This is a genomic window from Roseixanthobacter psychrophilus (assembly GCF_043195195.1).
Taxonomy (GTDB): domain Bacteria; phylum Pseudomonadota; class Alphaproteobacteria; order Rhizobiales; family Xanthobacteraceae; genus NCEH01.
In genome coordinates this window covers 56,878-114,548 of the sequence record NZ_JBAFWT010000015.1, presented here as the reverse complement: position 1 = coordinate 114,548, position 57,671 = coordinate 56,878, and the positions used below count along the sequence as shown (strand labels likewise).

At 65.1% G+C, this 57,671-nt stretch carries 48 protein-coding genes, 1 tRNA gene and 1 pseudogene (2 of these 50 only partly in view); 26 read left to right on the top strand and 24 right to left on the bottom strand.

Features of this window, described 5'->3' with window-relative positions; all coding sequences use genetic code 11:
• The 5 genes from V5F77_RS15070 to V5F77_RS15050 all read left to right on the top strand — a co-directional run.
• Positions 1-685, top strand: the 3' portion of a protein-coding gene (locus V5F77_RS15070; protein WP_429006171.1) for an ADP-ribosylglycohydrolase family protein. The gene continues 371 nt to the left of window position 1, outside the view; only the last 685 of its 1,056 coding nucleotides appear in the window; its start codon lies beyond the left edge, outside the window; its stop codon occupies positions 683-685.
• Between the two features lie 240 nt (positions 686-925).
• Entirely contained in the window at positions 926-3,721 is a 2,796-nt protein-coding gene (locus tag V5F77_RS15065) for a class I SAM-dependent DNA methyltransferase (RefSeq protein ID WP_429006178.1), read from the top strand.
• On the top strand, positions 3,718-4,704 hold the full coding sequence (locus V5F77_RS15060; protein ID WP_429006170.1) for a hypothetical protein: 987 nt from the start codon (positions 3,718-3,720) through the stop codon (positions 4,702-4,704). The genes V5F77_RS15065 and V5F77_RS15060 overlap by 4 nt, the downstream gene beginning before the upstream one ends.
• Positions 4,701-6,770, top strand: a complete 2,070-nt coding sequence (locus tag V5F77_RS15055) for a DEAD/DEAH box helicase (RefSeq protein ID WP_429006169.1) — start codon at positions 4,701-4,703, stop codon at positions 6,768-6,770. Before V5F77_RS15060 ends, V5F77_RS15055 begins: the two co-directional genes overlap by 4 nt.
• Positions 6,763-7,971 (top strand): GIY-YIG nuclease family protein, encoded by a 1,209-nt coding sequence (locus tag V5F77_RS15050; protein ID WP_429006168.1) that lies wholly within the window; start codon positions 6,763-6,765, stop codon positions 7,969-7,971. The genes V5F77_RS15055 and V5F77_RS15050 overlap by 8 nt, the downstream gene beginning before the upstream one ends.
• An 87-nt stretch (positions 7,972-8,058) precedes the next feature.
• Here the strand turns inward: V5F77_RS15050 and V5F77_RS15045 are convergent, their stop codons facing one another.
• The 12 genes from V5F77_RS15045 to V5F77_RS14990 form a co-directional block, all read right to left on the bottom strand.
• Complete coding sequence (locus tag V5F77_RS15045; RefSeq protein ID WP_429006167.1) at positions 8,059-8,856, bottom strand: nucleotidyltransferase domain-containing protein; 798 nt, start codon at positions 8,854-8,856, stop codon at positions 8,059-8,061.
• Between the two features lie 275 nt (positions 8,857-9,131).
• Complete coding sequence (locus V5F77_RS15040) at positions 9,132-9,326, bottom strand: terminase small subunit (protein ID WP_429006166.1); 195 nt, start codon at positions 9,324-9,326, stop codon at positions 9,132-9,134.
• Positions 9,323-9,925: a hypothetical protein gene (locus tag V5F77_RS15035; RefSeq protein WP_429006165.1), complete on the bottom strand. Its 603-nt coding sequence runs from the start codon at positions 9,923-9,925 to the stop codon at positions 9,323-9,325. The genes V5F77_RS15040 and V5F77_RS15035 overlap by 4 nt, the downstream gene beginning before the upstream one ends.
• Positions 9,922-11,436, bottom strand: coding sequence for a YfjI family protein (locus V5F77_RS15030; protein ID WP_429006164.1), 1,515 nt, complete (start codon positions 11,434-11,436; stop codon positions 9,922-9,924). The genes V5F77_RS15035 and V5F77_RS15030 overlap by 4 nt, the downstream gene beginning before the upstream one ends.
• Entirely contained in the window at positions 11,433-12,338 is a 906-nt protein-coding gene (locus tag V5F77_RS15025) for a DUF7146 domain-containing protein (protein ID WP_429006163.1), read from the bottom strand. The genes V5F77_RS15030 and V5F77_RS15025 overlap by 4 nt, the downstream gene beginning before the upstream one ends.
• Positions 12,331-12,579 carry a helix-turn-helix transcriptional regulator gene (locus V5F77_RS15020; RefSeq protein ID WP_429006162.1) on the bottom strand — a complete coding sequence of 83 codons (249 nt, stop codon included), beginning with the start codon at positions 12,577-12,579 and terminating at the stop codon, positions 12,331-12,333. Before V5F77_RS15020 ends, V5F77_RS15025 begins: the two co-directional genes overlap by 8 nt.
• An 82-nt stretch (positions 12,580-12,661) precedes the next feature.
• Complete coding sequence (locus V5F77_RS15015) at positions 12,662-13,441, bottom strand: hypothetical protein (protein WP_429006161.1); 780 nt, start codon at positions 13,439-13,441, stop codon at positions 12,662-12,664.
• Positions 13,442-13,457: 16 nt separating this feature from the next.
• The gene (locus V5F77_RS15010; protein ID WP_429006177.1) at positions 13,458-14,768 is read right to left on the bottom strand and encodes a tyrosine-type recombinase/integrase; all 1,311 of its coding nucleotides are present in this window, start codon (positions 14,766-14,768) and stop codon (positions 13,458-13,460) included.
• A 186-nt stretch (positions 14,769-14,954) separates the two neighbouring features.
• Positions 14,955-15,044: transfer RNA gene (locus tag V5F77_RS15005), tRNA-Ser, on the bottom strand.
• A 595-nt stretch (positions 15,045-15,639) separates the two neighbouring features.
• Positions 15,640-16,506 carry a 2,3,4,5-tetrahydropyridine-2,6-dicarboxylate N-succinyltransferase gene (dapD, locus tag V5F77_RS15000; RefSeq protein WP_429006160.1) on the bottom strand — a complete coding sequence of 289 codons (867 nt, stop codon included), beginning with the start codon at positions 16,504-16,506 and terminating at the stop codon, positions 15,640-15,642.
• 61 nt (positions 16,507-16,567) lie between these two features.
• Entirely contained in the window at positions 16,568-18,178 is a 1,611-nt protein-coding gene (locus tag V5F77_RS14995; protein ID WP_429006159.1) for a peptide chain release factor 3, read from the bottom strand.
• 301 nt (positions 18,179-18,479) lie between these two features.
• Complete coding sequence (locus V5F77_RS14990) at positions 18,480-22,979, bottom strand: choice-of-anchor I family protein (protein ID WP_429006158.1); 4,500 nt, start codon at positions 22,977-22,979, stop codon at positions 18,480-18,482.
• Between the two features lie 424 nt (positions 22,980-23,403).
• On the opposite strand from V5F77_RS14990, the gene V5F77_RS14985 reads away from it, so the two are divergent.
• Together V5F77_RS14985 and V5F77_RS14980 are read left to right on the top strand one after the other, a co-directional pair.
• On the top strand, positions 23,404-24,255 hold the full coding sequence (locus V5F77_RS14985) for an alpha/beta hydrolase (RefSeq protein WP_429006157.1): 852 nt from the start codon (positions 23,404-23,406) through the stop codon (positions 24,253-24,255).
• 10 nt (positions 24,256-24,265) lie between these two features.
• Positions 24,266-24,733, top strand: coding sequence for a secondary thiamine-phosphate synthase enzyme YjbQ (locus V5F77_RS14980; protein ID WP_429006156.1), 468 nt, complete (start codon positions 24,266-24,268; stop codon positions 24,731-24,733).
• A 182-nt stretch (positions 24,734-24,915) separates the two neighbouring features.
• On the opposite strand, the gene V5F77_RS14975 is transcribed toward V5F77_RS14980, so the two are convergent.
• Complete coding sequence (locus tag V5F77_RS14975; protein ID WP_429006155.1) at positions 24,916-25,956, bottom strand: glutamine synthetase beta-grasp domain-containing protein; 1,041 nt, start codon at positions 25,954-25,956, stop codon at positions 24,916-24,918.
• Between the two features lie 476 nt (positions 25,957-26,432).
• On the opposite strand from V5F77_RS14975, the gene V5F77_RS14970 reads away from it, so the two are divergent.
• The 3 genes from V5F77_RS14970 to V5F77_RS14960 all read left to right on the top strand — a co-directional run bounded on the left by V5F77_RS14970 (position 26,433) and on the right by V5F77_RS14960 (position 29,182).
• Positions 26,433-26,630 carry a DUF2735 domain-containing protein gene (locus tag V5F77_RS14970; RefSeq protein ID WP_429006154.1) on the top strand — a complete coding sequence of 66 codons (198 nt, stop codon included), beginning with the start codon at positions 26,433-26,435 and terminating at the stop codon, positions 26,628-26,630.
• A 439-nt stretch (positions 26,631-27,069) separates the two neighbouring features.
• Positions 27,070-27,738 carry a response regulator transcription factor gene (locus tag V5F77_RS14965; protein ID WP_429006153.1) on the top strand — a complete coding sequence of 223 codons (669 nt, stop codon included), beginning with the start codon at positions 27,070-27,072 and terminating at the stop codon, positions 27,736-27,738.
• Between the two features lie 73 nt (positions 27,739-27,811).
• On the top strand, positions 27,812-29,182 hold the full coding sequence (locus V5F77_RS14960; protein ID WP_429006152.1) for an AmpG family muropeptide MFS transporter: 1,371 nt from the start codon (positions 27,812-27,814) through the stop codon (positions 29,180-29,182).
• A 324-nt stretch (positions 29,183-29,506) separates the two neighbouring features.
• Here the strand turns inward: V5F77_RS14960 and V5F77_RS14955 are convergent, their stop codons facing one another.
• A complete protein-coding gene (locus V5F77_RS14955; RefSeq protein ID WP_429006151.1) occupies positions 29,507-30,361 on the bottom strand; it encodes a C40 family peptidase in 855 nt (284 codons plus the stop codon).
• Positions 30,358-31,719, bottom strand: coding sequence for a leucyl aminopeptidase family protein (locus V5F77_RS14950; RefSeq protein ID WP_429006176.1), 1,362 nt, complete (start codon positions 31,717-31,719; stop codon positions 30,358-30,360). The genes V5F77_RS14955 and V5F77_RS14950 overlap by 4 nt, the downstream gene beginning before the upstream one ends.
• 196 nt (positions 31,720-31,915) lie before the next feature.
• Here V5F77_RS14950 and leuS point away from each other — a divergent pair, with 196 nt between their 5' ends.
• Genes leuS through holA form a run of 3 tightly spaced genes read left to right on the top strand, consistent with a single transcriptional unit; the run spans position 31,916 to position 36,206 of the window.
• Complete coding sequence (leuS, locus tag V5F77_RS14945) at positions 31,916-34,546, top strand: leucine--tRNA ligase (RefSeq protein ID WP_429006150.1); 2,631 nt, start codon at positions 31,916-31,918, stop codon at positions 34,544-34,546.
• Positions 34,533-35,177, top strand: a complete 645-nt coding sequence (locus V5F77_RS14940; RefSeq protein ID WP_429006149.1) for a hypothetical protein — start codon at positions 34,533-34,535, stop codon at positions 35,175-35,177. Before leuS ends, V5F77_RS14940 begins: the two co-directional genes overlap by 14 nt.
• A 3-nt stretch (positions 35,178-35,180) precedes the next feature.
• Entirely contained in the window at positions 35,181-36,206 is a 1,026-nt protein-coding gene (gene holA / locus V5F77_RS14935; RefSeq protein ID WP_429006148.1) for a DNA polymerase III subunit delta, read from the top strand.
• A gap of 72 nt (positions 36,207-36,278) precedes the next feature.
• Here the strand turns inward: holA and V5F77_RS14930 are convergent, their stop codons facing one another.
• Entirely contained in the window at positions 36,279-37,478 is a 1,200-nt protein-coding gene (locus tag V5F77_RS14930; protein WP_429006147.1) for an alpha/beta hydrolase family protein, read from the bottom strand.
• A 169-nt stretch (positions 37,479-37,647) separates the two neighbouring features.
• On the opposite strand from V5F77_RS14930, the gene V5F77_RS14925 reads away from it, so the two are divergent.
• From V5F77_RS14925 to eda, 4 genes are all read left to right on the top strand, one after another.
• Positions 37,648-38,817 carry an MFS transporter gene (locus tag V5F77_RS14925; protein ID WP_429006146.1) on the top strand — a complete coding sequence of 390 codons (1,170 nt, stop codon included), beginning with the start codon at positions 37,648-37,650 and terminating at the stop codon, positions 38,815-38,817.
• Positions 38,818-38,977: 160 nt separating this feature from the next.
• Positions 38,978-39,142, top strand: coding sequence for a Flp family type IVb pilin (locus V5F77_RS14920; protein WP_394086127.1), 165 nt, complete (start codon positions 38,978-38,980; stop codon positions 39,140-39,142).
• Between the two features lie 5 nt (positions 39,143-39,147).
• The gene (locus tag V5F77_RS14915; RefSeq protein WP_429006145.1) at positions 39,148-39,639 is read left to right on the top strand and encodes a prepilin peptidase; all 492 of its coding nucleotides are present in this window, start codon (positions 39,148-39,150) and stop codon (positions 39,637-39,639) included.
• Positions 39,640-39,802: 163 nt separating this feature from the next.
• Positions 39,803-40,450 carry a bifunctional 4-hydroxy-2-oxoglutarate aldolase/2-dehydro-3-deoxy-phosphogluconate aldolase gene (gene eda, locus V5F77_RS14910; protein ID WP_429006144.1) on the top strand — a complete coding sequence of 216 codons (648 nt, stop codon included), beginning with the start codon at positions 39,803-39,805 and terminating at the stop codon, positions 40,448-40,450.
• Between the two features lie 40 nt (positions 40,451-40,490).
• Here the strand turns inward: eda and V5F77_RS14905 are convergent, their stop codons facing one another.
• Positions 40,491-41,414, bottom strand: coding sequence for a sugar kinase (locus V5F77_RS14905; RefSeq protein ID WP_429006143.1), 924 nt, complete (start codon positions 41,412-41,414; stop codon positions 40,491-40,493).
• A gap of 190 nt (positions 41,415-41,604) precedes the next feature.
• Between V5F77_RS14905 and V5F77_RS14900 the strand changes: the two genes are divergently transcribed.
• Entirely contained in the window at positions 41,605-42,015 is a 411-nt protein-coding gene (locus V5F77_RS14900) for a hypothetical protein (RefSeq protein ID WP_429006142.1), read from the top strand.
• A 12-nt stretch (positions 42,016-42,027) separates the two neighbouring features.
• Positions 42,028-42,843 carry a MinD/ParA family ATP-binding protein gene (locus tag V5F77_RS14895; RefSeq protein ID WP_429006141.1) on the top strand — a complete coding sequence of 272 codons (816 nt, stop codon included), beginning with the start codon at positions 42,028-42,030 and terminating at the stop codon, positions 42,841-42,843.
• On the opposite strand, the gene V5F77_RS14890 is transcribed toward V5F77_RS14895, so the two are convergent.
• Together V5F77_RS14890 and tssJ are read right to left on the bottom strand one after the other, a co-directional pair.
• Positions 42,805-44,610, bottom strand: a complete 1,806-nt coding sequence (locus tag V5F77_RS14890) for a serine/threonine-protein kinase (RefSeq protein WP_429006140.1) — start codon at positions 44,608-44,610, stop codon at positions 42,805-42,807. The two genes, V5F77_RS14895 and V5F77_RS14890, sit on opposite strands and share 39 nt — an antisense overlap.
• A gap of 115 nt (positions 44,611-44,725) precedes the next feature.
• Positions 44,726-45,295, bottom strand: coding sequence for a type VI secretion system lipoprotein TssJ (gene tssJ, locus V5F77_RS14885; RefSeq protein ID WP_429006139.1), 570 nt, complete (start codon positions 45,293-45,295; stop codon positions 44,726-44,728).
• A 303-nt stretch (positions 45,296-45,598) separates the two neighbouring features.
• Between tssJ and V5F77_RS14880 the strand changes: the two genes are divergently transcribed.
• Both V5F77_RS14880 and V5F77_RS14875 read left to right on the top strand, forming a co-directional pair.
• The gene (locus V5F77_RS14880; protein ID WP_429006138.1) at positions 45,599-46,297 is read left to right on the top strand and encodes an orotate phosphoribosyltransferase; all 699 of its coding nucleotides are present in this window, start codon (positions 45,599-45,601) and stop codon (positions 46,295-46,297) included.
• Between the two features lie 10 nt (positions 46,298-46,307).
• A complete protein-coding gene (locus tag V5F77_RS14875; RefSeq protein ID WP_429006137.1) occupies positions 46,308-47,372 on the top strand; it encodes a quinone-dependent dihydroorotate dehydrogenase in 1,065 nt (354 codons plus the stop codon).
• Positions 47,373-47,461: 89 nt separating this feature from the next.
• Here the strand turns inward: V5F77_RS14875 and V5F77_RS14870 are convergent.
• Positions 47,462-48,070, bottom strand: a pseudogene (locus tag V5F77_RS14870) (GntR family transcriptional regulator); the annotation flags it as partial.
• 618 nt (positions 48,071-48,688) lie between these two features.
• On the opposite strand from V5F77_RS14870, the gene fabA reads away from it, so the two are divergent.
• The 5 genes from fabA to V5F77_RS14845 all read left to right on the top strand — a co-directional run bounded on the left by fabA (position 48,689) and on the right by V5F77_RS14845 (position 53,355).
• Entirely contained in the window at positions 48,689-49,219 is a 531-nt protein-coding gene (gene fabA / locus V5F77_RS14865; RefSeq protein ID WP_429006136.1) for a 3-hydroxyacyl-[acyl-carrier-protein] dehydratase FabA, read from the top strand.
• Between the two features lie 54 nt (positions 49,220-49,273).
• Complete coding sequence (gene fabB / locus V5F77_RS14860) at positions 49,274-50,491, top strand: beta-ketoacyl-ACP synthase I (protein ID WP_429006135.1); 1,218 nt, start codon at positions 49,274-49,276, stop codon at positions 50,489-50,491.
• A gap of 132 nt (positions 50,492-50,623) precedes the next feature.
• Entirely contained in the window at positions 50,624-51,475 is an 852-nt protein-coding gene (gene fabI, locus V5F77_RS14855; RefSeq protein WP_429006134.1) for an enoyl-ACP reductase FabI, read from the top strand.
• Positions 51,476-51,495: 20 nt separating this feature from the next.
• Positions 51,496-52,449 (top strand): homocysteine S-methyltransferase family protein, encoded by a 954-nt coding sequence (locus V5F77_RS14850; protein ID WP_429006133.1) that lies wholly within the window; start codon positions 51,496-51,498, stop codon positions 52,447-52,449.
• A gap of 126 nt (positions 52,450-52,575) precedes the next feature.
• On the top strand, positions 52,576-53,355 hold the full coding sequence (locus V5F77_RS14845) for a bestrophin-like domain (protein ID WP_429006132.1): 780 nt from the start codon (positions 52,576-52,578) through the stop codon (positions 53,353-53,355).
• Positions 53,356-53,450: 95 nt separating this feature from the next.
• Here the strand turns inward: V5F77_RS14845 and V5F77_RS14840 are convergent, their stop codons facing one another.
• The 4 genes from V5F77_RS14840 to V5F77_RS14825 all read right to left on the bottom strand — a co-directional run.
• Positions 53,451-55,094 carry an MFS transporter gene (locus V5F77_RS14840; protein ID WP_429006131.1) on the bottom strand — a complete coding sequence of 548 codons (1,644 nt, stop codon included), beginning with the start codon at positions 55,092-55,094 and terminating at the stop codon, positions 53,451-53,453.
• Positions 55,095-55,104: 10 nt separating this feature from the next.
• A complete protein-coding gene (locus V5F77_RS14835) occupies positions 55,105-55,551 on the bottom strand; it encodes a DoxX family protein (protein ID WP_429006130.1) in 447 nt (148 codons plus the stop codon).
• A 14-nt stretch (positions 55,552-55,565) separates the two neighbouring features.
• On the bottom strand, positions 55,566-57,431 hold the full coding sequence (locus tag V5F77_RS14830) for an amidohydrolase (protein ID WP_429006129.1): 1,866 nt from the start codon (positions 57,429-57,431) through the stop codon (positions 55,566-55,568).
• A 66-nt stretch (positions 57,432-57,497) separates the two neighbouring features.
• Positions 57,498-57,671: the 3' portion of a XapX domain-containing protein gene (locus V5F77_RS14825; RefSeq protein WP_429006128.1), read on the bottom strand. It continues 105 nt past the right edge of the window; the window shows 174 of its 279 coding nt (coding positions 106-279); the start codon falls outside the window, past its right edge; its stop codon occupies positions 57,498-57,500.

Genomic DNA, 57,671 nt, shown 5'->3' with positions numbered 1-57,671 from the left:
GCATGCCATCAGGGCGCCCGGCAACACTTGCCTCCATGCGCTGCGAGAGGCGCGCGCGTTTGGGCAGCCAGCTCGGAACGCAAGCAAGGGCTGCGGCACGATCATGCGCGTCGCGCCGGTCGCTTTAATCGCACGCCCGGACACTGTCTTTCGTCTCGCCATGGAAACGTCGGCGCTCACCCATGGCCATCCCACCGGGCAGATCGCTGCCGCCGCCTGGGCGTTGCTGCTCTCCAACGTGATGGCCGGCGCGGCTCTGGAAGCGGCAGCAGAGGAAATCGCCCAGCGGTGCCTCGTTCTCGACGGCGGCAAGGAGACCGCCGCGGCCATCCATGCAGCCTTGAATGCTCCCCGCGATGGAAGGCCGGAGACTGTGGAAAGCCTCGGTGGCGGATGGGTCGCGGAAGAGGCGCTCTCCATCGCTCTTTATTGCAGCCTTGCAGCCGCGGATCTTGAGAGTGGGTTGAGGATGGCCGTCATGCATGGCGGGGACAGCGACAGCACCGGGGCGATCGCCGGCAACATGCTCGGCCTCCTGTTTCCCGACCAAGTCTTCCAGCATCCCTGGTCACGCCAAGTGGAATGCGCCGACCTCATCGCCGACCTCGCCCGCGATCTTCATGATGCGCAGATGGGTGGGGAGGGCTGGGCGGAATCGGCCTTCGAACGGTATCCCGGCTCGTGAAAAATCCGCATCCGCAGTGTTGGGCCAGCCATGGGCGGTAGGTTTACAACGGTTCATGGCGGCGCGGTTTCAGTGGCGCTCATGTGCGCCGCCACAATCGACAGCGGCGCCCGAATCATCGTCTGTGACAGTTGACATGCCGAAGCGGAGATGCCGCTTTTGGAAAAGCAAGGACAGCGTCGTGGAGCACGGCGTCGTTCGGTGCGCGGAACGGCCTGGGAAGGTGCGGGGAAGCCGAAAGTGAATGCCGTCGAGATCGAGGAAGCCGTTTCAAACCTCGCCGAGCGCCCCTTCGACGCGGGGGAGTTTGCCTTCGCCTTCCTTGAGGCCTTCGGGAACAAAGAGACGACGCTGAAGCGGCTGCGAAAGGGGGAGACGAACAAGACCGATCTGCCCGGCGCAGTGCTTCAGACCAACAACATCCATATCGCCGTCGCGCCTCCCGGACAGGTGACGCAGACCCTGGCCGCGCTCAAGGCCAGCCCGGCGACGGCGCGCGCGAAGGCGAAGTTCGTGCTGGCCACCGATGGGGAGTGGCTGGAGGCGGAGGATCTGGTCTCCGATGCCGCACCCATCGCCTGCGCCTATTCGGACTTCCCGAATCATTTCGGCTTCTTCCTGCCGCTGGCCGGCATCACCACCGTTCGGCAGATCAGCGAGAATGCGTTTGATATCCGGGCCACCAGCCGCCTCAACAAGCTGTATGTGGAACTGCTGAAGGACAATCCGGAGTGGGGCACGGAGGCGCGGCGGCATGACCTGAACCATTTCATGGCGCGGCTCATCTTCTGCTTCTTCGCGGAGGATACGGATATCTTCCTCGGCGAGGGGCTGTTCACCGCAACCATCGACCAGATGAGCGCGCGCGATGCCTCCAACACCCATGAGGTGATCGGCCAGCTCTTCCGCGCCATGGCCACCAAGATGGCGGATCGCCGCGAGGCCGGGCTGCCGCGCTGGTCCGATGCGTTTCCCTATGTGAATGGCGGGCTGTTCTCCGGCAGCACGGACGTGCCGCGCTTCAGCAAGATGGCGCGCTCCTTTCTCATCAATATCGGCAGCCTCGACTGGACGAAGATCAACCCGGACATCTTCGGGTCCATGATCCAGGCCGTGGCGGATGATGAGGAGCGCGGCGCGCTGGGGATGCACTATACGAGCGTGCCCAACATCCTGAAGGTGCTGAACCCGCTGTTCCTGGATGACCTGCGCACCCGGCTGGAGGAGGCGGGCGACAATCCCCGCATGCTGCTGAACCTGCGTCGGCGGCTGGCGCGTATCCGCGTGTTCGATCCCGCCTGCGGCTCCGGCAATTTCCTCGTCATCGCCTACAAGGAGATGCGGTTTATCGAGGCGCAGATCAACCGGCGGCGCGGCGAGGCGGACCGGCGCTCCGACATTCCGCTCACCAATTTCCGGGGCATCGAGCTGCGCGACTTCCCGTCGGAAATCGCCCGCCTCGCCCTCATCATCGCCGAATATCAGTGCGACGTGCTCTATCGCGGCCAGAAGGAAGCCTTGCAGGATTTCCTGCCGCTGGATGCGGAGAATTGGATCGTCTGCGGGAATGCGCTGCGCCTGGATTGGTTGAGCATTTGTCCGCCGACCGGGACGGGCGTGAAGGTGCAGGCCGATGATCTTTTCGGCCTGCCGCTAGATCAGACGCAGATTGATTTCGAAAATGAAGGTGGGGAGACCTATATTTGCGGGAATCCGCCTTACAAGGGAGCCACTGAGCAAGACAAAATTCAAAAAGGAGATATGGAGGCTGTTTTCAACTCCACATTCCCTACATGGAAATCCTTCGATTACATCTTAGGGTTTTTTTGGAAAGCTCGAAAATTTATCGAATTATCGAATGCGTCATTCGCTTTCGTGACCACAAATTCAGTCTGCCAAGGAGAGCAAGTTTATAGATTCTGGCCAAATTGCATCTCCAATACAGTAAAAATTTCATTTGCCGTCACATCCTTCAAGTGGAGAAATCTTGCTCACAAAAATGCGGGCGTATCAGTATGTATTGTTGGACTCGGTCGCCTCCCGAGAAATATACGTTATTTTGATAGTCAAGCGGAGAGCGTTAGAGAAGTTCAGAACATAAATTCCTACCTAATCCCATATGTTGATGTATATGTGAAAAATGAAACAGACCCCGCAAACGGTCTGGCGCCTGTGGTCAATGGCAGTAAGCCTGCGGATGGCGGCGGGTTGATTTTTGATGCCGAAATAGCGTCGTTGCTAAAGGCCGCCGCTCCGAATTACGCTCATGTAATTCGTCCCTTTTTTGGGGCGCATGATGGGACACACGGCTCCGGGCGCTTCTGCATTTGGGCAAATGATGAAGAGTTTGAGAATCTTAATGAAATTTCTGAATTTCAGAATAGATTCGAAATTGTCTACGAAATGCGCATTAAAAGTGATAAATTACTGACGCGGTCCGGCGCAAAAGCGCCTTTTGCATTTCAGCAAATTCGCCAATCAGGCCATGAGCGCGTATTCCAAATACCTAGGCATTCCTCTGAGAAGAGAGACTATTATCCCGTCGTTTCGCTGCCTGAAGGAGCGATTGTCGGAGATGGTGCGTTTGCATTTTATGATCCGCCGTTATGGAACATAGGAGTATTTGTTTCGCGCCTTTCGCTCGTGTGGATTGGCGCGGTCTGCGGAAAGATTAAGACTGACTTTCGCTTCTCCAACACCCTCGGCTGGAACACCTTCCCTGTCCCCCCACTCACCGAGAAGAACAAGGCCGATCTGACCCGCTGCGCCGAGGACATCCTGCTGGCGCGCGAGGCGCATTTTCCGGCCACCATTGCCGATCTCTATGACCCGGACACCATGCCCGCCGATTTGCGCGCGGCCCATGAGCGCAATGACGAGGTGCTGGAGCGCATCTATATCGGCCGCCGGTTCAAGAATGACACCGAGCGGCTGGAAAAGCTGTTCGAGCTTTATACGAAGATGACGGCCACGGACCCACGCACGCCGGCGCCTGCGAGGCGCTCTCGGCAGCGGAATGGAAGCATTGGCAAATGACAATGATCGGGATCGCCGATGGCGCTGACGAAACCAACGTGTGGCTGACCAGTTTTGATGGGTTCGATCCGGATGTCTGGGGCTTTGTCGGCTTCGCCGATGAAGCCAGACGCGCGCGCTTCCTTGAGGGTAGCCGTCCCGGCGTGCTCGTTCTGATCTGGGTGACAACGAGAGGACCCAAGGACGAGCAAGGAAAGATCGTTGGGGTCGTCCAGTGCTCGCATGAAACGGGTGTGGCAAGCGACTTCATGCCGAGGTCAGCCTATGAAAAAAAGCGGGCAGACCCGCAAACCCGCGATAAGTGGGACTTTGCGGTAAGGGTGGTTCGCGCTTGGCGCATATTGCCCGATCAAAGGCAGCGCATCGCGGACTTTGCGCCCCAAACCTATTTTACGCCGGATGGCACTAGTCGGGCGCAGTTTCTCGGCTCTCAGGGTGCACCCCTTGAGCCGCAAGAGGCCCGCAAGCTTTTCAACCTAATGGTTGAGGAGGTTGACGTCTTTGGGGGCGCACCAGTTTCGCCTCACGCTCGCGGGGTCTTCGAGAGCCTGCTTCGCCCAAGCCGCCCCGGCCCGATATCGCAACAAGGCTTCTGGGTTGAGCCCGCAGAAGGGGCGAAACATCTTTACGTGCTTCAATTGACAGGCAAAGCAGCTACTTTCCTCAATGATGTCAGTGCATTCGGAAAGGTCATCATAAAGCCGGGCATTTCATCCGACCCTGAGACAAGGTGTGAGGGGCTGAATTCAGCCTACCCTTCTGGGAGCGCCTTCCGTTGGCAGATCGGATGTTCTACCGCACGCCGAGGCGTCGCCGCACTTCACGACTCTATGTCCGCGATATTGGCGGAGCGGGCCATGCAGGATGCTATTCTTGCGCAGGGTGGTCGCTCGCTGGGGAACGAATTTTTTCTCGCTGATAGAATGATAATCGATGCCGTGCTCGACGCTGGGTTGACGGCAGCCGGACGGACCGTGCCATGACGCAGAAGATTCCCTCCGTCTCAGTCTCCTACCTGCGCAACGGTAGTTCCACGAAGGCCAATGCCCTGGGCATGCGACCCATGCAGGAGCGCGCCTATGAGAAGCGGGGCGAGCAATATCTGCTCATCAAGTCGCCGCCGGCCTCGGGCAAGAGCCGCGCGCTCATGTTCATCGCCCTCGACAAGCTGGCCAATCAGGGCATCAAACAGGCCATCATCGTGGTGCCGGAAAAGTCCATCGGCTCCAGTTTCCACGATGAGGCGCTGACCCGTTCCGGCTTCTGGGCGGACTGGGTGGTCGCGCCGAAATGGAACCTCTGCAATGCGCCGGGCGGGGACAATGGCGGCAAGGTCAATGCCGTGGGCGACTTCCTCGCGAGCGACGACAAGGTGCTGGTTTGCACCCACGCCACCTTCCGCTTCGCCGTGGACCGGTTCGGGGTGGAGGTGTTCGACGACCGCCTCATTGCCATCGACGAATTCCACCACGTCTCCGCCAATCCCGACAACAAACTCGGCCTGCATCTCGGCGCCTTCGTATCCCGGGGCCGCGTGCATGTGGTGGCGATGACCGGCTCCTATTTCCGGGGCGATGCCGAGGCCGTCCTGAGCCCGGAGGACGAGGCGAAGTTCGATACGGTGACCTACACCTATTACGAGCAACTCAATGGGTATGAGCATCTCAAGCAGCTCGACATCGGCTATTTCTTCTATGCGGGCTCCTATGCCGACGACATCCTGAAGGTGCTCGATCCGGCCGAGAAGACGATCGTCCACATCCCGTCCGTCAATTCGCGCGAGAGCACGAAGGATAAGATCAAGGAGGTGGAACACATCATCGAGGCGCTGGGCGAATGGCAGGACCCCGATCCGGAAACCGGCTTCCATCTGGTGAAGACGCCCGCAGGCCGCGTGCTGCGCATCGCCGACCTGGTGGATGATGATGGCGCCAAGCGCGACCGCGTCTCCGCCGCGCTGAAGGATCCGGCACAGAAGAACAATCGCGACCATGTGGACATCATCATCGCGCTCGGCATGGCCAAGGAAGGGTTCGACTGGATCTGGTGCGAGCATGCGCTCACCGTGGGCTATCGCTCGAGCCTCACCGAGATCGTGCAGATCATCGGACGCGCCACCCGTGATGCGCCGGGGAAAACCCGTGCACGCTTCACCAATCTGATCGCCGAGCCGGATGCCTCGGAAGAGGCCGTCACAGAGGCGGTTAACGACACCCTGAAGGCCATCGCGGCCAGCTTGCTCATGGAGCAGGTGTTGGCGCCGCGCTTCGAGTTCAAGCCGAAGAACCCACAGAACGAGCCGACGCCGGGCTTCGACTATGGCGTGGGCGGCTATGACCCGAACGCCTGTAATGTGGGCTTCAACGAGGAAAGCGGCAAATTCCAGATCGAGATCAAGGGACTTGTCACGCCCAAGAGTGAAGAGGCGCAGCGCATCTGCCAGCAGGATCTCAATGAGGTCATCGCCGCCTTCGTACAGGACAAGACCACCATCACACGCGGCCTGTTCGACGGCGAGCACGCGGGCGGCGAGACCTTGGCGGAAGAGCTGACACAGCTCCGCATGGGCAAGATCATCAAGGACAAGTTCCCCGAACTGGACGACGAGGATCAGGAGGCTGTGCGGCAACACGCCGTTGCCGCCCTGAACCTCACGCAGAAGGCCAAGCAGGTCGCCTCGGCCGGGGGCTCCGACGGCGACGACAGGGGGTTGAACACGGCCTTCGTCCAGGGTGTTCGCAAGTTTGCGATGGATGTGCGGGACCTCGATATCGACCTGATCGACCGTATCAATCCCTTCGGCGAAGCTTATGCCATCCTCGCCAAGACAATGAGTGAGGAGAGCCTGAAGCAGGTTGCCGCGGTGATCGGCGCCCGGCGCATCAACCTGACCATGGAGGAAGCGCGCGCCCTGGCGAAGCGGGCCTTGAAATTCAAGCAGGAGCGCGGCCGATTGCCCTCGCGCACATCGCAGGATGCCTGGGAGCAGAAGATGGCGCAGGGCGTTGCCTTCCTTCAGCGGATGAAGGCGGAGGCGGCCCGTGGCTAAGGAATTTACCGACGAGGACGACGCGCTGCTCGAAGAACTGGGCGTCGAGGTCGAGGCAAAGAAGACGTCGAGCCGCACCCCGCGGGAAGAGCGGATCATCGCCGGGTTCGAGGAGATCCAGCGTTTCGTCACCGAGCATGGCCACGCCCCCCGGCACGGGGAGGATCGCGACATCTTCGAGCGGCTCTATGCCGTGCGCCTTGATCGGCTGCGCGAGCAGGCCGATTGCCGCGCTGTCATCGCCCCGCTCGATCATCAGGGGCTTCTGGCCGGTGCCGACGACGACCCAGGCGAGGCCCCCGACGGCCTCGACGATGACGAACTGCTTGCTCAGCTCGGGCTGGATCCGAACGAGGGAGGCATCACTGACCTTCGGCATGTCCGGTCATCCGAGGAGAAGCGCGCGGCCGAGGAGATTGCCAATCGCCAGAAATGCGAGGATTTCGAGCACTTCAAGCCGCTCTTCGATCAGGTGCAGCGCGACCTGCAAAGCGGCGTCCGCAGCACGCGTCCCTTTGTGAAGGACGCAGGCTTCCTGAAAGCGGAAATCAAGGCGGGCCAGTTCTTCATCCTGGGCGGGCAGACAGCATATGTCGCCCAGGTTGGGGAACCAATGAGAGCGACGAACGGCGAGACGGACGCAAGGCTGAGGGTCATCTACTCCAACGGAACAGAGACTGATCTGCTCCTTCGGTCGCTTCAGCGGGCGCTCTACAAAGACGAGGCTGGCAGGCGGATCAGCGATCCAGAGGCGGGGCCGTTGTTCGCAGCCCAGATCGAAGACGGCGATGAAGCCAGCGGCATCGTATACGTGCTCCGCTCCAAATCCGATCACCCTTTGGTCGCGGAACATCGTGAGGTTCTGCACAAGATCGGCGTTACCGGCGGGGACGTGTCGCGGAGGATCGCCAACGCAAGGCTTGATCCGACCTTCCTGATGGCGGACGTCGAAATCGTCGCGACCTATGAACTCTTTAACGTTAACCGAATCCGGCTGGAAAACTTAATCCACCGAATCTTCGGTGCAGCTAAGGTAGACATCGAAATCAAAGACCGCTTCGGACAACCGATCATCCCGCGGGAGTGGTTTCTGGTTCCGCTTTACGTCGTCGACGAGGCCATCGAGCGTATCAAAAACGGAACGATCACCAGCTACACCTATGATCCGAAGACGGCTTCTTTGACGCTGGCGGCGAAATAATATTCATTTCCATCATAGGGACAGCTATGAAAGGCCCGATTTCGCGAGATAATGCCAGACGTCAAGAGCACAGACTGATTTATGATATTAAACGGTCGCGCATTTGCGAACCCATCTGCAAAAGAATGCATCTGCCTCTTCATACGCTTCCCGAGAAAGCTTGACCCTTGACGGGCTAAATAAGTGGGCTGCCATCTCGAATTCGGCGTCGACATATCTACCTATGTCGTGCGGAATTAATTCGGTGCCAAATTCTCGCGCCTGCGCCTTTCGTTCCAATAGCGAACTCACCAGATCACAAATCGCGTTCGGCGGCGCGGATTCTTCCATAAGCGTGGGGAAGTGCATAGGCGGCACCCTCTCGCTCGGGTGATGGCGCAGCCACCTTAGTACCGTTGCTGGACGTAAAGCATAAAATATCTTCTTCAACGGAATATATCTTCCATCTCCAAAGTACATGCGCCGCTGTCGAAGCCCAAGATGGAGATAATGGCGCGCCACCAGTTCTCGGCTCGCAAATTGCGTTGCGAAGGCAAGGAGCTCTATTTTGAATTCTTCCGATCCGGAATAGGAAATCGGACTTTGCAGCCATTCGATGACGACTGCGTTACCCTTGAGCATCAGCTTCAATGCCTTGCCCAGATCCCAGCCATTGATATCAAATATGGGGTCAATCGGAATTTCGATGACGTCGCGCGGTGGTGATAGGCTTAGATACTGGTCGATGCCCCGTATGAATATAAATCGGCAATCATAGTCGCTGTCTGGAGAGGCAAAACCCCAGGCCCGACTCCCTGATTCGACGGCCAGAGCGATGTTTGCTTGGTGCTCCTGCCCGATCCGCTGTAGCATCTGGTCGATCTGCTGGACCGCATCGCGTGACATTTGTTGGGGTATGTTTCTCAGGGTCTTGAAGGCGATAGCCTCCTTCTCAAATACGGCTGTTTCATCGGCCGATCGATGTCCTCTTAGCACGGAGCCGTGCAAAAGAGGCCGAGTGGCAGAAACATCCCAAAGTGCGAACGGGCTACTCTAATGCTGCATCGGAGCCACGATTGCTAGGCCGCTGCTCCAAAGGCTTCAGCCGGCCGGCATCATCGAACAGATCAACGATGTTCGAGAAGCCGACGCGCCCGAGTTCCTGCACGATCCGCACGGCATCAATGTGGGCGGCCGCAGCGGCGTTCCATCGCTTCCGCGATCGCCTGGGCGATGTCAGGTTTTGTCAGGTTCTCCGCGGCCATCTGGCGTGCGGTTCTGCGACTGTAACCAGCGCGGACGGCCGCAGCGGTCGCGTTCAAATCCCGCAGATATTCCGCCACGAACAGGCGCTGCTTCATGGTCAATGCGGTCACGACCGTTCTCCCTCGATTGGATGCAGATCGACACGTGTGGTTGCGCGGGCCCGGCGCCATGGCGGTTGCGACGGTGAGCGCCGTAGAGGCGTTGGGAGAGGCGTTGGGATTGGCGAAAGAGAAGAGGGCGGGATGCAGAACGAGGCCCGCAGCCCTTCACACTCGATCGTCGCTTCTCTGCGGGTGAGGGCGATGACCTCCCCGCCGCACAATTCCCAGACGAGGCCGCCGATCCAGTTGCCTGGTACCTCGAAGATGTCGACGACAGACCATCCGAGGTGGCCTGCGCAGGATCCCCAACGTGCGAGGAACCGATCGGCATCTGCCAGGGCTTGATCCCAGTGGAGGGTGGAAATGCCGACAGGAACCTCCGTCTGCATTTGCTCTCGTGCCGCGAGATAGGCGGCGGGGATCTCGCTCAGCTCGCCGGGCGGGACAGCGTGGAAGGTGTCGGAATTGGCTGGTGCGGCTTGATCCGGCACTCTCAAAACCTTCAAAACCTCCTGTGGCGGGGTTTCGAAAGTTTTGAGGGGGAGGTCCTCGCCGGCTTCAAGGCCTTGTTTGCGGGCGAGAAGCCGCTGAAGCCACTTGCTCTTCATCGTCCGCCCTCCGCGATCTTCGGATGCCAAAGATACTCAGAGGTTGGACGCCCACCCGCGGCGCCGGCCGGGACCTCTCGGGGCAGAAGGTGATGTGTGGAAATCAGGATCTGGAGTGCGGCGTCGACTGCATTGCGTTCCGAGAGGCCAGTCCAGTTCTTCTGATGGACATCGCGCGCGCGAAAAGGCGAAGGCAGAGCTTCACGGCGGCTGAGGATTAGACGTGCGCCGGCTTCCGCTACAACGGTGCCCGCTGCGTACAGGCGCTCGGCATGGGTCCGCAGATACTCGGCCCATGCAAGAGCTTGAAGCATTGCATCATCACCAATGGCGGCGTCCTCTCCCGAGAGTAGTTGGAAAGCCAGCGCGAGAGACGCAACCGTCTTCGGCATCTTCAGCAGGTGTGCTTCCAGCGCTTCCGATTGAGCTCCCGAGCGCGCATCGTGCTGGAGATCCGTCATCCACTCGACGAAGAGGCCTTGTGCCTGAGCGGTAAGGCGGCGGAGAGCCGGTGTCTCCGTCGTGCCGAGATTCAGCGCTTCAAGGCGACAGAAGGCCGCTTCATAAGCTTTCTCCGCGTCGGGATCAGGTTGACGGTCACACCATTTCCAGTCCTTCGAAAGGTCTGGCCATACGGCGAGCTGGAGACGCTGCACCAAACCATCGGCGGAGGTGCCGGACACGGCGCCGCGGACGATAGGCGCGATACGCGCCGGCTGAATGCAGCCCACGAGGGACAGGGTGGCCACCTCTATTTCGACGGTACCGCGGCCGATGCGATCATATTTGAAGCTCGCATCGCCGTTGAAAGCCTCAAGGTAAAAGGCCCGGTCGATCTGGAATGCCTCATCCTCGAGCTTGGCGAGAAGACCCGGCAACTCATCGCGGACGAGGAGCAAGCCGCGCGGATTCTCGTTCAAGAGCTCCCCGAGTTTCTCGACGGTTGCGTCGTTTACGATCAGCCGCTTGCGTGTCGGGAGAAGGACGGTCGAGGCCTGGGCATCTGCGATGACTTCCCTTGCGGCATCGCGGTCATTGTCCTTGAGTTTCTTCTTTGCCTCCTTCCGCGCCTCTTCCAGGACGATCTTCGTGACCTCGGCATCCGCCTCCGCCTGAGAGCTTTCGCCCTCCCACTGCTTTCGCCACTCGCGTTCGATCTTGTTGAGCGGCGAGAGAGCATATTTCAGGGCCGGGCTCTTCATCGCCGAGGGCGGCCCGATGACAGCGCCCCACAGATTGGGGACGACCATCCAGTTGTCGAATTGCTTCGGCAGGATGCGAACCCGGTTTCCGATCAAGGTTGCGCAGGCAACCAGGGCTCCTACGGCGACAAAATCCGGAGGGCATTGGGTGCGGTCGGCAACATCGAAGACATACTTGGTGAGCGCCGGAGGCAGCATCTGGGGCAGCAACTGCGCCACCGCTGGCAGGCCGGCAGCGATCGGCTGGGGATCAAGCAACGGGGTGGAGGTTGCGGCGAACGGCACCGCGGTGATGATATGGGTGTTCACAGCCGCCCCTCCTGCTTGTCTTGCAGAACGTCGTTCCAATCCAGACCATCCGGCGGTTCCGCCCAGGAGACATGCCATCCCATTGCCAGGGCACGTTTTCCGAGAACATGACCGGCATCGCGGCCGACCTGATCCGCATCGACGGCGATGACCAGTTGCCCGGCGCTGTCGGGAAGCCGGAACATGGCCATGCCGGAGGCGCTGAGGGCCGCCCACACCGTCCCATGGCCGGGAAGCATCCGCGCTGCGCTCAGCGTGCTCTCAATCCCCTCGCCGATTACGGTCGGGCCAGGGCCGATTGAGAGGCACACCCCGCCGCCGCCGGGAGACCCTACGAACAGGCGAGGCGGCTCGATCGGAGCCTTCAGCGCGTCTGCACCGATGAAGGTGAGATGGGCTGCTGCGTCCGGCATGCCATCGACGCGGGCGATCATCGCATCGAATGTCCCCATCGGATGCCATGCCTTTGGCAGGTGGCGCAGGCGCGAAGGGATCGGTCCGAGAAGACCGCGCCTGGCGAGATAGCGCTCGACGATGGTGCCTTCGGCTGGGCGGGAGGCTAACCATTTGGCTCGGGCACGGGCGGCATTCTTAGCCCGCTTATGGGCTTCCTGGCGCAGGCTGCGCGCGAGGGCTTCGGGGTCCTGCTGCTCGGGCGGGCTCAGATCACCAACATCGAGCCCGCGGGCATACAGCGCGCTGCTGATATCCGCATAGGAGCAACCGGCATGACAGTAGAACAACACCTTGCCGGTCTTGCCTTCGGATACGGACAGGGCCGGGGTGCGGTGATTGGCATGAGCGGGGCAGAAGCATAGCCCACCGCGCCCGGACCAGCGCCCGCCGAGGGCTTCAACCATCGAGCGGGCGTTGAGCGAGAAGGAGGTCGCGGGCTCAGTCATGGCTGCCTCCCGCGGTGCGGGCCGCCTTCGCCTTCTCGATAACGGTGAGGATTTCCGAGCGGGGCCAGCGAGACAGGCGGCCCAATTTAAGAGGTTCGGGAATCGTACCATCTGCGACACGGCGCCAAAAACTGGCGACGCTCATGCCGAGGAGCGAGGCTCCCATATCAACGGAGACGAGCGGGTCGTCCACCTTTGTCTTCGTCAAGGTCTCGTGACCGGACTGCGATGCCTTGTACATGTTTGCTCAACTCAGGTCTGGAGTGACACGAGTTGCGACATGGCCCCGAGGGCATGGACATTTGGCGGGGCTTGTCCCGCTTTTATGCCCCCGATGAGCGCCCGTAGAGTTTGATGTTTGCTTCCTTTGAAGCCCCGAGGCCTTTTTGTGCGGCCAGTTCCGCTGCCCTCGCCTTCGAATGGCCCGCATCGATCAGTTTTTGCATTTCTGCGAGAATGGCGGCGGACTTCGACGAGCGTTTTCCTTTTCGATTTCGGCCGCCCTCTGCCGCGGCTTCGATCGTCTTTATGCCGCGCAGAGCATGACTTTCGAACGGCTTGCCCCAGGCTTCCTGCATATGCCGACCGGCCATAAAGGCATGACTGGCGACTTCAGCGATAACCTCTGCGAGCCAAGCCTTGTCCGCCTCGGACTTCATCTCCCTGCGCATCCAGGTCGCGCAAACGTCCAGCGCAGCCAGAAGCTGGAGAGATTCTCGGCAATGCTGTTCCTGGGAAAGCTCCCCCGGAGGACCGCTTTGCTGCGCCTTGTTTGCACACGCGCCGAGTGTCTTTTGAAGGAAGTTTTCTGCCTCGGCGCGAATCAATTGCCATGCCTCGCTGGCCTGGGGCGGGTCACCTTCAACGGCCGCCTCAAGCTCACCCAGAGCAAGGATCGTCGCAGCGCCTTTCCATTCGGCAGGGGCTTCCTTCGGGAGGCAATGGCGTTCCATGCTTTCCAGGCCATCAGTGACGGTGATGAAAGGAACGGCATCTTGCAATGCCTTCAGCAAGGCACCCTGCTCAGGCGGGGAGAGATGAGGCCACAGGTCCTCCATTTCATTCCATTGTCGGTGCTCGAAAAGCACCCGCCAGTCGTCCATCGTATCGCTCAATAGGTCAGGCCTGATCGGCCAGTGTCTGATTATCCGCGTTTGCAGGCGTGGCGCTCTCGGCCATTGCATGCGCTGCTGGAGCTGCCCGCCTGCGTCCTCCGACCAGGTCTGAAGGCGGCCTTTGGCCTTCCATGATGAGGTCAGCCCAGAGCTGCGCCAATTCGATCCGGCGTTCCAAATGTTCAGCGCGGTTATAGGCGCTCTCCACCCGGTCCTTCGGGGTATGTGCGAGCATCAGGTCGATCAACGGCTTATCGACGTGAAACCGTTCGTTCATGACCGTCGAAAAAGTGGCCCGCCATCCATGAGGGACATGCCGGTGATGATACCCGGCGCGGTTCAGGAGATAGCCGAGGGCGTTCTCGCTCGCCGGCTTATGGGAATTGCGCCCATTCGGCACCACATAGGGGCCGAGGCCCGTGAGCGACCGCAGCACATCTATGGTCTCAAGCGCCTGCTTTGCCAAAGGCACGACGTGATCCCGGGTGCTGTCGTACTTATAGGCGAGCTTGAGTTTCATCCTGGCCGCGGGGATGCGCCAGAGCGCCTGCTTCGGGTCCAGTTCAGCGAACTCGGACCATGGCGTCGTGATGAGGGTCCCGGGTCGGACCGCCGTCATGGCCAGGAGGCGCAGGGCAAGCTTCGTCGCAGGATGCGCAGGGGTCTCATCGACGCGTTTGATGATCTCGCGCGCCTCCTCAAGGTCCGTTATCGCCGGCTGACGCCCCTTTTTCAGCGGTTTGAGGGCCTTCTGGACAATGGCAGCGGGATCGCTCTCGGCAATGCCACTGGCAATGGCGTGGACGAACACCGCCGACATGCGTTGGCGAACGCGCTTGGCCGTCTCGATGGCGGGGCGGTCCTCGATCGCGCGCAGGACGGCCAAGACCTCCGGAACGGTGATTGTGCGAATGTCCCGGCCGCCGAGCTCGGGAAACACATCCCGCTCCAAGGTGTGGATGACGTCATAGGCATGGGTCTGCGTCCAGTGCGCCTCATTCATGCCGTACCACTCGCGGGCGAGGTGCTCGAAGGTCACATGCGCCGGGGCGGTCGTCACGCGCCTACGATCTGCCTTCTCAGCGGACGGATCCTTGCCCTCGCGAAGCAGCTTCTTCTGGGCCATGCGTGCCTCCCGGGCCTCCTGAAGGCTGATGTCCGGGTATGGCCCGATCGTGAGGAGCTTCTCCTTGCCGGCGATCTCATAGCGCAGGCGCCAGACCTTGCCTCCTGCCGGAGAGATGGCGAGGTGGAGCCCGCCGCCGTCGGTCAGCTTGTAGGGCTTCTCGGCCGGCTTGGCTTTGCGGATCTGCATGTCTGTCAGCGGCATTTACCCGGCCTTCCCCTTTACCCGGTTTCCGGAGGCGGCCTTACCCGGCTTTTACCCGGGATCGATTGCGCTTTAGCGCGATATCGTGAGACGCCCTGCAGCCGATATGGCGCGCAAATCGAGCGCTGACAAGGCTTTTGCGACGTTATGAGAGGGGGTGAAAATGATGGGTGGCGGAGAGAGAGGGATTCGAACCCTCGATACGGTTGCCCGTATACACGCGTTCCAGGCGTGCGCCTTCAACCACTCGGCCACCTCTCCACAGCGCCGCCCAAAGGCTCGCGCGGAACTCTATCCAGGACAGCGATCAGCCCTCGAACGCGCCGCGACACTGTTCTTGGTGCCCGCCGCAGTCTCATGCCATCGTCTCGTGCACGCTAAACTCTCGTCTGTCGTGACAGGCGAAAGAGATGCGCGATGCCCTGAATACCCGCCGAAGCTGTCGTGAAACGTGCGGCGCCGGTTGAAGCGCCACGCTCTGGCAAGGCGGCGGAATATAGCGGCTCGCGCGCGCCAGACAAGCCGGTCGGCAAAACTTTCTGGCGGTCTCAACACCCGCGTCGGGCACCGCCGCAAACCGGCGCGCAGCCGGGGACAGAAATCGCCCGAGAACCCTGGAGGCGGGGCGGGCAACCCGCGCAAACGCTGTAAAGCGCGCTGCGCCGCATAACCCAGAGCGGTCTTTGGGTCCATCGTTCTACAGCGCGGTGGGCAAAGGCGCGGCTATTGAGGCGCACCACGCTGAAGAGTCACCCCACCTTAAAGCAAGGGTGATGAGCGTCCCGCATCGGGGTTGGACACCCGCGCTGCGCTTGCGCGAAATCAGCGTGGGCCCGGTAAGCCCGGGGCGTTGGGATCAGTCGCGCAGCAGATCGTTGATGGAGGTCTTGGCGCGGGTCTTCTCGTCCACGCGCTTCACGATCACGGCGCAATACAGCGAGGGGCCGGGCCGTCCGTCCGGCAGCGGCTTGCCGGGAAGGGAACCGGGCACGACCACCGAATAGGCGGGAACCTCGCCCACAAACACTTCGCCGGTCTCCCGGTCGATGATCTTGGTGGACGCGGAGATGAACACGCCCATGGAGAGCACGGACCCGCGCCGCACGATCACGCCCTCCACCACTTCCGAGCGGGCGCCGATGAAGCAATCATCCTCGATGATCACGGGGCCGGCCTGCAGCGGCTCCAGCACGCCGCCGATGCCGACGCCGCCGGACAGGTGCACATGCTTGCCGATCTGCGCGCAGGAGCCCACGGTCACCCAGGTGTCGACCATGGAGCCCTCGCCGACATGGGCGCCGAGGTTCACGAACGAGGGCATCAGCACCACGTTGGGCGCGATATAGGCCGAGCGGCGCACGATGGCGCCGGGCACGGCCCGGAAGCCGGCGGCGCGGAATTCACGCTCGTCCCAGCCCTCGAACTTGGAGGGCACCTTGTCCCACCAATGGGCGCCGCCCGGGCCCCCGGGAATGGGCTCCATGTCGTTGAGGCGGAACGAGAGCAGCACCGCCTTCTTCAGCCATTGATTGACATGCCAGCTGCCATCGGCGCGCGGCTCGGCGACCCGCACCTTGCCGGCATCGAGCAAAGCGAGCGCCGCGGTCACCGCCTCGCGCACGGGGCCGGTGGTGTCGAAGCCGATCTCGGCACGGGCCTCGAAGGCCGCGTCGATGATCAGTTCGAGGTCGGGATTGGCGGCGGCGACGGCAAGGTTCGGCATGGTTTCCTCTTGAGGCTGCGGCGCCTTTCTGGCGTGCCGCGTATTGGATGGGGCAGGAGGCTCAGCCGCGCTCTTTCACCGAGACGAATTTCAGCTTGGGCCATTCCTCGATGGCGCGGTCCAGCACCCATTGGCTGCGGGCGAGATAGACCGTCGCATCGTCGCGGTCGCGGGCGATGGAGGAGCGGCTGGTTTCGATGAAGCGCTCGATCTCAAGCCGGTCGCCGACGATCCAGCGGGCGGTGACGAACGAGACACTCTCGTAGCGGATCGGAACGCCATATTCCTTCTCCAGCCGCGAGGAGAGCACGTCCAATTGCAGCGTGCCCACCACGCCGACGATGGGGGAGGGGTCGGAGATCGGGCGCAGCACCTGCACCACGCCTTCCTCCGCCATGTCCTGCAGCGCCTTGGAGAGCTGCTTGGCCTTCATGGGATCGGCCAGCAGCACCCGGCGCAGGATTTCCGGCGCGAAATCGGGAATGCCCTCGAAGCGGATCACCTCGCCCTCGGACAAGGTGTCGCCGACCCGCAACATGCCGTGGTTGGGAATGCCGATGATGTCGCCGGCCACCGCCTCGTCCACCGTCTCGCGCTCCTGGGCGAAGAAGAAGATCGGGTTGGCGATGGCCATGTGGCGCTTCTCGCGGGCGTTGTAGAGCTTCATGCCGCGCTTGAAGGTGCCGGAGCACAGGCGCACGAAGGCGACGCGGTCGCGGTGGTTCGGGTCCATATTGGCCTGGACCTTGAAGACGAAGCCGGAAACATTGTCTTCGTCCGGCTGCACGATGCGGCCATTGGCGCTGCGCGGCAGGGGGCTCGGGCCGAAGGTGCCGAGCCCGGCAAGCAATTCGCTCACCCCGGCTTCCTTGATGGCGCTGCCGAAATACACCGGCGAGAGGTGCCCCTCGCGGAAGCTTTCGAGATCGAACGGGGGCAGCACGCCGAGCGCGAGGGTGAGCCCCTCCACCGCCTCGGCCAGGATGCGCGGCTCGATGCCTTCGACCTCAAGCAGGTCTTCCGGCTGATCGAAAGGCACCAGGCGCGTCAGCAGGCCGCCGCGCTCCTCCGCGAAGCGCGCGCATTTGTTGGGCACGTCGATGAGGCCGCGAAAATCAGTGCCCATGCCGATCGGCCAGGTGAAGGGCGTGAGGTCCAGCGCCAAGGTGGCGGCGATGTCATCCATCAGGCCGAGCGGGTCGAGCCCCTCGCGGTCCACCTTATTGATGAAGGTGAAGAACGGGATGTCGCGCAGGCGGCAGACTTCGAACAATTTGCGGGTCTGGCTCTCGATGCCCTTGGCGGCGTCGATGACCATCACCGCCGCATCCACGGCCGAGAGGGTGCGGTAGGTGTCCTCGGAGAAGTCCGAGTGGCCCGGCGTATCCAGCAGATTGTAGACGATCCCGTCGCGCTCGAAGGTCATCACCGAGGAGGTGACGGAAATGCCGCGCTGCTGCTCGATTTCCATCCAGTCGGAGCGGGTGCGGCGGCGGTCGCCGCGCGCCCGCACCTGTCCGGCCATGCGGATGGCGCCGGAGGCAAGCAGGAGCTTTTCCGTCAGCGTGGTTTTACCCGCGTCGGGATGGGAGATGATGGCGAAGGTGCGCCGGTGCGCAAAATCGGGAGAAGCGGCGGAAGTCGCCGTAACATGGGCGGTCGGATCGAGCATGGCCGCCTTATAATCCGAAACGCGGGCGCGAGAAACGGTCTCGCGCGCATCAAATCCCCAGCGCCGTGCAACGTGTCAGGGCGCTCGGGGCGGACGCGAGAGGCCGGACGAAAGAGGGTCGGCACGAAGGTGACGGATACCGTGGTCGCGGGCGGATCGTGAAAACAACAAGGCCCTCCGCGGGAGGGCCTTGGAAGATTTTGGAACAACAGCTCTTGGAAGAACCTGGACGGTCGACGCCTGGCATCCGAGAAAGCCAGGGCCGGCCGCGCGCACAGGGCGCGCGCGGCATGGCCAAGCTTCAGCTCATCGCGCCATCGGCGAAGGTCTGGCGGCCTTCGTAGATGCCGGAGGTGAGATAGTGCACCAGCGGGTTGACCCCCGCCTCGGCAACGTCGGCATAGGCCGCGAGGTACGAGGAGGAGTCGAAATTCACCGAGGGGTCGCGCCCTTCGGCCGCACCGTACAGGAGATAGTGCGCCACCGGATCGACGCCCGCCGCGGCGACGTCCTTATTGGCTTCGAGATAGGCCGAGGTGTCGAACAGCGCGTTGGGGTCGCGGCCTTCCTTGATGCCGTACTGCAGATAATGCTGGTAGGCATCAATGTCGGCCTGGGCCACGTCGCGATTGTTCAGCACATAATATTCGGCGTCGAAGCCGTTCACCAGGGTCTTGCCGATGGCCTGATAGATCTCGCGGCCTTCCGCCTGCCCGAACTGCAGGTAATGCGCGAGCGCAGTCATGCCGGATTGGGCCACGTCGGGGTTGTGAGCGAGATAGAGCGCGGCATCGAACTTGGCCGAGGGGTCGCGGCCTTCGGCGGCGCCGCTGTTGATGAAGTGGGACAGCGGATCGTAACCCGCCTTCGCCACATCGGCATTTGTGGCGAGATAGCCCTTGGTGTCGAAGAAGGCGTTGGGATCGCGACCCTCGGCGGCGCCGAAGCGGGCGTAATGGGCCTCGGCGTCGAGGCCCGCGGCCAGCACGTCTGGGTTTGAGAGCAGATAAAACAGGTCGTCGACGAGCGGGTTGCTGTCGGCGCCGTCGATCACGCGATCGGCGAATTCCAGCTTCTCGATGCCGGTGAGCAGGTCCTGCGTGCCGCTGGGACCGGAGACCACGATGCCCTGGGTGGTGAAGGCGAACTTGAACTCGGCGAAATTGTTCGCGAACACGGCCGTGTCGATGCCGTTGCTGCCCCGCACCACATCGTCGCCGGCAGTGAGCTGGAAGCGCTCGTCGCCGTCGGTGCCGATCTGGGTCGGCGAGTCGTTTACCGAGTCGGAGCGGAAGTTGAGGTTCTGGATGCGGGTATCCAGCGCCATCGGGGTATCCGCCTCGTCGAAGGCGGTTTCCTTGGTGGCGTGGTTGGCGGCGATGTAATCGTTGAACGCCTTCTGCTCGCCCAGGGCGTTGGCTGGGACATTGGGCGCCACGGTGAAGTCCACCGCCTCGTCCAGGGCCGGGCCGACGGTTCCGTCGGTGAGGAGATACCGGAAGTTCTCACCGTTCGCTTTGGTGGGATAGCCATCGCCGCCATTGGCGGTGAAGTTCAGTGTCACGACGCTGATCTTGGAGGGGGCGAATGGGTTCACGACACCGTCGTCCACCAGGACCGCGAGCACGTTTTCGTTCTCGTCGATCAGCGCCACATCGGTGATGCGATGGCCGGCCGGGAGGTCGGGGTCATAGGCGAAGCGCACGCCGCCGATCTGCGGGAAGCGGCCCTGGTTGCCGCCGGCGGCAACGCCGTGCTCGAGGATCGCCAGCAGGCCGGCGGCCGTGGTGTCGAACACCATCAGCTTGTTGTCGAAGCGCAGGGAGTTCTCCACGTCGAGCTGGGAGATGCCGCCCGCTTCCTTGCCGGCGTCGGGATTGGCCGCCGGGCCGATCTTCTCGCCGGTGGCGGGATCCACGGTGCCGATCTGGGCCCGGATGCCGCCGCCGTTCTTCAGCGACACGATGAATGTGTCCGCGCCGAGCGCCTTCTGGGCGAAGGCGCCGTTGGCGTCGGCGGAGAGGTTGCCGAAATTGGTCTCCTCGCCGCGCACAAAGGTGCGCTCGCCCTCGAGATAGACGTCGGTATAGCCGAACACCGTGCCGTCCTTGGCATCGATGACGTTCGATACCGCGTCGGCGATGTCGCGCACCTTGTCGCCCTTGGAGCCTTCGGCGAATGCCTTGTCGATGTCAGAGCCGTAGGCTGCTTCCAGCGTCTGCTGGTTGGAGGCATAGGCGCCGTTGATGCCGGTATTGGCCGTCAGCGACGGGAGGATGATGTCGCCGTTGGCGTCGAAGTCCACCACCAGGCGGCCGAGATAGCTGTATTCGTTGTCGGTGTTGATGATCAGCGTGGTCTTGCCGTCGGTGCCGGCAGTCGTGATCGGATAGGTGTCGGCGAAATCGGCGCCATGGCCGGGGAACGTGCCCGCCACGTCGTTGGCATCGCCGAGCCGGGTGTGGGAGCCGGCCGCCAGGATGATGTCGACGCCATGCAGCTTGGTTGCGAGCGCGCGCTCGTTGTCCAGGTTCTGGAGATGGCTTTGTAGGATGATCTTGTTCAGGCCCGAGGCCAGCATCTGGTCGATGATCGGCTGGAGCTGGGCCGCCAGCAGGTCCATGTCGTCGACTTCGACATTGTTGTCGCCGGGCTCACCGGCCTTGGGGAAGCCGTTTACCTCGGTACCCGAGGGTGAGGAGATCCGCTCAAGCACCTGGGTCGTGGCGCCGAGGATGCCGATCTTCTCACCGCCCTCGGTGACCGTCACCCAGGGGGCGATCTTGCCCTTCACGCTGGCGGCGTCCTGGCCGCCGGTGGTGACGAGCGACTTCACCGCGCTGTCGCCGGAAAAGTCGAGATTGGCGGAAACGGTGGCGTATTGGGCACCCACCCATGCGCCCGAACCGCGGATCGAGTCGGCATAGACCGAGGAGCCGAGGTCCCATTCATGGTTGCCGATGGCCGACACTTCGACGCCGAGGGCGTTGAGGATCGCGACATCGGGGCGGCCCGCAGCGGTTGAGCCGATCAGGGTGTTGAGCGAGGGATCGGTGCCGGCATTGATGAAGGGGCCCGGGATGTAATTATCGCCGCCGCTGAGGATCAGCGTGTTGGCATATTGGTCGTCGAAGCGGTCCACCAGCGCGGCCATGATCGGCGCGGTGTCCTCGGCGAGAAGGCCGGCCTCGGCGTCGGAGAAGTGCAGGAGCTGCAGCGTATAGGCCTTCGGCTCGACCAAATAGGCGGTGACCGACCCGCTGATCTCGTTGGCGCTGAGCAACAGACCCTGGCCCGTGGGGCTGTCCACCGGCGCAATATATTTGACGATCTCCGGGCCGTAGTCGACAGAGGTCGCGGGCATGTAGCTGACGAACTGGATGTCGGTCGGGTCGGTGACGTCATAGGTCATGATGCCGCCGAGGCGCTCCAGGCCCACGAAGGCGAAGAAGCGGCCGCCGACATTGGCCACGTCGACCGCTTCCGGCTCCGCCGCCTTGTTGTCGGAGCGGGAGTCGAATCCGCTGCCGTTCTCGCCATTGAACGCGGTTGCCGCATTCGGCAGAGCGGCGGCGATGGCCTCGAACTCGCCGCCGGTCTCGTCCACCTTCGCGATGGTGCCGTCGGCATTGACCCGGAACACGGACATGCCGCGGCCGCCGAAGGCATAGATGGCTTCAAGGCCAGGGGTGTCCGGGTCGGTATCGCCGTCGATCTTGGAAATGGTCAGGCGGCCGGCGCCATCGTCGTTTTTAAGGATCGCCTCGTTGCTACCGAAGATGGCGTTGTTGAGGTCCATATCCTTGAGGCGCGCCTCGTCCGAGCCGTCGACGCGGGAATCGCCCTCGTTGGCGGTGACGAAATAGGTGACGCCGCCCACCGTGAAGGTCGCGATGGCGTCCGGCATCAACATGCCGCGGATCGGGTCGTTGCCGATGGAAATGGCGCCGCTGTTGCCCGCGCCGTCACGATCGGAGAAGTCGCCGGCATTGCCGGGCAGGGAGAAATCCACATAGCCGAGCGGCAGGATGGATTTGAGCACCGCCGTCTTGCCGGAGACGTCGAACACGCCCACCGCATTGACTTCCTGGAGCGTGACGTAGGCAGTCTTTCCGTCGTCGGAGAGATCGATATATTCGGGCTCGATGTTGAGCGAGGCGAAGGTGCCCGGCGTGATGCGGATGCCGAGGGCGCGCAGCGCGTCTTCCTGGCCGTCGAAGGTCCCGAAGCCGGTGGTCTGGGCGGTCGCAGCCGCGGCGCCGCCAGACATGTCGATGATCGAGATGGAGCCGGCCGGATCGCCAACGCCGGCGACCGGCTCGCCCTCGTTCGCGACAAGGATCTTAGAGCCGTCGGCCGAGAAGGTGATCATGTCCGGCAGGACGCCGACATCCACCGTCTTGATGAGCGCGCCGGTGGTGGTGTTGTAGAGCGCGACCACCCCGTTCGTCATGCCGTTCGCGTTCTGCACCGCGACCGCCAGCGTATTGCCATGGACTGCGATCGAATTCATGCCGCCGTAACCGGAGACGGCGCTGACATCGATCTCGCCGATCTTGGTCATGGCCGCGGTAGCGGAGATGGAGACGATCTCCACCTTGTCCGTCACGTTGTTCATGACGAACATGTTCTTCGTCACCTTGTCGTAGGCGAAGACCTCGGCGGATTCGGTGCCGGATCCGGTCTGGTAGGCTCCAAGGCGCGTCAGCGTCAGTGCGTCGCTGCCCATGGGAGTGGTGAGGGAACCCGCGAGCGAGTTCGCCATGTCCTGAATCTGGATGCCGTTGACCGTTCCAGCCATGAATAGCCCCTAATAGTTAGCCAGCTTGAAATGCGTTGGGTGGCAAAGTGACGTAAGTGGCGCGCAGCCGAGGCATCGTATATCAGGCGGCATTTGATCAATTTGTGACGTTTAGATGATTTACATTTCTCTATATTTCTTGTGGAATTCTGTGAGCCGACTGAATAATGGTAATTCTTGTAGTCAAAATCGGCCGACTTCCGCAGAAGCGAGGGGATAATGAATCGACCTGGTGCGGCGAATGACGATTCTTATCGTGTCACGTCTCATCTTCGCCGAGGCGCCTCTGCGGCATCCTCAACGTCGCCTGGAGGGGCAAAAAAACGCCCAGCGTCGGCCCCGTGGGGGCACACTTGAACCGCGGGCTGTTCCGGTGTCGGCTCGGTACCGGCGCGGATGGGATTCGGCGCGCGGAGGAATAGGGATGGTGAACGCGATCGAGGCGCCGGACTGGCGTGCCCTGGACCAGGAGGCCCGGGACCGTGGCTTCAACAATTCTGCTGCGGTGGCCGATAGCGCGGAGATCCTGCGCGGCTGGGGCGTGCGCTCCGCGGCTTTGCGCAACCAGTGCTGCCTCACCCTCGATTTGCCCTATGGCCCTGGCCCGCGCAACCGCATCGACTTCCTCAAGGCGGCTGAACATGCCCCGACGCTGGTGTTCATCCACGGCGGCTTTTGGCAGATGCGGGCGAAGGAGGATTTCACCTTCTGCGCAGCCGGCCCGCTCGCCCACGGCATCAATGTGGCGCTGATGGGCTATACGCTTGCGCCGGATGCCACCATTGACGACATCGGCCAGGAGATTCGCGCCGGCTTGCGATACCTGACCCGCGAACTCCCCGCGCTCGGCGGCGATGTGGATCGGGTGTTCCTCTCGGGCTGGTCCGCCGGCGGGCATCTGGCGGCGATGGCGCTCGATCACCCGCTGATCAAGGGCGGCATCGCCATCTCCGGCGTGTTCGACCTGGAGCCGATGCGCCATATCTATATCAACGACAAGCTGGGGCTGGACGAAGCGGCGGTGGCGCGCAACTCGCCGACCTTGCTGCCCGGGCGCGGGGACGTGCCGCTGATCCTGGTGGCGGGCAGCGCCGAGTTGCCCCTCATGCGCAAGCAGACCGCCGATTTCGCCGCCCACCGTGCGGCCCAGGGGCTGCCGGTGCACTATGAGGAAATCCCCGATGCCAATCATTTCACCATATTGGAGACCATGGCCGAGCCCTCTGGGCGCATAGCGAACCTCATCGCAGCCCTGGTGAACGGCGTCGCGCTATGAAGGCCCTGGCATGAGCGAGATCCGCCGCAGCCGCCCGCGCGTGAGCGCCCTCGACATCTGCGCCCAGGCGGTTCTGGAGGTGGAGACGCGCGGCGAGGGTTTCACCGACCTGACGCGCGAGGCGCGCGCCTTCCTCGTCGAGGTCGGTGCGCGTGACGGCATGCTGCACCTCTTCTGCCGTCATACCTCGGCCTCGCTGACGATCCAGGAAAATGCCGATCCCGACGTGCGGGTGGACCTGCTCACCGCCCTGCGCCGGCTTGCCCCGGCGGGCCATCCCTGGGTTCACCATCTGGAAGGACCGGACGACATGCCGGCCCACATTCGCACCGCGCTGACCGCGAGCGACGTTTCGATCCCGGTGGCCGAGGGCGCGTTGCGGCTCGGCACCTGGCAGGCGGTCTATCTCATCGAGCACCGCACCCGCCCGCATACGCGCGAGGTGGTGCTGTGTTTCTGTGGGGCGGCGCGGGATTAATACCAAATCCCCATGAGTAGTATGACGCGTGTGGATTTGGTGAAGCCCGCGCGGCGCCTGAACCGTAGCCCTCTCGGCCAGGTCAAACACCGGGGCCGTTGGTATAACCGGGACCGTGACGCCAAAAAGAAAATGGCGCGGACCCGAGGGGCCGCGCCATTTCCAGACAAACGCGTAAAAAATCAGGCCGCAGCCGAGACGCTGTCCTTGGTCGGAACCTCGGAGACGGTCTTCAGGATCTGCGAAGCGATCTGGTAGGGGTCGCCCTGGGAGTTGGGGCGGCGATCCTCAAGATAGCCCTTGTAGTCATTCTTGACGAACGAGTGCGGAACCCGGATCGAGGCGCCGCGATCCGCAACACCATAGCTGAACTTGTTCCACGGCGCGGTCTCGTGCTTGCCGGTCAGGCGCATGTGGTTGTCCGGACCGTAGACGGCGATATGGTCGTCGATGTTCTTGTCGAAGGCCGCCATGAGGGCCTCGAAATATTCCTTGCCGCCCACTTCGCGCATGTACTTGGTCGAGAAGTTGGCATGCATGCCCGAGCCGTTCCAGTCGGTGTCGCCGAGCGGCTTGCAGTGGAACTCGATGTCCACGCCATACTTTTCGGTCAAGCGGAGCAGCATGTAGCGGGCCATCCACACTTCATCGGCAGCGCGCTTGGAGCCCTTGCCGAAGATCTGGAATTCCCACTGGCCCTTCGCGACTTCCGCGTTGATGCCTTCGTGGTTGATGCCGGCTTCGAGGCACAGCTCAAGGTGCTCCTCGACGATCTCGCGGGCAACGTCACCAACATTCTTGAAGCCGACGCCGGTGTAATAGGGGCCCTGCGGGGCGGGATAGCCATGCTCGGGGAAGCCCAGCGGACGGCCGTCCTTGTAGAAGAAGTATTCCTGCTCGAAGCCGAACCAGGCGCCTTCGTCGTCCAGGATGGTGGCGCGGGCGTTGGTCGCGTGCGGGGTGACGCCATCCGGCATCATGACTTCGCACATCACCAGGGCGCCGTTCTTGCGCGCCGGGTCGGGATAGATGGCGACCGGCTTCAGCACGCAATCGGAACTGCGGCCTTCGGCCTGCATGGTGGACGAGCCGTCGAAGCCCCAGAGGGGGAGTTCATCGAGCGCGGGAAAGTGGTCGAATTCCTTGATCTGCGTCTTTCCACGCAGGTTTGGAACGGGTGTGTACCCGTCCAGCCATATGTACTCGAGTTTGTACTTTGTCATTTCGAGCCTCTCGTGAGCTGATGACGCGACGTGTGACCTAGTTCGAAGGCGCGGCCCCGAAAAAGGACCGGCCGCGAATGGCGGGCCCGACCGCCGGATGGCTGAAATCTCCCTAGCATTTAATATGCCAACCTAAGGATCGCCCGGTTCCCGGCCCCGGAGCCGAAAAACGGCGCCCCGTCCGTCCTGCACAAGATAGGCGGCTCAGCATGAGACCGCGCGGCATGCTCAGGAAATGAACAGGCACCATCTGACAGCAACCCAGTGACGAACCGCAGGGTGCGGCCGGAACTTGTCGCGTAACCGCGCGTTCCGTTCTGGAGAATGCTAGCCGAAGATGCAAAAACCGAAGTGCTGATAATGTAGTCAAATGATGATTTTAAAAGAGGCAGATTGTGTAAATCGCGGGCATCTTGTGTTATGCTGATGCAACGTCTGATGCGTTATCGCACAGCATAGAAGGAGTGAGAGAACGAATGGCTACGAGTCAGTATCGCGGATCTGCAAAGATCTATGCCTTCCCAGTCGGGGGTCGTGCCGGTGTTTCCAGTCAGCGGACGCCCACAAAGCCCAATAACGATCTCGCAGAGATGCAGATTGCGACGATGAGCTTCGGTAGCAGCTGGTATCACGAGGCCGCTATTCAGGACGCAGAACCGCCACGCAAACGGTGAAATAGAGACGGAACTGTATCCCATGCCGCCGTCATCTTTTGAAGATCCTATAGTAATCTGAGGGCCGGCCTGTCGCAGCGCCGGCCCTTTTCGTTTGCAACGTCCGGACTGCGTCACCACGCCTCGCCGCAAAACATTGCCACGCCTTGTGTCGCGCCGCCGATATCGGCGCTCCACCCTCATTTTTGCAGAAATGCCTAATTTTTAATCCTGACTGCCTTTCGAGTAGGCATGCGCTGGACGTGGTGCGGTGTGCGCGCCAGTCGGCTGAAATCAGCCGACTTTTGACCTCCCCGCTTGACTTCGACCTTCCCCCTATGTCTCAAGGCAACGCAGGGTCGGCGCGCTTGCCACATGCGCGGTAGGGTTCGATCATCGCCGTTTCCGATTCGTCGGCGACCAGCTCTGACAGAACCGGCGGACCGGGGGGAGAAGCCATTTGGGAGACGCCAACGCCTTCCGGCTCGTGATCGCCGACGACCATCCGATGTTTCGAGGTGCCTTGCGCGAGGCGCTCGCCTCCCTTTATCCGCAGAGTGAAATCGCCGAGGTCGGCACGTTTGACGACCTCCACGCCCTGCTGGAGAAAGAAGCCGATTTCGACCTGATCCTTCTGGACCTCACCATGCCCGGTGCGCGCGGCTTTTCCGGCCTCATCTATTTGCGCGCGCAATATGCCGGCGTGCCGGTGGTGGTGGTCTCCGGCAATGAGGAGGCGCCGATCATCCGCCGCTGCCTCGATCTCGGTGCCTCCGGTTTCATTCCCAAGACACTCGGCGTCACGGCCATGCGCGATGCGGTGGCGACCGTGCTTGCCGGCGGCAGCTGGGCGCCGCCCGACATCAACCTCTCCGGCCGCGGCGATACCGAGACCGATGCCATCATCGCGCGCCTTTCCACCCTCACCCCGCAACAGGTGCGGGTGCTGATGATGCTGTCCGAAGGCCGCCTCAATAAGCAGATCGCCTATGAGCTGTCGGTGTCCGAGGCGACAGTGAAGGCCCACGTCTCCGCCATCCTGCAGAAGCTCGGGGTGGAAAGCCGCACCCAGGCAGTGATCGCCGTGTCAAAGGTGGAGACCGGCCTGTGGAGCCACGGGCAGGCCTGAGTGCCCGCCGCCTGAGCCCTGAGACCGAGCATCCGGGCCATGCGCGGCCCGGCCCCTTGCAGGAGACCGCCCGATGAGCCTCACCTCTGCGAATGCGCGTGTTGCCTCCGCATTCGCGGCCCTCGGCGTGTATCTGCGGCCGAGCGTGCTGGTGGTGATCCTGCTGGGCTTCTCCTCCGGCCTGCCCCTGGCGCTGACTGGCACCACATTGTCGGTGTGGATGACGGAAAGCGGGGTCAATCTCGCCACCATCGGCCTGTTCTCCCTGGTCGGCCTGCCCTACACGCTGAAATTCCTGTGGGCGCCCATCGTCGATGCGCTCGACGTGCCCTTGCTTTCCCGCTGGCTCGGGCGACGGCGCGGCTGGCTGCTGGCCACCCAACTCGTGCTCGCCGGTGCGATTCTCTTCCTCGGCATCCAGGATCCGGTCGCGGCGCCGGTTCTGGTGGCGCTCGGGGCGGTGATCGTCGCCGCCGTCTCGGCGACCCAGGACATCGTGGTGGACGCCTTCCGCGTGGAACGGCTCGACACCAGCGAGCAGGCGGCGGGCATGGCGGGCTATGTGGCCGCCTATCGCATCGGCATGCTGGTATCGGGGGCCGGCGTCATCGCCATCGTCGCGGCGCTGGAAACCTATGGCGTGCCGCGGGCGCAGGTCTGGACCTGGGGCTATGTGGCCGCCGCCCTGTTCATGCTGGTGGGTATCGCCGCCACCTTCCTCGCCCGCGAGCCGGAGGCGCCGGTGCGGCATGACGGCGACACCGCGACCCGCGAGGGCAGCGCGCTGAAGCGGGTCGTCGCAACGGCAGTGGGCGCGTTCAGCGAATTCCTGTCACGCGATCAGGCGGTGACCATCCTGCTGTTCGTGCTGCTCTATAAATTCTGCGATGCGCTGGCCGGCGTGCTCACCGCGCCGTTCGTCATCTCCATCGGCTTCGACAAGGCGACCTATGCGGCCATCGTGAAGGGGGTCGGCTTGGCCGCCGCCCTACTCGGCGGCTTTGCCGGCGGGGCGCTGGCGCGGGCCTATCCGCTCGTCACCTGCCTGTGGATCGGTGGCATTTTGCAAATGCTGTCCAACCTCGCCTTCTCCGCCCAGGCATTGATCGGCGTGAACGTGGCGGCGCTCACCGCCACGGTGGTGGTTGAGAATTTCACCGGCGCCATCGGCACCGTGATCTTCGTCGCCTATCTCTCGGCTCTGTGTGGCGCGCGGGCGCACACGGCCACCCAATATGCCTTGCTCACGGCCCTCACCGCCGTGGGTCGCACGTTCCTCGCCTCCGGCGGCGGCTATATCGCGGAAGCCACCGGCTGGGCTTTGTTCTTCCTCATCACCGTCATTGCCGGCCTGCCCGGCCTTGTCCTGCTGGCGTGGCTGCAAGTGCGCGGACATTTCAAGGCGCTGGCGAAGAAGGAGGCGGTGGACGTCGCTGGACTATAGCGTCCCGGGGAACGCCCGGACCCGAGACGACGAGTGCGGTGCCGCTCGGAAGAATGCGCGTCCCGGCCAAGGGAAGCGGCGGCAGGGCCGACGCGGAACGCGAGCCGGGACCCCAGCACAACAGGCCGCCGCAGGCGCTTCAATCCCTCAAGCGGGCGATGCTTTTGGCCGGCTTCGCCGCATCCTCCCCTGGCTCCCGGTTCGGCGCTCCGGCTGCGCCGTCGCTGGACCGGGACGCGAGAGCGGCGCGGGGCTCCTCCCGCGTGCGGGGGAGGGAGAAACGGGGGAGAGTTGGGGAGGGGGAAGTCCAGTCCCGGCGCGCGCTTAACCCTCCAGCCGCTTGATGCTGCGCAGCGGCGTCGTGGCGCCGATGCGGGCGAGCGCGGCCGGCAAGGGCTCGCGGGCGACGGACATGGCGAAAGCGTTGGCGTGCAGCAGGTTCGCTTCGTCCTCGACGATGGCCACGTGGCCCGGCCAGAACAGCAGGTCGCCCCGCCGCAATGGCGTATCCAGCGGTACGGCCGCGCCGAGGGCTGCTTCCTGCTGGTCGCTGTCGCGCGGGGCGGCGATGCCGCAGGCGGCAAGGGCGGTCTGCACCAGGCCGGAGCAATCGAGCCCGAAGGCCGAGCGCCCGCCCCACAGATAGGGCGTGCCCAGGAACCGGGCGGCCACATCGACGAAGTCGCCCTCCACATGATCCACCGGCACCAGATGCACCGCGGGTAGAAACCCCTGAGGGGTCACGGCCAAGGCACCGCGCAGATCGCGCACCTCCACCCGTCCGCCGAACGGCAGGACCGCGCGGGGCGGCAGCTTGATGTCGGGGCCGGGAAACAAAAAGGTGCGCTGCGCCCGCACCTTGTGGGTCGGCGCGGGACCCAGCGCGGCGAGCGATTCGCTCGGGAGATAGCCCACATAGCCGTCGGCTTCGAGCTGGCCCCAGGCCCAGCCCTCGCCCTCGTCCTCGTAAATGGTCACGATCTCGCCCTGGAGCGCCTCGGTATCGAGAGCGGCGGTGGAGGAGGGCGCGCGCCGCACCGCCGCCACCGGCTCCACCACGCGCCGTTTCACGCCTTCATTATAGAACGGCGCGTCGACGATGCCCCGCAGGCTTTCGGCGGCAAGAGTGGCCTTGGCGGGGGTGAGGCGCGGGTCACGGCCTTTCAGATCCTGGCTCATGCGCCGTAACGCTCGGCGATCAGGGCATCGAGCGCACGGATGGTCTGTGCCTCCCCGCCTTCCGGCCGACCCGGACGGGCGGAGGGGTTCCAGGCATAGATATCGAGATGCAGCCAGGATTTCGCCGTCTCGACGAAGCGCGCGAGGAATAGCGCCGCCGTAATCGAGCCGGCGAAGCCGCCGGTGCCGGCATTGTTGATGTCGGCCACCTTGGAATCGATCATCGAGGCATAAGGCCGCCACAGCGGCAGGCGCCAGAGCGGATCGGCCTGCGCCTGCGCGTGGCGGGCGAGATCGGCGGCCAGCGCCTCGTCATCCGTATAGACGGGGGGCAAATGCGGGCCGAGCGCGACACGGGCAGCACCCGTGAGGGTGGCGAAATCCACCAGCAGGTCGGGACTATCCTCATCCGCCAGCGAGAGCGCATCGGCCAGCACCAGCCGCCCTTCCGCGTCCGTATTGCCGATCTCCACCGTCAGGCCCTTGCGGCTCGCAAAGATGTCGCCGGGGCGGAAGGCATCGCCCGCGATGGCATTCTCCACCGCCGGGATCAGCACCCGCAGCCGCACCTTCAAGCCGCGCGACATGATGAGATGGGCAAGGCCGAGCGCGGTCGCCGCTCCGCCCATGTCCTTCTTCATGATCAGCATGCCGGAGGAGGGCTTGATGTCGAGCCCGCCGGTATCGAAGCACACGCCCTTGCCCACCAGCGTCACCTTCGGCGCGTCTTCCGGCCCCCAGGTGAAATCCAGCAGGCGCGGCGCACGGGTCGCGGCGCGGCCGACGGTATGGATCAACGGGAAATTGCGCGCCAAAAGGTCCGGGCCGACGATGGCGCGGAAGCTTGCCCCATGGCGGGCAGCGAGCCTGCGGGCCGCATCTTCCAGCTCGGCGGGGCCGAGATCATTGGCGGGCGTATTGACCAGGTCGCGCACCAGGCTCACGGCTTCCACGGTGCGGGCGAGGGCGGCCGCATCGTCCGCGGCGCCGAGCTTCAGGCGGACCTGACCCTTGGAATTGGCCCGGTAGCGGGTGAAGCGATAGGTGCCGAGCGCGAAGGCGAGGGCATCGAGCGCGCCGATCTCCCCCTCCAGATGATAATCGCCTTCCGGCAGCAGGCCCGGCAGCGCTCCGGCGGCGAACGGATCGCCCTTTTCCCCCGGCACGCCGAACAGGAAACCCGCGACCCCCCCGTCCGCACCCGGCAGGGCGAGCAGCTTGCCGCTTTCGCCCTTGAACCCCGCCGCTTCCGCGAACCGCCGCGCCGCCGCGGACAAGGGCGCGGTTTTGAAGCCGTCCCGGGTCACGAGGCGCACCGGCACGGAAGACATGGCGGCAGGGGCGAAGCACTCGGGCATCACGATCGGCATGGCGGTCTCCTTGGCCTTGCTGGTTAGCATGGCCCCCGGCCGCCGAGCCAGCACCGCCATGGGATGGCCCGCCGCCGTGCTATGCAGCTCCCTCGTGTCCCGCACCGCTCTGCCGCAGCCGCGAAGGTTGACCCGTAGCGCGGTTTCTGTCCTAGTCCCGCCGCCCTTGGACCATAGATATTCGATGACCACAGACCGATACAACGCGCGCGACGCCGAACCCCGTTGGCAGAAGATTTGGAAGGACCGCGACATCTTCCGCACGCGGAACGACGATCCGCGTCCCAAATTCTTCGTGATGGAGATGTTCCCCTATCCGTCGGGCCGCATCCATATCGGCCATGGGCGCAATTATGTGATGGGTGACGTGCTTGCGCGCACCAAGCGCATGCAGGGCTTCAACGTGCTCCATCCCATGGGGTGGGATGCCTTCGGCCTGCCGGCGGAGAATGCCGCCATCGAACGCGGCATTCATCCCAAGACCTGGACCTACGAGAACATCGCCTCCATGAAGGAGCAGCTCCAGCTGCTCGGCCTGTCGCTCGATTGGAATCGCGAGATCGCCACCTGCGATCCCTCCTATTATGTCGAGCAGCAGCGCATCTTCCTCGACCTGCTGGACAAGGGCCTTGCCTATCGCAAGGAGAGCGAGGTCAATTGGGACCCGATCGACAATACCGTGCTCGCCAACGAGCAGGTGATCGACGGGCGCGGCTGGCGCTCCGGCGCGGTGGTGGAACGGCGCAAGCTCTCCCAATGGTTCTTCCGCATCACCGATTTCGCCCAGGATTTGCTGGACGCCCTCGACACACTCGACCGCTGGCCGGATCGGGTGCGCCTCATGCAGCGCAACTGGATCGGCCGCTCGGAAGGGTTGGAGGTGCTGTTCGAGCTGTCGAAGGCCCATCATCGGGAGAAGATCCCGGCCGGGACGGCGGCGGTGAAGGTCTATACCACCCGCCCCGACACGCTGTTCGGCGCTTCCTTCCTGGCCCTATCGCCGGACCATCCCCTCGCCCAGGCGCTGGCGGCGAATGACGAGACGCTCGCTGCCTTCATCGTCGCCTGCAAGAAGGGCGGCACCACCGCCGAGGCGATCGAGACCCAGGAGAAGATGGGCTACGACACCGGCCTTCAGGTGGTTCATCCCCTGGATGCCTCCCGCACCGTGCCGGTCTATGTGGCCAATTTCGTGCTGATGGATTACGGCACCGGCGCCATTTTCGGCTGCCCGGCGCACGACCAGCGCGATCTCGATTTCGCCCGCAAATACGGCCTCACGGTCACGCCGGTGGTGCTGCCGCCGGACGCCGATCCCGCAACCTTCGCGGTGCAGGATCTCGCCTATGACGGCGAGGGCACGCTGTTCAATTCCCAATTCCTCGACGGCATGGGCGTGGACGCGGCGAAAGAGGCGGTCGCCCGGCAATTGGAGCGGTTCCGCATCGGCGATGAGCCGCAGGGCAAAAGGCAGGTGAATTTCCGCCTGCGCGACTGGGGCATCTCGCGCCAGCGCTATTGGGGTTGCCCGATCCCTATCATCCATTGCGAGACCTGCGGACCCGTCGGCGTGCCGCGCGAGCAGTTGCCCGTGACGCTGCCGGACGATGTCGCCTTCGACATGCCGGGCAATCCACTGGACCGCGCCAAGGCGTGGCGTAACGTCCCGTGCCCCAAGTGCGGCGCGCCGGCCAAGCGCGAGACCGACACCATGGACACCTTCGTGGATTCGTCCTGGTATTATCTGCGCTATGCCAGCGACGACGTGGCAAAGCCGCTCGACAAGGATGCCGTGCGCCACTGGCTGCCGGTGGACCAATATATCGGCGGCATCGAGCACGCGATCCTGCACCTGCTCTATTCGCGCTTCTTCACCCGGGCGCTGAACGCGTGCGGCCGCGTGGACATCAAGGAGCCGTTCGCCGGCCTGTTCACCCAGGGCATGATCGTCCACGAGACCTATAAGGACAAAGCCGGCCGCTGGCTGTTCCCGGAGGAGGTGAAGCTCCTCGGCACCGGCAAGACGGTGAAGATCGACACCGGCGAGGACGTGGTGGTCGGCCCGCCGGAGAAGATGTCCAAGTCCAAGCGCAACGTGGTGGCGCCCGAAGTGGTGGCCGACACCTATGGCGTGGACTGCGCCCGCTGGTTCATGCTGGCGGATACCCCACCCGAGCGCGACAGCGAATGGACGCAATCCGGCATCGAGGGCGCATGGCGCTTCGTTCAGCGCGTGTGGCGTCTGGTGCATGAGGGCATCGCCCTCGGCGCCCCGGCCGATGCGCCGTTGCCGCAGAGCTTCGGTGCGGAAGCGACCGCGCTGCGCCGCGCCTCCCACGCCCTGGTCGCGACCGTGGCCGAAGACGTGGAACGCCTGCGCTTCAATGTGGCGGTCGCCCACGTGCACGAATTCGCCAACGCCTTCGGGCAGGCCATTGCCGCCGTCCGTGCCGGGGAGGTGGCGCCCGATCTGGCCTTCGCTTTGCGCGAGGCGGCGGAAATGCTGGTGCGCACCATCGCCCCCATGACGCCGCATCTGGCCGAGGAATGCTGGGCCGCGCTCGGCCACGCGGGGCTGGTGGCTGAGGCCGCATGGCCGCAGGTGGACCCGGCACTGCTGGTGCAGGATACCATCACGCTGCCGATCCAGATCAACGGCCGCAAGCGCGACGATATCGTCGTTCCGCGCGAGGCCACCCCCGCCGAGGTCGAAGCCGCCGTGCTCGCCCTTGAAACCGTGCAGCGCGCCCTCGACGGGCGGCCGCCGAAGCGTATCATCGTGGTTCCACAGAGGATCGTGAATGTTGTCGCCTGATCGCGCCGCTCTATTCGCCCGCCTCGGCCTCGTGTGCGCCCTCTCCGGGGCGCTCGCCGGCTGTTTCCAGCCCATGTATGCGGCGAACTCGACCGCCGGCGGTCCTGCCCTGCAGGAGCGGCTTCAGGATATCGAGATCGTCAAGATCAACGGACGGATCGGCAACGATCTGCGCAACGACCTGATCTACAATCTCACCGGCGGGGCGGGAAATCCCGCCAATGCGCCGTACAAGATGTTCATCACGGTGCGATCCTCCAGTTCGTTCGCCATCGTCGACACCCAGTCGGGCCTGCCGGAAGCGAAGACCTTCCGCGTGGAAGGCGAGTGGAAGCTGGTACGCGCGGGTGAGGAGACCAAGCCTCCGCTCGTCAGCGGCAAGGCCGCCGCCGCCGTTTCCACGGACGTGAGCGAGCAGCGCTTCGCCAATTACAGCGCCGCCCGCGACGCGGAGAACCGCGCCTCCCAGGTGGTCGCGGACCAGATCAAGGTGCAGCTCGCCGCCTTCTTCATCAAGAACCCGACGGGCACGCCGGCCCCCGGTGGTCCCTCGACCGGGACCCCCCCGGTTGCCCCGGCCGCCGCGGCAGCTCCTGCGACTCCGGCCGCCACTCCCACACCGGCGCGCTGACCCATGGTCGCGGTGCGCGCGGGTGAGGCCGAGGCCGCTCTCGCCCGCCGCGATCCCAAGCGCCCGGTGGTGCTGATCTACGGGCCGGACATCGGGCTGGTGCGTGAGCGCGCGGCTGCCCTGGTGCGCCGCGCCGTCCCCGATACCGCCGATCCCTTCGCCGTGGTGCGCCTGGATGGGGACGAGCTTTCCGGCGATCCGCGCCGGCTCATGGATGAGACACGCACCATCGGCCTGTTCGGCGGCCAGCGTGTGGTCTGGGTGCGCGCCGGCAGCCGCAACATCGTTCCCGCGCTTGAACCCGTGCTTGCCGAGCCGTGCGACGCATTGGTGGTGGTCGAGGCCGGTGACCTCAAGAAGGGGGCGCCCTTGCGTTCCTTATGCGAGGGGGCGCCGAACGCCCTCGCCATCCCTTGCTATGCCGACGGCGAGCGCGACCTGATGCGGCTCGCGGACACCATGCTGGGCGAAGCCGGGCTCACCATCGACCGCGACGCGCGCGATCTGCTGGTCTCCCTGATTGGCGGCGACCGCCTCGCCTCCCGCGGCGAGATCGAGAAATTGGCGCTCTATGCCAAGGGCCAGGGGCGTGTCACGCTGGATGATGTGCGGGTGATCGTCGGGGATGTCTCCGCGCTTGCCACGGACGACGTCGTGGACGCGGCCCTCGCCGGCCAGCCGGCCGAGACGGCGACCGCGCTCGCCAAGGCCTGGGGCGCGGCGACCCGGCCCGACGCCATCCTCGGCGCGCTGCTGCGGGCGCTCATGTCGCTGCACCAGATGGCGCTGGCGGTCGAGGGAGGCAGCAGCATCGAGCGGGTGATCGAGCAGGCGCGGCCGGCGGTTCATTTCTCCCGCAAGCCCTTGGTCGACCGGGCGCTGCGGGCCTTCACGCCCGAGCGTTGCCTGAGGGCTATTCTGACCGTGGACGAAGCGGTCCTCGCCTGCCGGCGCAATGCCGCCATGGCCCAACCCCTCGCCGAACGGGTCTTGCTGAACCTCGCCGTGCGCCGAAGAGACGCCGCCTGAGACCGAGGACGGTTCTTCACCCGTGCCGTGCGGGATTCGCCCTGGTGCCGAGTGGGTCGGTTTCGACGCCCATCAGCGCGCCAGCACCGTGTCCAGCCAGTCGAACATCTCGCGATTGAACAGGGAACGGGCGGCTGATTCGCAATGGGCTCCAGCCCCGTCCTGGGCCTTGAAGACGGCCAGCCGCTTGGTGCAGGCGAGATGCTCGAACAGGCTTTGCGCCGAAGCGCCGATCTGGTCCCCTTCGGCCTTGCAGACCATGGTGGGGCAGGCGATCTCCTGCACGCGCCCTTCTAAAGTGAAGGCGGCGATCGACTGCACATAGTCCCAGGGCGTCGCCACCCCATTGACGAACAGGCCGCGCCGCAGGGCCCAGCCCCCGGTGGGGCGGCCCATCATGCGCGTCATCATGCGGCTCAGCACCCAGCGGGTGATGGGATTGCCCTTCGGCAGGCCGCGGCCGAGCCAGCCGGGCAGGCGGGCGCGCATTTCCTCCAGCAGCGCATATTGGCCGGGATCGGCCACCAAGGCCGCAAGGCGCGGTTCTCCGCTCGCCCCACGCGGCGCCAGATAACCGCCGAGGCTGAGGCCGAGAAGCGCAATCCGCTCGGGGTCCACCATCGGCTGGGCCAGCGCGAAGTCGACCACCGGGCGCAGCACATTTTCCCAATCCGGCCGTAGATTGAGGCCCTGCTTGAACAGCGCCTCGCCTTGCCCCGGCCCGTCATAGAGCAACACGTTATAGCCCCGCTCCAGCGCCGCCGCGCCGCTGTAGAAGAAGCATTCCTCCGCGGTGCCGTCATAGCCGCCGGTGACGATCAGGGTCGGCCGGGGTGTGTCATCAGCCGAGGGGCGCAGGAACAGGCCGTGGAGGCTTGTCTCCTCGAACGGAATGCGCACGCTTTGCACGGGGTGTTCCATGAGGGCGCAGGCGCGGGCGAACGCTTCGGTCTGCCGGTCATAGGCCGTGACCGCGCGCGGATCGAGGGGCGCCGCCAGCAGGAACAGCGATGCGGTGCGGAAATAATTGGAGGATCGCAGGAAGGCCTGCCGCGCGCTGGTGCCCCGTCCCGCCACCAGGCTCGCCTGGCCGGCGTCGTAGAGATGCTCGGCAAGCGCGGTCCATTGCGTATACCAACCCTCAGTGTCCCCTTCCGGGATGCCCGCGGCCACAGCGAGGCATTCGCCGATGTCGGCGCCGCCATAATACGTATGCCCCATGGCGCGCAGAAACTGCGCGTCGAAGAGATCATCCTTGAATCGCAAACCCATCACGCTATCCCCAGCCCGCGCCATGCCGTGCCGCAGGCAGTTTAGGGCCAGCCGGCATTCCCGCAAATGTGTTCACGCCCCCATGCATGGCTGATGACGCCACCCCCGGCTTGCTGCATTGCATCAATTTCGGCAATCCTGATGAGCCGCACATTCCGGAATTTCGCTCATGCCCCTGTCGCTCCTGTCGCTCGCCGTGGCCGCCTTCGGCATCGGCACCACGGAATTCGTGGTCATGGGCCTGTTGCCGGACGTCGCGCGCGACCTTGGGGTGACCATTCCACAAGCCGGACTTCTGGTGACGGGCTATGCGCTCGGCGTGGTGATCGGCGCGCCCCTGCTCGCCATCCTCACCGCCAACTGGCCGCGCAAGACCACTCTGGTGGGGCTGATGGCGGTGTTCATCGGCGGCAACATCCTGTGCGCGCTTTCACCCAGCTACGGCTTGCTGATGGGCGCGCGCATCGTCACCGCTTTCTGCCATGCCGCCTTCTTCGGCATCGGCTCGGTGGTGGCGGCGGACCTGGTGCCGCGCCACAAGCGGGCGCAGGCGATTGCTTTGATGTTCGCCGGCCTCACCATCGCCAACGTGCTGGGCGTGCCGGCGGGGACAGCGCTCGGCCAATGGCTCGGCTGGCGCTCCACCTTCTTCGCGGTGGCGCTCATCGGCGCTGCGGCGCTTGCCGCTTTGGTGGTCCTGCTGCCCCGCGGCCTGCCCATGAAGAGCGGCCGCATCCTGAGCGAATTCCGCGTGCTCGGCGATGCCCAGGTGGCGCTGGCCATGCTCATCAGCGTGCTGTGCTCGGCCAGCCTGTTCAGCGTCTTTACCTATATCTCGCCGCTGCTCGCGCAGGTGACGGGGCTCTCCGCCAACGCCATCACCGGCGCGCTGCTGCTGTTCGGCGTCGGGCTGACCGCCGGCAATATGCTGGGCGGCAGGCTCGCCGACTGGCGGCTGATGCCGTCGCTCATCGGCACCCTGGTGGTGCTGATCGGCGTGCTGCTCCTGTTCGTGCCGGCGAGCACCGCCGCCGTGCCGGCCCTGGCGGTGCTGCTGGTGTGGGGCGTGCTGGCCTTCGCCCTGGTGCCGCTGCTGCAATTGCGGGTGGTGGATACCGCGACCTCGGCGCCGAACCTGGCCTCAACCCTCAACCAGGGGGCCTTCAACCTCGGTAATGCGGCGGGCGCCTGGATCGGCGCGGTGGCGATCACCCATGGACTTGCCTACCAGAACCTCCCGTTCGTCGGCGTTTCCCTCTCCTGCGCGGCGCTGGGGCTGGGCCTCGTCTCGCTGCGGCTCGATGCCCGCGCGGCGAGCGTCGCGGCGGAGCGCTGCTGAGGGAGCGTTAACCTTCCGCACAAGCTGTGCCGGCGCAAGAGCCGCCGCGCGGGCCGCGTTTACCACCCCGCAAGGGGCGTCCCCCTAGCGTCTCGATCCAAGGACGGCACGCAACGCCGTCTGAGACAGCCGCGCCCGGAGGCGCGGACGAGGGTGCGTGATGAAGCTCTTGCTGGCCCGCTTCGTGAAGGAACAACATGGCTCGACAGCCCTGGAATACGGGCTGATCGCCGCTGGCCTGTCGATCGCCATCGTCACCGTGCTGACCCAGATCGGCCTGACCCTCGCCCGCCTCAAGGCGGGAGCCGCAGCGGCAGGCAATTGAACGGCGTGGCCGGCCTCTCCCTCGATAGCCTCACCCTTGACCACCTGCTGGTGCTCGGCCTGTTCCCGGCAGCACTCGCGGCGGTGATCGCCACTGACCTATCGTGGCGGATGATTCCCAATCTCGTCATCCTTTCCCTTGCGTGCGGCTTCGCTTTGCTTGCCGCCTCGGGGCGCGTCGACGACATGCCGCTGCGGCTGCTGCTTGCGGCAGGCGTTCTCGCAGGGGGGTTCTGGCTGTTCGTCCACGACCTGGTGGGGGCAGGGGATGCCAAGCTCGCCGCCGCGCTGGCCTTGTGGCTCGATCCCTCCCAATTGCCGGCCTTCGCCTTGGCCTGCGGCGCGCTCGGCGCACTGTTGGTGGTGGGCGTGACCTTATATGCGCGGCGCGGCTGGAGCCGCATGAAGATCGCTCAAAGCCTGCCCTATGGGGTGGCGCTGGCCGGCGCCGGGCTGGCTCTGTTCCCAAGCTCCAGCCTGATGACCGCCCTCGCCTGACCGGACGACACGGCTTCACTTGGAATTTCCGCACGGGTTTCCTAAATCGTTTCAACTCATTGATCGATTGGACCCCGCCGCGCCGGTCAGCCCTGTGCAATGGCCCCTCGACACGGGCCGGCGGGTGCGGTTCAAAGGCGGTCCGGTTGAGAGAGACACCATCATGAGCCTTCCAAGCCCCCTCCCGTTTGTCGCCCGTGCGCCCGTGATCCCGGTGGTGGTGATCCAACGCCTGGAAGATGCAGTCCCGCTCGCCCGTGCCCTGGTGGATGGCGGCCTGCCGCTGATCGAGGTGACGCTGCGCACGCCGGTGGCGCTGGAAGCCATCCGCCACATCGTGCGAGATGTGGAAGGTGCCATCGCGGGCGCCGGCACGGTCACCGACCAGGCCCAGGTGGAAGCCGCCATCGAGGCCGGCGCGGCCTATCTCGTGAGCCCCGGAACGACCCCGCATTTTGCCGAATCGCTGGCCAAGGCGCCGGTGCCGGTGCTGCCCGGCTGCGCCACCACGAGCGAAGCCATGGTGCTCTCGGGCCTCGGCTTCGAGGTGCTGAAATTCTTCCCCGCCGAGGCCGCGGGCGGCGTCGCCTTTCTGAAGTCCATCGCCGGGCCGCTGCCGCACCTGCGCTTTTGCCCCACCGGCGGCATTGGACCGAACAATGTGGCAAGCTATCTGGCGCTGCCGAACGTCGTGGCGGTTGGCGGCTCCTGGGTGGTGCCGGCGGACCTCATTCGGGCTGGTGATTTCGCCGCCATCCGCGATCTCGCCAGCGTCGCGGCCGCTCTGCCGCGCGCCGCAAAATTCGGCTGAGCCAAGCGGGCTCCACCTTTGGATGAGAGAACCTCGCAGCTCAGTGGGAGGCGGCGCCTTCGTGCACGCTGCGCGGGATGATGGCGCCGCGATGCAGAATGACCGTGCCGGCAAGGCGGTGGCCGGCGCGGGCGGCGTCCTCCGGCCCGGCGCCCTTGAGGCGGGCGGCGAGATAGGCGGCATTGAAACTGTCGCCGGCGCCCGTGGTATCCACCGGCGACACCTCCCGTTCCACCGGCACTTCGATAATGTGCCCATCGGCGTAGACCAACGCGCCGCCGGCGCCATTCTTCACCACGACTTCGCCGATGCCATAGGTGGTCATGCGCTCGATGGTGGCATAAGGCGAGGCATCGCCCCAGAGCGCTGCCTCGTCCTCGAAGGTGGGCATGGCGATGGAGGCGCGCTTCAGCGCCTCGGCGAACACCGTGCGGGCGCGCGAGACATCGCCGCCCCAGCCGCGCGGCCGGTAATTGCCGTCGAACACCCGCCACGCGCCGCGCTCGCCGGCCATTTCCAGCGCCGCCAGGAACCGGCCGAGGCCGACATTGGAATAGAGCGACAAGGTGATGCCGGAAAAATAGGTCGCCCGCGCGTCCACTAGGATCTCGGCGACGCTCTGCCAGCCCTCGAATTCGAACAATGAACGGGCCGGAGCGGTATCGCGCCAATAATGGAAGGTGCGCTCGCCCCGATCATCGGTGGTGATGAGATAGAGCCCCGGCACCCGTCCCCGCGCGATCAGCACCGCCTCGCGCTGCACCCCCTCGGAGGCCGCGAGATCCAGGATCTGGGCGGAATAGGCATCGTCGCCGAGCGCGGTGGCATAGGCGGTCTCGATGCCCGCGCGGGCGAGATAAACGGCGGTGTTGAAAGTGTCGCCGCCGAAGGCGAGCCCGAACCGGCCGTCATTGCCGCGCGCCAGCTCCACCATCACTTCGCCCACACAAACCACTTTGGCCATTGACGCTCCTCAACTCCAGTTGTGCGCAGCTTTGGCGAAAGGTGTCAGCCGGCGCAAGGTCGAACCGTTTTAGGCGCGCCGCGCCGCCTGCCCTGAGCAAAACGCCATTGTCATTTTTCGATGCTACATCCTGTCATTCCCATGCGTCGCGGCGGGCATCATGCGGGGCGGGAGCGGCGGTGGAGCGGAGATGACGCAACACATCAGCGAAGCCGAGGCGCTCGACCAATTGAAATCGCTGTGCGAGGCGATTGCCGGCGGACGCTACGAGGAGGTGGACGGCCTACTCGCCATGACCGGCGACCAGGCCCTGCCCGAGACCGTGCGTCGGCTCGCCGAGGCGTTCGGCATGATGATCGTGCGGGTGGAAGCGCGCGAACTGCATCTGGAGGAGACGCTTGCGGCCTTGACGGCGGCGCAGGCGCTTCTGGAACAGCACAACCGCTCGCTGGCCGCCAGCAACGAGGCGCTGAGCGCCGAAGTGCACCGGCTGCGCATCGACATTTCCTCGCGCGACCGCGCGGTGGCCGAAATCGCCGATACCGACCAGTTCCGCGCCGTCCAGGCCATGGCCAAGCGGCTGCGCGATCGCTCCCTTTAGAGACCGAGAGACATGACCCAGATCCTCGCGCTGCATTCCTATCGCGGCGGCACCGGCAAAACCAATATCGCGGGCAACCTTGCGGCCGAACTGGTGCGCGCCGGCCGCCGCGTGGCTCTGGTGGACGCGGATATCCAATCCCCCGGCATCCATGTGCTGTTCGAAGTGGACGTGGACGAGGTCAATACCCTCAACGATTTCCTGTGGGGCCGCTGCACCATCGACAAGGTGGCGGTGGACGTGACCCACATGGTGGCCCGCGCCGTACCGCAGGAGGAGCGCGCCGGCCTCGGCCATCTCAGCCTGCTGCCCGCCAGCCTGAAGGCGGTGGATATCGCCCGCGTGGTGAAGGAAGGCTATGAGGTGGAGTTGCTGAACGAGGGGTTGATTGCCTTGTGCCGCAGCCTCGCGCTTGATTACCTGATCCTCGACACCCATCCCGGCCTCAACAACGAGACCCTGCTCTCCATCGCCATTTCCGACACCGCGCTGATCCTGCTGCGGCCGGACCATCAGGATTATCAGGGCACGGCCGTGACCATGCAGCTCGCACAGCGCCTGGAGGTGCCCCGCATCCTCATGGCGGTGAACAAGGTGCATCCCGACTTTGATGCCGCGGTCTTGGCCGAGCGAATCTCGCAGACCTATGGTGCGGAAGTCGGCGCCATGATCCTGCTGAGCGACGAAATGGTGCGGGTCGGCTCCTCCGGCTTGGTCTCGCTGCTCTATCCCGAGATTGATTTCTCCCAAGGCGTGCGCCAGCTCGCGGCGGCGTTGGAGCGGGAGGCTTCAGTCTTCCCGGCGGCGGCCGCCGAGGCCGGGCAATAAGGCGCGCGCCAGCGCGCGGGCATCGGCGGGGCGATCTTCGCGGGCGAAGGCGAGCGCGGCTTCAAGGGCCGCCCATGACGCCTCGGGTATGCCGGGGATTGGATCGGGCACCAGACCGAGCTGCGCCGCCTCCCCAGCCGGCCGGCGGCCATAGGGATGCGCGCCTGAATAGATCAGATAGATCAGGCAACCGAGCGAGAAGACGTCGTCGCGCGGATCGCGGGGCGCGCCGGCGATCATCTCCGGGCTGGAGAAGGCGGGCGTATAGGCGGCGAGCCCCTCGGGATTGAAGCCGCCGCCTCGCAACGCCACCGCGACGCCGAAATCCAGCACCTTGGCCACGCCCTCGCGGGTGAGGAACGCGTTGCCGGGCTTGAGGTCGCCATGGACGATGCCGCGCGCATGGGCGTGGGACATGGCCGCCAGCACGCCCGACGTCACATGTCCGGCCAATTCTCCGTCCAGCGGGAGGCCGGGTGCGCGGTGCAAGGCCATGTCGAGCGTCTCGCCCTGGAGCAGCTCCATCACGAAGAAGGCGTGCGGACCGTCGCGGTCGAAATCGTAGATCGGGCAGATATTGGGGTGGGCGAGCGATTGCACCTTGTGCGCTTCCGCCTCCAGCGTCGCCAACGCGTCAGGGTGCAGGCGGAACTGAGCGGAGAGCACCTTGAGGGCCACATAGGGATCGGGATCGCCCGCCTCCAGGCGGCGGCGGTCGACGGCGCGGAACACCTCGCCCATGCCGCCGTGACCCAATTCATCGTCGAGCACGAACCGGTCCTTCAACATGAAGCCGATGCCGAGCTTGGGGGCGTGGGTCGGCAGATGCTTGGCCTCTGGCCGTCCACCGGCGGTGACGCGATCCGCCTGCCGGCGCACCCGCATGCTGCGGAAGCCGGACAGCCAGCCGTCGAGATGGCGCTCGTTGAGCCCTGGGCCGTGGGGCTCCGGCGCCTTGTGGCGCAACCCGCGCAGGCCCGAGAGCAGGGCGTCGGTGATGCTCTGTTCCACACGCGCCCGGGGTTGCGTGTCGCCGCCCTCTTCCGGAGCTGCGGCAAGCGGAACCCGGCCGCCCGGCCGGGTGGGCAGGGACGGCAAGGGCAAAGGCACCGGCGGGGCGGGGCGCGGGGGCATGGGACGCGGAGAGAGGGGACGCTGCGTCGCGCTCTTTTCGGGCACGTCCTCGCGCGACACGATGTTCGGTTGGAAATCCCGCGCGGACGGGAAGGGGCGCGGCGCCTCGGGCGCTCGGCTACGGCTGCCCAGCACCGGACGGGGATCGAGGTCGCCCTCCCGGTCCGCCTGCGGCAACGGGCGCGCGATGCGCCGAGGGCCCGCCAACGGACGCAAGGTCCGGTCGTCATGCCGGGGTGGCAGCGGCGCGCGCCGCGCGGCAGCGGGATCTTGGGCGTGCGGCGGATCAAAGTCCGGAGGGTCGAAATTCCGCCGGTCCGGCTCTCGCAGGGCGTGTTCGCCCGGCACCGCCAGCCGGTCGGGCAGGGCAGGGCGCACCGGCGGCAGGCCGGGGCGCGGGTCCATGGCGGTGCGGCGCTGCCCGCTTACAGCCGCGCCCGCGAGCACGCGTTCCTGCAGCAGGGCCGCGAGCCGCTCCGGCAGGCGTCCGGCGGCGGCGAAGCGGGCCAGTTCGGCGGCAATCTGCGCGGGCGGAACGCCTGAGCTGGCAAGGCGCTCGCCGAGCTGCAGGACGCCGATCTCCCCGGCCAGGAACAGCTCGATGGCCTCGGCTGCAGGGGAATATCCGGCCATGTCCCGACCCTGGTTCTGATCCCGCTGCCGCGCGCATAATAGCGCCGCGCAGACGACGGCAATTTCCCGGCAAAGCTACCGCCGCGGCGTAACAGGGCTGCGACAGGGCGCGAGCTCAGAACCAGTTGTGATAATAGACTTTCACCAAGGGGATCGCGACCGAAAGGGCAGTGATGTTCACCGTCGCGGCGTTGAGGGCGTTCTCCTGGATCGGCGCGATGGCGCGCCAATCGGCGAAATCGATGTTGCGGAAGCCCACCACGACGCCGAGAAACGCGGTCTCCAGCGGCACATCGTCCTTGTAGCCCTCGACCTTGCCCGGAGCCATCAGGAACTCCCGCTTGCCCAGCATGTCCTGCCCCAGCGTCGCCGCGTCGGCGGTGAACAGGGACTGGAAATCCGCCTGCTGGAACGCCGTGTCCGACCGCAAGGTGTAGAGCCGGATCACCACCGGCGTCGCGATTCCGTTCGGCGCCGGGTTGATCGAGAGATCGGCGGTGATCTTGGCGCTCACCTGGGTTGATTTCGGCGGCTTCAGCGCACTGCAACCGGCAAGCGTGAACAGGCTTCCGAGCACCAGCGCGCGGCGCCGGGTGCGAAAGGCGGCCTGGGGCTGGGACAAGGCCTGAGGCTGGGAGGAGGTATGGCGGCCCATCTGGTCCTGTTGCTGATGGCGGGTGCGCACCCGCCCGTCCCGTCTGCGGCGGCTGGCATGAACCCGCGCGCGAGGCGCCTGAACATCCCGCCGGGCCGACGGTCTCCAGTCGAGGAGCCGTTAAATCACGCGTGTCATTACAGAAGTACGACGATGAGGCCGGCGGCCGCCTTGCCGGCACGGGGTCCAGCAGGACGCCGTCGAGCGGCACCGGGCGGCCATCCCAGCCCTGCATGGTGCGCGCATCTTCGGCACCGACGGCCGGGTGCCCATGGACGCCGGCTCTGATATATGCGTTTTCCGCACACGAACGAACGAGGGGCGCCGCCGATCATGGCCAATGTCACAGCTTTCCCGGATAAGGCCACCATCGCCGAGCTTTCGGCGCGCATGTTCCTCGAAGTGGAGGCGGTGCGCTTCTCGTCCGGCGAGCCCTTCATCTTCACCTCGGGCTGGGCGAGCCCGGTCTATATCGACTGCCGCCGGCTGATCTCGTTCCCCCGCGTGCGGCAGGCGCTGGTGGATTTCGCGGTCTCCACCATCTATCGCGAGATCGGCTTCGAGAAATTCGACAGCGTCGCCGGCGGCGAGACGGCGGGCATCCCGTTCGCGGCCTGGATTTCCGATCGCATGATGCTGCCCATGCAATATATCCGCAAGAAGCCCAAGGGCTTCGGCCGCAACGCGCAGATCGAGGGCCATCTTTCGCCGGGTGAGCGGGTGCTGCTGGTGGAGGATCTCACCACCGACGGCCGCAGCAAGGTCAATTTCGTCAACGCCCTGCGCACCGCCGGGGCGGAATGCGAGCATTGCTTCGTGTTCTTCTATTACGACATCTTCGCCGAGGCGGCTGGGGTGTTCAGCGAATCCGGCCTGTCGCTGCATCGCCTGCTCACCTGGTGGGATATCTTGGCCGAGGTGAAGCGGCAAAACCTGTTCCCCGCAGCGCAGGTGGCCGAGATCGAATCCTTCCTCCACGATCCGCATGCCTGGTCGAAAGCCCATGGCGGCGCCTCGCAGATGGCCGAATAGTCGCCGCGCGATGGATCTCTACCCCCTCCTGCGTCCCGCGCTAGGCCGCATCTCCCCCGAGACCGCCCACGCCCTCGCGATCCGCGCCTTGCGCGCGGGTCTTGGGCCGACCGTGCGGGCGCCGGCCGATCCCGTGCTCGCGACCCGCGTGTGGAACCTGGATTTTCCCAATCCGATCGGCCTCGCCGCCGGGTTCGACAAGCATGCAGAAGTGCTCGACCCGCTGCTGCGCATGGGGTTCGGCTTCGTTGAGGCCGGCTCGGTGACACCGCGCCCGCAACCGGGCAACCCCAAGCCGCGCCTGTTCCGCCTCGACGAGGATGACGGCGTCATCAACCGTTTCGGCTTTAATTCGGAAGGGCTTGCACCCTTCATCTACCGGCTCGGCAAGCGGCTCGGGAATGGCGGCATCGTCGGGGCCAATGTGGGGAAGAACAAGGATACCGAGGACGCGAGCGAGGATTATGCCGCTGGCATTTCCGCCACCTGCCGCCTCGCCGATTACCTCGTCTGCAATCTCTCCTCTCCCAACACGCCGGGCCTGCGCGACCTGCAGGCGCGCGCCGAAATGAGCCGGCTGATCGGCCACGCGCTCGCGGCCCGCAACGAAAGCATTCCCGATCCCGTCGGCCGGCCTCCGTTGCTGGTGAAGATCGCGCCCGATCTCGATGATGCGGCGCTCGCCGACATCGTGGAAGTGGTGCTGGAAACCGGCGCCGACGGCATCATTCTCGGCAACACCACGCTGTCGCGCCCCGCGAGCCTGCGCAGCGCGCACAGGGGCGAGACCGGCGGCCTCTCGGGCAAGCCCTTGATGGCGCTCTCCACCGAGCGGCTGGCGGCGCTGGCGCGCCTCACCAAGGGCCGCATTCCGCTGATCGGTTGCGGCGGCATCGCGTCTGGTGCCGACGCCTATGCCAAGATCAGGGCCGGCGCGAGCCTGGTGCAGCTTTATTCGGCGCTGGTGTTCAAGGGGCCGGGCTTGGTGGTGCGGGTGCGCGACGAACTCGCCGCCCATTTGCGCGCCGACGGCTTTTCCTCTGTGGCCGAGGCCGTGGGCGCTGATTTGCGCTGACGCTTCGGCTTCTCGGGCTCGGTCCCGCGGGGTGGGGCCAGGCAGGACAGGGATTCGTGCACCATGTCGGCTTTGTGGCGCAGGTGCTCGCGCAAGATGGCGGCGAGAGCTGGACCGTCGCGGGCGATCAGCGCCTCCATCATCCGCTCATGGTCCTCCACCGCCTCCAACCAGCGGGCGGGCGACTTGCGCGCCACGAAGCGGATGGCGTGGATGCGAACCATCATGGAATTGTAGAGCTGGGTCAGCGGCGCATTGCCCGCGATCTCGAACAGGGCCTCGTGGAACGCGCGGTTCAGATTGAGATAGGGTGCCGATTGGCCGGCGCGGTAGTGATCGACCATCGCCTCGTGCATGGCCTGCAATTCAGCCACTTGGGCGTGGGTGATTCGCGCGCAGGCCATCTCCCCCGCCAGAGCTTCGAGCGCCCCCATGATGGGAAACAAGGCGTCGATCTCGGTGTCGGAGAGCCGGGACACCATGGCGCCGCGATTGGGCGTCAGCGTCAGCAGTCCCTCGGCCGCCAATACCTTCAGAGCTTCCCGCAACGGCGTACGCGAGACGCCGAAGCGAGCACACAGCGCCTGCTCGCTGATCTTGTCGCCGGGCTGGAGTTCGCCGCCGAGGATCAGGTCCCGCACCAGGGGCACCAATTCACCGTGGAGACTGCGGCGGACGATCACTGCGCTTTCGGACATGGCGGTCTCATTTCTACGGAAAGAGATTTGCCGCCGACGGGCCGCGATGCAAGCCCCGCGCGCATGTCTGGCGCGCTTTCCCGCTTCCGCGTCCGCTTTCCCGCAGATCCGCCCGCCAAACAGGCAGGCTTGGATGCAAAAGCGACCAGATCGGGCGCGCAAAGGGGCGTGGGGTCTGGGAGACCGCAGGCGGTTGCGACCCATGAGTCGCCCCGTGCCGCGCCTTGAGCCTTCAGCCCGGCGGCCGGCGCTTCGCCTCTGTCCGGGCTCCAGCAGGCGGGCTCTGGCCTATCGCATCGCACCCCTGAGCCGGCCCCGTGGCGGTACGTCGCCCCTTGGGGAAAGCCCATCCACCTGGCGGCGCGCGGCACAGCCGCAGTTTTGAGGGAAATTGCCGCATCTGCAGCATTTTTCCCGGGCGGCCGAAGCCGAGGCCAGACGGTCCCGGGACAAACCGGCCGAGGGTTGCCGTGACGCTTTCATGACTTTGAGTGCGCTCCCGCCTATGATAGGGAGTGCCCGCGCTCGCGACGCGCGCAACCTTGGGCCTGGCTTTTCCGGGCCTTTAGGCCCAACGAAACTCACCCCTCCGTGGGCAGAATGGCGATACCCGTTAGAATGGCCGAGCGGCAGACCAGCTTCGAGTATGAAGACCTCCTCGCATGCGGACGCGGCGAACTGTTCGGTCCCGGCAACGCCCAGTTGCCGCTGCCCCCGATGCTGATGTTCGACCGCATTTCGGAGATTTCCGAGACCGGTGGGGAATTCGGCAAAGGCTTCATGCGCGCCGAACTGGCCGTGCGGCCGGACCTGTGGTTCTTCGACTGCCACTTCAAGGGCGATCCGGTCATGCCCGGCTGCCTCGGGCTGGACGCCATGTGGCAATTGGTAGGCTTCTATCTCGGCTGGCTCGGCTCCACGGGACGCGGACGCGCGCTCGGCCTCGGGGAGCTGAAATTCTCCGGCCAGGTACTGCCCACCATCTCCAAGGTGGTCTATGGCATCGAGTTCAAGCGCGTCATGCGCTCCAAGCTGGTGCTCGGCATCGCCGACGGCTGGCTGGAGGCCGACGGCACGGTGATTTATCGCGCCAAGGACCTGAAGGTCGGCTTGTTCCAGGCGGACGCCCCGGCGCCGGTGGGCGGCTGACACCGCTCCGCCACGATTGCCGGCCAGGGTGCCGGTCCGATTTAGGGAGGTGACATGCGTCGCGTCGTCGTGACCGGAATGGGCATTGTATCGTCCATCGGTAATTCCACTCAGGAAGTCCTGGCCAGTCTGCACGAGGCCCGCAGCGGGGTTTCGTTCGCCGAGGATTATGCCAAGCTTGGCTTCCGTTCCCAGGTTCAGGGCGCGCCGACGCTGAAGGCGGAAGAGGTCGTCGACCGGCGCGCCATGCGTTTCCATGGCGGCGGTACCGCGTGGAATCACGTGGCCATGGATCAGGCGATCCGCGACGCGGGCCTTGAACAGTCCGAGATTTCCAGCGAGCGTACCGGCCTGATCATGGGCTCGGGCGGCTCCTCCACCAAGACCATCGTGGAAGCCGCGGACATCGCCCGCACCAAGGGTCCCAAGCGCGTCGGCCCGTTCGCGGTGCCCAAGGCCATGTCCTCCACCGCCTCGGCGACCCTCTCCACCTGGTTCAAGATCAAGGGCCTGAGCTATTCCATCTCGGCCGCCTGCGCGACCACCAACATCTGCATCGGCAATGCCTATGAGCTGATCCAGTTCGGCAAGCAGGACATGATCTTCGCCGGCGGCTGCGAGGATCTCGACTGGACGCTCTCGGTGCTGTTCGACGGCATGGGCGCCATGTCCTCCAATTTCAACGACCGCCCGGCGGTCGCCTCGCGCGCCTATGACAAGGACCGCGACGGCTTCGTCATTTCCGGCGGCGCCGGGGTGCTGGTGCTGGAAGAGCTGGAGCACGCCAAGGCGCGCGGCGCCCGCATCTATGCGGAAATCGTCGGCTATGGCGCCACTTCCGATGGCTCCGACATGGTCGCCCCCTCCGGCGAGGGCGCCGCGCGCGCCATGAAGCTGGCGCTCGCCTCCATCAAGGCGCCGATCGATTATATCAACCCGCACGCCACCTCGACGCCGATCGGCGACCTGAAGGAAATCGAGGCGATCCGCGCCATGTTCGGCGACAAATCCCCGCCGATCTCGGCCACCAAGTCGCTCACCGGCCATTCCCAAGGCGCGACCGGCGTGCATGAGGCGGTCTATTCGATCCTGATGATGCAGAACGGCTTCATCACCAAGAGCGCGCATATCGACGAAATCGACCCGGCGTTCGCCGACATGCCGATCGTGCGCGAGCGCATCGACAATGCCAAGCTTGGCCATGTGCTCTCCAACGGCTTCGGCTTTGGCGGGGCAAATGCCAGCCTGGTGTTGAAGCATCCCGATGCCTGACCCTTCGGCCTAACGTCAGGTTCTGAAATGCCAGGTGATCGCATTCAGGCCCGTCCGCGCGACTTGGCGATGGTTTCGCACTGCAAGGTCTGATAATCGGCCTTCAAACGTTCATACCTGAGGTAGCCGGCAATGCAGGACCTGATGAAAGGCAAGCGCGGCCTCGTGATGGGAGTGGCCAATGACCATTCCATCGCCTGGGGCATCGCCAAGGCCTTGGCCGGTCAGGGCGCTCAACTCGCCTTCACCCATCAGGGCGAGGCCATGGCCAAGCGGGTGCGCCCCTTGGCCGAGAGCCTCGGCTCCTCCATCATCGCGCCGTGCGACGTGGAGGATCTCGCCAGCGTCGATGCATTGTTTGCCCGGCTACGGGATGAATGGGGCACGTTGGATTTCGTGGTGCATGCGGTGGCCTTTTCCGACAAGTCGGAATTGAAGGGCCGCTATGCCGACAGCAGCCGGGAGAATTTCTCCCGCACCATGATCATCTCCTGCTTCTCGTTCACCGAGATCGCCAAGCGGGCGGCGGATCTGATGCCCAATGGCGGCGCGCTGCTGACCCTGACCTTCGGCGGCTCCAGCCGCGTGATGCCCAATTACAATGTCATGGGCGTCGCCAAGGCGGCGCTTGAGGCCAGCGTGCGCTATCTCGCCGCCGATTTCGGCCCGGCCGGCATCCGCGTGAACGCGCTGTCCGCCGGCCCGGTGCGCACGCTCGCGGGTGCGGGCATCGCCGATGCGCGGCTGATGTTCAATTATCAGAAGCGTCACGCCCCGCTGCGCCGCACGGTGAGCATCGAGGAAGTGGGCAATTCCTCGCTCTATCTGCTCTCGGACCTCTCCAGCGGCGTCACCGGCGAGACCCATTTCGTCGATAGCGGCTACAACATCATCTCCATGCCGCATCCCGACGTCCTGAAGGCCCAGGAAGACGCCGAGGCGAAGCTTTCCGGCGACATGACATCGGCCAACGCCGCGGAGTAGCGAGCAGGGAGGGGCGGCAAATGGCGCGGTTCGACACCCTGCTTCGCACGGCCCCCGCCATCCTCGCAGACGGCGGCCTTGAAACCCGCCTGATCTTCGAGGACCACCTCGACCTCCCCGAATTCGCCGCCTTCCTCCCCCTGTTCCGGGACGGGCAGCGTGGCGCGCTGGCCCGCATCTACGGCGAATATCTCGACATTGCCGCCCGCCATGCCCTGCCGATCCAGATCGGCACGCCGACCTGGCGCGCCCATCGCGATTGCCTCGCGCGGCTGGGTTTCTCCGCCACCGGGGACGTCGCGCGGGTGAACGGGGAGGCGGTGCGCTTCCTCCAGGGCCTGCGGGCCGAACGGGGTCTTGAGGACAGCGCGATGATCGCCGGCGTCATCGGCCCGCGCGGCGACGGTTACGACCCGACCCACGCCCCCGACATTGCCACCGCCGAGGCCTATCACGCCGAGCAGGCCTGCCTCCTCGCCGGCCTCGGCGTTGATCTGCTTTATGCCCCGAGCTTTCCCGCCGCTGCGGAATTGGAAGGCGCGGCCCGCGCCATGGCGGCGACCGGCCTGCCTTATGTACTGGCGCCGGTGATCACACCCGACGGCGCGCTGCTGGACGGCACGCCCTATGCGGACTTCATCGCCCACCTCGACGCCACCCTCGCCCCCGCTCCGCTCCATTACATGGTCGGCTGTACCCATCCCTCCCGCTTCGCCGACGCGGAGCGCGCCGCCCCCGCGCTCGGCGCGCTCGGCGGCCGGCTCGCGGGCCTGAAGGCCAATGCCTCCCCCTTGCCGCCCGAGGCGCTCAACGATCTCGACCATCTCGAGGAGAGCCAGCCCGAGGCGTTTGCCGCCGCCATGATGGAGGTGCGGCGCGACTACCGCCTGCGCATCCTCGGCGGCTGCTGCGGCACCAACGGGGGGCATCTGGAGGCCTTGGCCGGCGCGCTGCGGGCGGCCATTCCGCGCTGAATGGCCCGGCCACGCCCGTGGGTCGCGGAAACGCGATGCGAGGGCCTTGCCTGCGGGCGGCAATGACAATAAGCGCAATCATGGCTGGCGGACCGCACGTTCGCGCAGGGGTGAGTCGGGGGACTTATGAATTCCTGGACCGTCGCGATCGTCTCGTTCGCGTGCATGTTCTTCGGATCCTTGATCGCCCTGGTGGTCGCGAGGGTGCTGCCCGAGCGGCACGTCTCCAAGGAAACGCAGGATGTGGTGAAGCTCGGCGTAGGCATGATCGCGGCCATGGCCTCGCTCATCCTCGGCTTGATGACCGCCTCGGTGAAAGGCGGCTATGATTCCACCGACAAGGACCTGCACCAGTACGCGCTGCACATCATCGCGCTCGATTCCTCACTGCGCCACTACGGGCCAGACGCGGCAAAGGCGGGGGCGCTGGTGACCGACTATACCAAGACCATCATCCGCGAGACCTGGCCGGACTTGCACGGCCTGCCCAAGCCGAGCGGCACGCAGCCCTCCGCCCAGCTTCTGCTCCAGATCGATGCCGCGATCCGCGCGCTCGCTCCCACCAATGACGATCAGCGCGAATTGCGGCAGGAGGCTATCGCCCGCTTCAATTCCATCGTCATCACCCGCTGGACCGTGACGGAAGAAGGGGTGACCGCAATTCCGTTCGTGTTCATCGTCGTGCTGATCGTTTGGCTGACGCTGATCTTCGCCAGCTTCGGCCTGTTCGCCCCGGCCAATGCGGTGGTGGTTCTGGCCATGTTCCTCTGCTCGGTTTCCATCGCCGGCGCCCTGTTCCTGATCGTGGAGATGGGAGGGCCGTTCGACGGGGTGATCCAGCTCAAGCCGACGCCGCTCCTGGATGCATTGAAATACATGCCGCAGCAGGCCGCGCTGCTGCGCTAGAACGGGTAATCCATTTAGATCCGGCGCCGGGCACGACGACGGTCGAGGGGGGCGCCTTGTGCGGACCGGCTCGGGCGAGACGCACGTGGCGCCGATCAAGATCCCCCGGACGGATTGCCATGCCGGTGGCGCGGCTCCACGGCAAGGAAATGGCGCACGACCGGGCCTTGCTCCAGCAGGTGGAACTTGCGCACCTCCTCCTGGATGTCGGCGTCCGAGTGCGAGGCGCGGCGATGCTGGCGCAAATGCTCGGCCCAGGAGTCGACCAGGAACCATTCAACGATGAGTTCCGGGTCGGCCGCATCCTCGGTCACACCCCAATCATAGGCGCCGTCGCGGCGGCGTGCCTGGGAGAGCCGTTCAAGGGCGGCAAGGAAGCCGTCGCGCTCGGTCCGGGCGATGCGGTATTCGATCAGGATCAGCACCGGCCCCCGGTCGCCGGGCACCGGTTCGGCCAATAGCGGTTCGGGCCAGTGGTTGGAGGGGCTGAGATCGGCGTCGCCGGTGGGCAGCGCCACGCGGTGCACGATCAGGCCGCTCACGACGAGCCCGGCTGCGGCGGCGAACAGGGTGGCCGACAGGCCGATTTCCTGGGCGATCAGGCCCCAGGCCAGACTGCCGCCCGCCATGGCACCATTGAACACCGTGAGATAAACCGCCAGCGCGCGGCCCCGCACCCAGTTCGGCAGGATCGCCTGCGCGGTGGCGTTGAGCGTGGTGAGCGCGACGATCCAGGCGCCGCCCATGATCAGCAGTACCGGCACCGCCGCCCATTGCGGCGGCGCGAGCGCGAGCAGGCCGGCGGCGAGCCCCGTAACAAGCGCCGCCACGAGCATCAGCCCATCGGCGTCGAGCCGGTCTCGCAGCCATGGCAAGGCGAGGGCGCCGAGGATGGCGCCGGCCCCCACCGCGCCGAGCAGTAAACCGTAGAAGGCCGCCGAACCGTGCAGCAATTCGCGGGTGACCAGCGGCAGCAAGGCCCAGATGGCACTCGCGAAGGCGAAGAACACGACGGCGCGCAGTAGCACCACGTGCAGTTCGCGGCTGGAGCGGGCATAGCGCAGCCCGGCGCGGAAGGCGCCGCCGAAATGCTCGCGCAACTCGTCCTGCTGGTCCGGCGCGCGCTTCCACCAGACCAGCGCGGCGATCACGATGATGTAGCTGGCGACGTCCGCGCCATAGGCCACGGCCGCGCCAAAGGCGGCCAGCAGCAGGCCGCCCACGGCGGGGCCGATGGAGCGGGCGATGTTGATGCCGAGCGAGTTCAGCGCCACGGCGCTCTTCATCTCGGCGCGGGGCACAAGTTCGGGGACGATGGATTGCCAGGTTGGCCCCATCAGCGCCGCGCCGATGCCGCCGACGAAGGTCAGCGCGATCAAAGACGACACGCTCATGAGGCCGCTCAGCGACAGCAGCATCAACGTCAGGCTGACGGCCCCGAGCATGAACTGGATGGCGATGAGGAAGCGCCGGCGGTCAAGAATATCGGAAAGGACGCCGGCGGGGATGGCCAGCAGGAAGATCGGCAGCATGCCCGCCGCCTGGACCGCGGCTACGGCGGCGGGGGAGGCCGAGAGGTCGGTGACCAGCCACGCGCTTGCGACATCGCGCATGAAGCTGCCGGTATTGCCGAGCACGGTGGCCGCCCAGAGGACGGCGAACACCGGACGATGCAGCGGTGCGAAGCTGCCTGCGGGGGGCGGGGCAGGGGCTGGGGGCGCGGCGGGCGAGTCGGTCACGGATCGATCCTCACGTCTCGTGGGCGAGGTCGTGCCACGCCACCAGTACGAAGGCCCCGACGAGGCCCAGATGCTCGAAGAAGGAATTGGCGGCGGCGAAGCGCTCCGGCAGTGCCATTTCCCAGAACCGGTTGGCCGCGAAGGTCGCCGCCAGGGTGAAAGCCCCGAGCGCCAGCGCCCCGAGCCAGCGATAGATGCCAGCCAGGATCAGGGCCGATGCGCCGAGTTCCAGCACGATCACGGCCGCCGCCAGCGGCGCCGCGGGGGCAAGGCCGAAATGGTCCATCTCGGCGACGGCGGACGGGAAATCGACGGCCTTGTTGAACCCGCCCTGGAGATAGGCCCCGCATAGGGCGAGCAGCGCGATCCAGCGCACCGGCGCCGGGGCGAGCAGACGGCGCGCGAGGCGCGGCAGGCCGCCCGATGTGCTGGTTCCTTCCATATCGCGTCCGTCCATATCGCCCCCGGTGCTCAGAAGGCCCAGCAGGCGCAGCCGAGTGCACCCCAGAAGGAGCGTTCGTCGGAGACCGGTGCGCTGGTGCCCCATGCGCCGGCATGAGCATGGCCGTGGACGTTGCAGGCATTGGCGCAGTTGCACAGGCTGGCGAAGGCGTATTTCTTCTCTCCCGCCTGCGCGCGCTCCTGATAGCCGCCGAACCGGCGCACCGGAGACCAGTCCGGCATGGCCGGCGGCAGGGCGGGCGCTAGCGGCTTGAAATCACCTTCGCCATGCACAGGCACGCCGCCAAGCAAGGTGAGGACCGAGGTGATGTCTTGGATCGCGTCATCCGGCACCGCGAAATAATCATCCGACAACACCACGATGTCGGCCAATTGGCCAGCCGCGATCTGTCCCTTCTTCCCCGGCTCGGTAGAGAACCAGGTGTTGGCCTCGGTCCACAGCCGCAGCGCCTGCTCGCGATCGAGCCGGTTCGAAGTGGGATACAGCGAAAGGCCGCCGAGCGTCTTGCCGGTGACGAGCCAGGAGAGGGAGACCCAGGGATTATAGGAGGCGACGCGGGTGGCGTCGGTGCCCGCGCCGACCTGAACGCCCATGTCCAGCATGCGGCGGATCGGCGGCGAGCGCTCGGCGGCCTTGTGGCCGTAGCGCTCGGCGAAATATTCGCCCTGGAAGGCCATGCGGTGCTGCACCGCGATGCCGCCGCCGAGGGCGGCGATGCGCTCGATGTTGCGGTCGGTGATGGTCTCCGCATGGTCGAAGAACCAGTTGAGGCCCGCCAGCGGCACGTCGCGATTGACCTTTTCGAACACGTCGAGCGCGCGCGTAATGGTCTCGTTATAGGTGGCATGGAGCCGCCAGGGCCAGCGGTTCTCAGCCAGCAGGCGGATCACCGGCTCAAGATCGCCCTCCATGCTTGGCGGCATGTCGGGGCGTTCCACCTGGAAGTCCTCGAAGTCGGCGGCGCTGTACACCAGCATCTCGCCGGCGCCGTTGTTGCGATAGAGATCGTCACCCTGTCCGGGCTTCACCTGCTTGGCCCAGCCCTGGAAATCGGCCAGCTCTTCCTTCGGCTTCTGGGTGAAGAGATTATAGGCGATCCGCACCGTCATCTCGCCGTCGCGGTGCAATTGCTCGATGATCGCATAATCGTCGGGATAGTTCTGGAAGCCGCCGCCGGCATCGATGACGCTGGTGACGCCGAGTCTATTCACCTCGCGCATGAAATGGCGGGTCGAATTCTTCTGATATTCGGGCGGCAGCTTGGGGCCCTTGGCCAGCGTCGCATAGAGGATGGTGGCATTGGGCTTGGCCACCAGGAGGCCGGTGGGGTTGCCCGCCGCGTCATGGATGATCTCGCCGCCCGGCGGGTTGGGCGTATCCTTGGTGTAGCCTACGGCGCGCAGCGCCGCGCCATTGAGCAATGCCCGGTCGTAGAGGTGGAGAATGAACACTGGCGTGTTGGGGGCGATCGCATTGATCTCCTCCAGGCTCGGCAGCCGCTTCTCGGCGAACTGGTGCTCGGTGAAGCCGCCCACCACGCGCACCCATTGCGGCGGCGGGGTAATCTCCACCTGCTTGCGCAGCATCTCCAGCGCCTGGCCGAGCGAGCGCACGCCATCCCAGCGCAGCTCCATATTATAGTTCAGACCGCCCCGGATGATGTGCATGTGACTGTCGATGAGGCCGGGGATGACCCGGCGTCCGCCGGCATCGATGCGCCGTGCGTCGGGCGCCGCCTGTGCAATCGCATCGCCGTTTGAGCCGACGAACAGGATGCGCCCTTCGCGCATCACCACGGCTTCAGCCTGGGGATGGGAGCGGTCGAGGGTGGTGATCTTGCCGTTGAGAAGAATGAGGTCTGTGTCGGGGCTCACGGTCTGTCTCCTGAAACGGCGCGGAAAGTGGCACTTATTGGGGCTGTCGATCCGGCAGTCGCGTGCTCAGCCGTCGCCGCGCGGCGCCGGCGGGCTTTGCGGTTCTTTCTGCGCGCAGGGTAATTCTCCGAGCACATGGTCACGGCAATCGGCGAGCCCGATCGCGGTCTTTAGGCTATCGCCGTTCAGCAGATGGCGGGCGACCGGGACGATCTGCTCCCCCACCAGGATGCCCAGCAG

Excerpts from the sequence above, each read along its gene's own strand:
- V5F77_RS14845 (WP_429006132.1), top strand. The coding sequence starts at position 52,576 with ATGAATTCCTGGACCGTCGCGATCGTCTCGTTCGCGTGCATGTTCTTC.
- V5F77_RS14975 (WP_429006155.1), bottom strand. The coding sequence starts at position 25,956 with ATGACAAAGTACAAACTCGAGTACATATGGCTGGACGGGTACACACCC.
- V5F77_RS15025 (WP_429006163.1), bottom strand. The coding sequence starts at position 12,338 with ATGACTGAGCCCGCGACCTCCTTCTCGCTCAACGCCCGCTCGATGGTT.
- V5F77_RS14900 (WP_429006142.1), top strand. The coding sequence starts at position 41,605 with ATGACGCAACACATCAGCGAAGCCGAGGCGCTCGACCAATTGAAATCG.
- V5F77_RS14905 (WP_429006143.1), bottom strand. The coding sequence starts at position 41,414 with ATGGCCAAAGTGGTTTGTGTGGGCGAAGTGATGGTGGAGCTGGCGCGC.
- V5F77_RS14995 (WP_429006159.1), bottom strand. The coding sequence starts at position 18,178 with ATGCTCGATCCGACCGCCCATGTTACGGCGACTTCCGCCGCTTCTCCC.
- V5F77_RS14960 (WP_429006152.1), top strand. The coding sequence starts at position 27,812 with ATGAGCCTCACCTCTGCGAATGCGCGTGTTGCCTCCGCATTCGCGGCC.
- V5F77_RS15060 (WP_429006170.1), top strand. The coding sequence starts at position 3,718 with ATGACAATGATCGGGATCGCCGATGGCGCTGACGAAACCAACGTGTGG.
- V5F77_RS15045 (WP_429006167.1), bottom strand. The coding sequence starts at position 8,856 with ATGTCACGCGATGCGGTCCAGCAGATCGACCAGATGCTACAGCGGATC.
- V5F77_RS14950 (WP_429006176.1), bottom strand. The coding sequence starts at position 31,719 with ATGCCCGAGTGCTTCGCCCCTGCCGCCATGTCTTCCGTGCCGGTGCGC.
- V5F77_RS14890 (WP_429006140.1), bottom strand. The coding sequence starts at position 44,610 with ATGGCCGGATATTCCCCTGCAGCCGAGGCCATCGAGCTGTTCCTGGCC.
- V5F77_RS14835 (WP_429006130.1), bottom strand. The coding sequence starts at position 55,551 with ATGGACGGACGCGATATGGAAGGAACCAGCACATCGGGCGGCCTGCCG.
- V5F77_RS14925 (WP_429006146.1), top strand. The coding sequence starts at position 37,648 with ATGCCCCTGTCGCTCCTGTCGCTCGCCGTGGCCGCCTTCGGCATCGGC.
- V5F77_RS14930 (WP_429006147.1), bottom strand. The coding sequence starts at position 37,478 with ATGGGTTTGCGATTCAAGGATGATCTCTTCGACGCGCAGTTTCTGCGC.
- V5F77_RS15020 (WP_429006162.1), bottom strand. The coding sequence starts at position 12,579 with ATGTACAAGGCATCGCAGTCCGGTCACGAGACCTTGACGAAGACAAAG.
- V5F77_RS14980 (WP_429006156.1), top strand. The coding sequence starts at position 24,266 with ATGAGCGAGATCCGCCGCAGCCGCCCGCGCGTGAGCGCCCTCGACATC.
- V5F77_RS14880 (WP_429006138.1), top strand. The coding sequence starts at position 45,599 with ATGGCCAATGTCACAGCTTTCCCGGATAAGGCCACCATCGCCGAGCTT.
- V5F77_RS15010 (WP_429006177.1), bottom strand. The coding sequence starts at position 14,768 with ATGCAGATCCGCAAAGCCAAGCCGGCCGAGAAGCCCTACAAGCTGACC.
- V5F77_RS14895 (WP_429006141.1), top strand. The coding sequence starts at position 42,028 with ATGACCCAGATCCTCGCGCTGCATTCCTATCGCGGCGGCACCGGCAAA.
- fabB (WP_429006135.1), top strand. The coding sequence starts at position 49,274 with ATGCGTCGCGTCGTCGTGACCGGAATGGGCATTGTATCGTCCATCGGT.
- eda (WP_429006144.1), top strand. The coding sequence starts at position 39,803 with ATGAGCCTTCCAAGCCCCCTCCCGTTTGTCGCCCGTGCGCCCGTGATC.
- leuS (WP_429006150.1), top strand. The coding sequence starts at position 31,916 with ATGACCACAGACCGATACAACGCGCGCGACGCCGAACCCCGTTGGCAG.
- fabI (WP_429006134.1), top strand. The coding sequence starts at position 50,624 with ATGCAGGACCTGATGAAAGGCAAGCGCGGCCTCGTGATGGGAGTGGCC.
- V5F77_RS14955 (WP_429006151.1), bottom strand. The coding sequence starts at position 30,361 with ATGAGCCAGGATCTGAAAGGCCGTGACCCGCGCCTCACCCCCGCCAAG.
- V5F77_RS15015 (WP_429006161.1), bottom strand. The coding sequence starts at position 13,441 with ATGGACGACTGGCGGGTGCTTTTCGAGCACCGACAATGGAATGAAATG.
- V5F77_RS14850 (WP_429006133.1), top strand. The coding sequence starts at position 51,496 with ATGGCGCGGTTCGACACCCTGCTTCGCACGGCCCCCGCCATCCTCGCA.
- V5F77_RS14875 (WP_429006137.1), top strand. The coding sequence starts at position 46,308 with ATGGATCTCTACCCCCTCCTGCGTCCCGCGCTAGGCCGCATCTCCCCC.
- V5F77_RS14970 (WP_429006154.1), top strand. The coding sequence starts at position 26,433 with ATGGCTACGAGTCAGTATCGCGGATCTGCAAAGATCTATGCCTTCCCA.
- V5F77_RS14990 (WP_429006158.1), bottom strand. The coding sequence starts at position 22,979 with ATGGCTGGAACGGTCAACGGCATCCAGATTCAGGACATGGCGAACTCG.
- holA (WP_429006148.1), top strand. The coding sequence starts at position 35,181 with ATGGTCGCGGTGCGCGCGGGTGAGGCCGAGGCCGCTCTCGCCCGCCGC.
- V5F77_RS14920 (WP_394086127.1), top strand. The coding sequence starts at position 38,978 with ATGAAGCTCTTGCTGGCCCGCTTCGTGAAGGAACAACATGGCTCGACA.
- V5F77_RS14985 (WP_429006157.1), top strand. The coding sequence starts at position 23,404 with ATGGTGAACGCGATCGAGGCGCCGGACTGGCGTGCCCTGGACCAGGAG.
- V5F77_RS15035 (WP_429006165.1), bottom strand. The coding sequence starts at position 9,925 with ATGAAGAGCAAGTGGCTTCAGCGGCTTCTCGCCCGCAAACAAGGCCTT.
- fabA (WP_429006136.1), top strand. The coding sequence starts at position 48,689 with ATGGCCGAGCGGCAGACCAGCTTCGAGTATGAAGACCTCCTCGCATGC.
- V5F77_RS15055 (WP_429006169.1), top strand. The coding sequence starts at position 4,701 with ATGACGCAGAAGATTCCCTCCGTCTCAGTCTCCTACCTGCGCAACGGT.
- V5F77_RS14940 (WP_429006149.1), top strand. The coding sequence starts at position 34,533 with ATGTTGTCGCCTGATCGCGCCGCTCTATTCGCCCGCCTCGGCCTCGTG.
- dapD (WP_429006160.1), bottom strand. The coding sequence starts at position 16,506 with ATGCCGAACCTTGCCGTCGCCGCCGCCAATCCCGACCTCGAACTGATC.